64 protein-coding genes, 1 tRNA gene and 1 pseudogene (2 of these 66 only partly in view) are annotated in these 55,666 nt (G+C 50.3%); 39 read left to right on the top strand and 27 right to left on the bottom strand.

What is annotated here, in order from left to right:
• From HGT71_RS14325 to HGT71_RS14220, 23 genes are all read left to right on the top strand, one after another.
• A protein-coding gene (locus HGT71_RS14325) for a head completion/stabilization protein (protein ID WP_214218361.1) crosses the window boundary here: on the top strand, positions 1–178 show its end. 287 nt of this gene lie to the left of the window's left edge; only the last 178 of its 465 coding nucleotides appear in the window; its start codon lies beyond the left edge, outside the window; the stop codon is at positions 176–178.
• Positions 178–381 carry a tail protein X gene (locus tag HGT71_RS14320; protein WP_092672807.1) on the top strand — a complete coding sequence of 68 codons (204 nt, stop codon included), beginning with the start codon at positions 178–180 and terminating at the stop codon, positions 379–381. The genes HGT71_RS14325 and HGT71_RS14320 overlap by 1 nt, the downstream gene beginning before the upstream one ends.
• A gap of 4 nt (positions 382–385) precedes the next feature.
• Positions 386–598, top strand: a complete 213-nt coding sequence (locus HGT71_RS14315) for an HP1 family phage holin (RefSeq protein WP_071431267.1) — start codon at positions 386–388, stop codon at positions 596–598.
• On the top strand, positions 579–1,091 hold the full coding sequence (locus tag HGT71_RS14310) for a lysozyme (protein WP_214218360.1): 513 nt from the start codon (positions 579–581) through the stop codon (positions 1,089–1,091). Before HGT71_RS14315 ends, HGT71_RS14310 begins: the two co-directional genes overlap by 20 nt.
• Positions 1,091–1,480 carry a hypothetical protein gene (locus tag HGT71_RS14305; RefSeq protein WP_214218359.1) on the top strand — a complete coding sequence of 130 codons (390 nt, stop codon included), beginning with the start codon at positions 1,091–1,093 and terminating at the stop codon, positions 1,478–1,480. Before HGT71_RS14310 ends, HGT71_RS14305 begins: the two co-directional genes overlap by 1 nt.
• Positions 1,474–1,884: an Rz-like lysis system protein LysB gene (gene lysB, locus HGT71_RS14300; RefSeq protein ID WP_092672799.1), complete on the top strand. Its 411-nt coding sequence runs from the start codon at positions 1,474–1,476 to the stop codon at positions 1,882–1,884. Before HGT71_RS14305 ends, lysB begins: the two co-directional genes overlap by 7 nt.
• Positions 1,790–2,068, top strand: coding sequence for an Rz1-like lysis system protein LysC (gene lysC / locus HGT71_RS15875; RefSeq protein ID WP_230527262.1), 279 nt, complete (start codon positions 1,790–1,792; stop codon positions 2,066–2,068). Before lysB ends, lysC begins: the two co-directional genes overlap by 95 nt.
• Positions 1,998–2,429 (top strand): phage tail protein, encoded by a 432-nt coding sequence (locus HGT71_RS14295; protein ID WP_214218358.1) that lies wholly within the window; start codon positions 1,998–2,000, stop codon positions 2,427–2,429. Before lysC ends, HGT71_RS14295 begins: the two co-directional genes overlap by 71 nt.
• Positions 2,422–2,868 carry a phage virion morphogenesis protein gene (locus HGT71_RS14290; protein ID WP_214218357.1) on the top strand — a complete coding sequence of 149 codons (447 nt, stop codon included), beginning with the start codon at positions 2,422–2,424 and terminating at the stop codon, positions 2,866–2,868. The genes HGT71_RS14295 and HGT71_RS14290 overlap by 8 nt, the downstream gene beginning before the upstream one ends.
• A 68-nt stretch (positions 2,869–2,936) precedes the next feature.
• On the top strand, positions 2,937–3,515 hold the full coding sequence (locus HGT71_RS14285) for a phage baseplate assembly protein V (protein ID WP_214218356.1): 579 nt from the start codon (positions 2,937–2,939) through the stop codon (positions 3,513–3,515).
• A complete protein-coding gene (locus tag HGT71_RS14280; RefSeq protein ID WP_092672787.1) occupies positions 3,512–3,856 on the top strand; it encodes a GPW/gp25 family protein in 345 nt (114 codons plus the stop codon). Before HGT71_RS14285 ends, HGT71_RS14280 begins: the two co-directional genes overlap by 4 nt.
• A gap of 1 nt (position 3,857) precedes the next feature.
• Entirely contained in the window at positions 3,858–4,766 is a 909-nt protein-coding gene (locus HGT71_RS14275) for a baseplate assembly protein (RefSeq protein ID WP_214218355.1), read from the top strand.
• On the top strand, positions 4,759–5,364 hold the full coding sequence (locus tag HGT71_RS14270) for a phage tail protein I (protein WP_214218354.1): 606 nt from the start codon (positions 4,759–4,761) through the stop codon (positions 5,362–5,364). Before HGT71_RS14275 ends, HGT71_RS14270 begins: the two co-directional genes overlap by 8 nt.
• Entirely contained in the window at positions 5,361–6,794 is a 1,434-nt protein-coding gene (locus tag HGT71_RS14265) for a phage tail protein (protein ID WP_214218353.1), read from the top strand. The genes HGT71_RS14270 and HGT71_RS14265 overlap by 4 nt, the downstream gene beginning before the upstream one ends.
• The gene (locus tag HGT71_RS14260) at positions 6,794–7,414 is read left to right on the top strand and encodes a tail fiber assembly protein (RefSeq protein WP_214218352.1); all 621 of its coding nucleotides are present in this window, start codon (positions 6,794–6,796) and stop codon (positions 7,412–7,414) included. Before HGT71_RS14265 ends, HGT71_RS14260 begins: the two co-directional genes overlap by 1 nt.
• A gap of 115 nt (positions 7,415–7,529) precedes the next feature.
• Entirely contained in the window at positions 7,530–8,702 is a 1,173-nt protein-coding gene (locus HGT71_RS14255) for a phage tail sheath protein (protein WP_214218351.1), read from the top strand.
• Positions 8,703–8,710: 8 nt separating this feature from the next.
• Entirely contained in the window at positions 8,711–9,226 is a 516-nt protein-coding gene (locus tag HGT71_RS14250) for a phage major tail tube protein (RefSeq protein WP_071431241.1), read from the top strand.
• 42 nt (positions 9,227–9,268) lie between these two features.
• Positions 9,269–9,571 carry a phage tail assembly protein gene (locus HGT71_RS14245; protein WP_092672769.1) on the top strand — a complete coding sequence of 101 codons (303 nt, stop codon included), beginning with the start codon at positions 9,269–9,271 and terminating at the stop codon, positions 9,569–9,571.
• Between the two features lie 14 nt (positions 9,572–9,585).
• Positions 9,586–9,705 (top strand): GpE family phage tail protein, encoded by a 120-nt coding sequence (locus tag HGT71_RS14240; RefSeq protein ID WP_092672766.1) that lies wholly within the window; start codon positions 9,586–9,588, stop codon positions 9,703–9,705.
• Positions 9,698–12,487: a phage tail tape measure protein gene (locus tag HGT71_RS14235; protein ID WP_214218350.1), complete on the top strand. Its 2,790-nt coding sequence runs from the start codon at positions 9,698–9,700 to the stop codon at positions 12,485–12,487. The genes HGT71_RS14240 and HGT71_RS14235 overlap by 8 nt, the downstream gene beginning before the upstream one ends.
• Positions 12,484–12,957 carry a phage tail protein gene (locus HGT71_RS14230; RefSeq protein WP_214218349.1) on the top strand — a complete coding sequence of 158 codons (474 nt, stop codon included), beginning with the start codon at positions 12,484–12,486 and terminating at the stop codon, positions 12,955–12,957. Before HGT71_RS14235 ends, HGT71_RS14230 begins: the two co-directional genes overlap by 4 nt.
• Positions 12,948–14,000: a phage late control D family protein gene (locus tag HGT71_RS14225; RefSeq protein WP_214218348.1), complete on the top strand. Its 1,053-nt coding sequence runs from the start codon at positions 12,948–12,950 to the stop codon at positions 13,998–14,000. The genes HGT71_RS14230 and HGT71_RS14225 overlap by 10 nt, the downstream gene beginning before the upstream one ends.
• Positions 14,001–14,066: 66 nt before the next feature.
• Positions 14,067–14,285, top strand: a complete 219-nt coding sequence (locus tag HGT71_RS14220; RefSeq protein WP_214218347.1) for an ogr/Delta-like zinc finger family protein — start codon at positions 14,067–14,069, stop codon at positions 14,283–14,285.
• Positions 14,286–14,427: 142 nt separating this feature from the next.
• Here HGT71_RS14220 and HGT71_RS14215 read toward each other — a convergent pair.
• Together HGT71_RS14215 and HGT71_RS14210 are read right to left on the bottom strand one after the other, a co-directional pair.
• Positions 14,428–14,504 (bottom strand) — tRNA-Ile (locus HGT71_RS14215).
• A gap of 115 nt (positions 14,505–14,619) precedes the next feature.
• Positions 14,620–14,955, bottom strand: a complete 336-nt coding sequence (locus tag HGT71_RS14210) for a gamma-glutamylcyclotransferase family protein (protein WP_214218346.1) — start codon at positions 14,953–14,955, stop codon at positions 14,620–14,622.
• A gap of 135 nt (positions 14,956–15,090) precedes the next feature.
• Between HGT71_RS14210 and HGT71_RS14205 the strand changes: the two genes are divergently transcribed.
• From HGT71_RS14205 to HGT71_RS14180, 6 genes are all read left to right on the top strand, one after another.
• Positions 15,091–15,897 carry a deaminated glutathione amidase gene (locus HGT71_RS14205; RefSeq protein ID WP_214218345.1) on the top strand — a complete coding sequence of 269 codons (807 nt, stop codon included), beginning with the start codon at positions 15,091–15,093 and terminating at the stop codon, positions 15,895–15,897.
• Positions 15,898–16,107: 210 nt separating this feature from the next.
• Positions 16,108–18,009 (top strand): dipeptide ABC transporter ATP-binding protein, encoded by a 1,902-nt coding sequence (locus HGT71_RS14200; RefSeq protein WP_214218344.1) that lies wholly within the window; start codon positions 16,108–16,110, stop codon positions 18,007–18,009.
• On the top strand, positions 18,006–19,544 hold the full coding sequence (gene gsiB, locus HGT71_RS14195) for a glutathione ABC transporter substrate-binding protein GsiB (protein ID WP_214218343.1): 1,539 nt from the start codon (positions 18,006–18,008) through the stop codon (positions 19,542–19,544). The genes HGT71_RS14200 and gsiB overlap by 4 nt, the downstream gene beginning before the upstream one ends.
• Before the next feature lie 43 nt (positions 19,545–19,587).
• Positions 19,588–20,508, top strand: coding sequence for a glutathione ABC transporter permease GsiC (gsiC, locus tag HGT71_RS14190; RefSeq protein ID WP_099822151.1), 921 nt, complete (start codon positions 19,588–19,590; stop codon positions 20,506–20,508).
• Between the two features lie 9 nt (positions 20,509–20,517).
• A complete protein-coding gene (gene gsiD / locus HGT71_RS14185; protein WP_214218342.1) occupies positions 20,518–21,423 on the top strand; it encodes a glutathione ABC transporter permease GsiD in 906 nt (301 codons plus the stop codon).
• Positions 21,424–21,742: 319 nt separating this feature from the next.
• Positions 21,743–22,204, top strand: a complete 462-nt coding sequence (locus tag HGT71_RS14180) for a hypothetical protein (RefSeq protein ID WP_214218341.1) — start codon at positions 21,743–21,745, stop codon at positions 22,202–22,204.
• A gap of 30 nt (positions 22,205–22,234) precedes the next feature.
• On the opposite strand, the gene HGT71_RS14175 is transcribed toward HGT71_RS14180, so the two are convergent.
• The 12 genes and pseudogenes from HGT71_RS14175 to HGT71_RS14125 all read right to left on the bottom strand — a co-directional run bounded on the left by HGT71_RS14175 (position 22,235) and on the right by HGT71_RS14125 (position 31,565).
• The gene (locus HGT71_RS14175) at positions 22,235–22,726 is read right to left on the bottom strand and encodes a GNAT family N-acetyltransferase (protein ID WP_214218340.1); all 492 of its coding nucleotides are present in this window, start codon (positions 22,724–22,726) and stop codon (positions 22,235–22,237) included.
• Between the two features lie 90 nt (positions 22,727–22,816).
• Positions 22,817–23,740, bottom strand: a complete 924-nt coding sequence (gene lpxP, locus HGT71_RS14170) for a kdo(2)-lipid IV(A) palmitoleoyltransferase (protein WP_099822154.1) — start codon at positions 23,738–23,740, stop codon at positions 22,817–22,819.
• Positions 23,741–23,882: 142 nt separating this feature from the next.
• Positions 23,883–24,449, bottom strand: a complete 567-nt coding sequence (locus HGT71_RS14165) for a YceI family protein (protein ID WP_214218339.1) — start codon at positions 24,447–24,449, stop codon at positions 23,883–23,885.
• 65 nt (positions 24,450–24,514) lie between these two features.
• Complete coding sequence (locus HGT71_RS14160; RefSeq protein ID WP_214218338.1) at positions 24,515–25,411, bottom strand: transporter substrate-binding domain-containing protein; 897 nt, start codon at positions 25,409–25,411, stop codon at positions 24,515–24,517.
• Positions 25,412–25,419: 8 nt separating this feature from the next.
• Entirely contained in the window at positions 25,420–26,199 is a 780-nt protein-coding gene (locus HGT71_RS14155) for an amino acid ABC transporter ATP-binding protein (protein WP_214218337.1), read from the bottom strand.
• Complete coding sequence (locus HGT71_RS14150; RefSeq protein ID WP_214218336.1) at positions 26,183–27,121, bottom strand: amino acid ABC transporter permease; 939 nt, start codon at positions 27,119–27,121, stop codon at positions 26,183–26,185. The genes HGT71_RS14155 and HGT71_RS14150 overlap by 17 nt, the downstream gene beginning before the upstream one ends.
• Positions 27,122–27,130: 9 nt before the next feature.
• Positions 27,131–27,643, bottom strand: coding sequence for a GNAT family N-acetyltransferase (locus HGT71_RS14145; protein WP_214218335.1), 513 nt, complete (start codon positions 27,641–27,643; stop codon positions 27,131–27,133).
• A gap of 9 nt (positions 27,644–27,652) precedes the next feature.
• Complete coding sequence (locus tag HGT71_RS14140; RefSeq protein ID WP_214218334.1) at positions 27,653–28,576, bottom strand: ABC transporter substrate-binding protein; 924 nt, start codon at positions 28,574–28,576, stop codon at positions 27,653–27,655.
• A 40-nt stretch (positions 28,577–28,616) separates the two neighbouring features.
• Positions 28,617–29,910 (bottom strand): annotated as a pseudogene (locus HGT71_RS14135) (LLM class flavin-dependent oxidoreductase); the annotation flags it as partial.
• A gap of 48 nt (positions 29,911–29,958) precedes the next feature.
• Positions 29,959–30,081, bottom strand: a complete 123-nt coding sequence (locus HGT71_RS15910) for a hypothetical protein (protein WP_277755776.1) — start codon at positions 30,079–30,081, stop codon at positions 29,959–29,961.
• Positions 30,078–31,094, bottom strand: a complete 1,017-nt coding sequence (locus tag HGT71_RS14130; RefSeq protein ID WP_214218332.1) for an MsnO8 family LLM class oxidoreductase — start codon at positions 31,092–31,094, stop codon at positions 30,078–30,080. Before HGT71_RS14130 ends, HGT71_RS15910 begins: the two co-directional genes overlap by 4 nt.
• Before the next feature lie 123 nt (positions 31,095–31,217).
• Positions 31,218–31,565 (bottom strand): cupin domain-containing protein, encoded by a 348-nt coding sequence (locus HGT71_RS14125; RefSeq protein ID WP_214218331.1) that lies wholly within the window; start codon positions 31,563–31,565, stop codon positions 31,218–31,220.
• Between the two features lie 257 nt (positions 31,566–31,822).
• On the opposite strand from HGT71_RS14125, the gene cbl reads away from it, so the two are divergent.
• The 3 genes from cbl (at position 31,823) to HGT71_RS14110 (ending at position 35,269) form a co-directional block, all read left to right on the top strand.
• A complete protein-coding gene (cbl, locus tag HGT71_RS14120; RefSeq protein WP_214218330.1) occupies positions 31,823–32,779 on the top strand; it encodes an HTH-type transcriptional regulator Cbl in 957 nt (318 codons plus the stop codon).
• Between the two features lie 77 nt (positions 32,780–32,856).
• Positions 32,857–35,010, top strand: coding sequence for a beta-glucosidase family protein (locus tag HGT71_RS14115; protein ID WP_214218329.1), 2,154 nt, complete (start codon positions 32,857–32,859; stop codon positions 35,008–35,010).
• Positions 35,011–35,128: 118 nt separating this feature from the next.
• Positions 35,129–35,269, top strand: a complete 141-nt coding sequence (locus tag HGT71_RS14110; protein WP_168174316.1) for a hypothetical protein — start codon at positions 35,129–35,131, stop codon at positions 35,267–35,269.
• A gap of 4 nt (positions 35,270–35,273) precedes the next feature.
• Here HGT71_RS14110 and HGT71_RS14105 read toward each other — a convergent pair whose 3' ends face one another.
• From HGT71_RS14105 to HGT71_RS14085, 5 genes are read right to left on the bottom strand one after another with little or no spacing between them, the layout of a single operon-like run.
• Complete coding sequence (locus HGT71_RS14105; RefSeq protein ID WP_214218328.1) at positions 35,274–36,053, bottom strand: heme ABC transporter ATP-binding protein; 780 nt, start codon at positions 36,051–36,053, stop codon at positions 35,274–35,276.
• On the bottom strand, positions 36,046–37,050 hold the full coding sequence (locus HGT71_RS14100; RefSeq protein WP_214218327.1) for a FecCD family ABC transporter permease: 1,005 nt from the start codon (positions 37,048–37,050) through the stop codon (positions 36,046–36,048). The genes HGT71_RS14105 and HGT71_RS14100 overlap by 8 nt, the downstream gene beginning before the upstream one ends.
• Positions 37,034–37,867 carry a heme/hemin ABC transporter substrate-binding protein gene (locus HGT71_RS14095; protein WP_214218326.1) on the bottom strand — a complete coding sequence of 278 codons (834 nt, stop codon included), beginning with the start codon at positions 37,865–37,867 and terminating at the stop codon, positions 37,034–37,036. Before HGT71_RS14095 ends, HGT71_RS14100 begins: the two co-directional genes overlap by 17 nt.
• Positions 37,867–38,892: a hemin-degrading factor gene (locus HGT71_RS14090; RefSeq protein WP_214218325.1), complete on the bottom strand. Its 1,026-nt coding sequence runs from the start codon at positions 38,890–38,892 to the stop codon at positions 37,867–37,869. The genes HGT71_RS14095 and HGT71_RS14090 overlap by 1 nt, the downstream gene beginning before the upstream one ends.
• Positions 38,893–38,936: 44 nt before the next feature.
• The gene (locus tag HGT71_RS14085) at positions 38,937–41,291 is read right to left on the bottom strand and encodes a TonB-dependent receptor domain-containing protein (RefSeq protein ID WP_214218324.1); all 2,355 of its coding nucleotides are present in this window, start codon (positions 41,289–41,291) and stop codon (positions 38,937–38,939) included.
• A gap of 222 nt (positions 41,292–41,513) precedes the next feature.
• Here HGT71_RS14085 and HGT71_RS15870 point away from each other — a divergent pair, with 222 nt between their 5' ends.
• Positions 41,514–42,641 carry a metallophosphoesterase gene (locus HGT71_RS15870; protein WP_214218323.1) on the top strand — a complete coding sequence of 376 codons (1,128 nt, stop codon included), beginning with the start codon at positions 41,514–41,516 and terminating at the stop codon, positions 42,639–42,641.
• 96 nt (positions 42,642–42,737) lie between these two features.
• Positions 42,738–43,148, top strand: coding sequence for an NUDIX hydrolase (locus HGT71_RS14075; RefSeq protein WP_214218322.1), 411 nt, complete (start codon positions 42,738–42,740; stop codon positions 43,146–43,148).
• 41 nt (positions 43,149–43,189) lie between these two features.
• Here HGT71_RS14075 and HGT71_RS14070 read toward each other — a convergent pair whose 3' ends face one another.
• The 3 genes from HGT71_RS14070 to HGT71_RS14065 all read right to left on the bottom strand — a co-directional run bounded on the left by HGT71_RS14070 (position 43,190) and on the right by HGT71_RS14065 (position 45,197).
• Positions 43,190–44,242, bottom strand: a complete 1,053-nt coding sequence (locus HGT71_RS14070; RefSeq protein WP_214218321.1) for an NAD(P)-dependent alcohol dehydrogenase — start codon at positions 44,240–44,242, stop codon at positions 43,190–43,192.
• A gap of 164 nt (positions 44,243–44,406) precedes the next feature.
• Complete coding sequence (locus HGT71_RS16025; RefSeq protein ID WP_425328672.1) at positions 44,407–44,712, bottom strand: hypothetical protein; 306 nt, start codon at positions 44,710–44,712, stop codon at positions 44,407–44,409.
• A complete protein-coding gene (locus HGT71_RS14065; protein WP_214218320.1) occupies positions 44,601–45,197 on the bottom strand; it encodes an N-acyl amino acid synthase FeeM domain-containing protein in 597 nt (198 codons plus the stop codon). Before HGT71_RS14065 ends, HGT71_RS16025 begins: the two co-directional genes overlap by 112 nt.
• Positions 45,198–45,844: 647 nt before the next feature.
• Here HGT71_RS14065 and HGT71_RS14060 point away from each other — a divergent pair.
• A complete protein-coding gene (locus HGT71_RS14060; protein ID WP_214218319.1) occupies positions 45,845–48,049 on the top strand; it encodes a catecholate siderophore receptor Fiu in 2,205 nt (734 codons plus the stop codon).
• 131 nt (positions 48,050–48,180) lie between these two features.
• On the opposite strand, the gene HGT71_RS14055 is transcribed toward HGT71_RS14060, so the two are convergent.
• On the bottom strand, positions 48,181–48,975 hold the full coding sequence (locus HGT71_RS14055) for a helix-turn-helix transcriptional regulator (protein WP_214218318.1): 795 nt from the start codon (positions 48,973–48,975) through the stop codon (positions 48,181–48,183).
• A 100-nt stretch (positions 48,976–49,075) separates the two neighbouring features.
• Between HGT71_RS14055 and HGT71_RS14050 the strand changes: the two genes are divergently transcribed.
• Positions 49,076–49,846: a class I SAM-dependent methyltransferase gene (locus HGT71_RS14050; protein ID WP_214218317.1), complete on the top strand. Its 771-nt coding sequence runs from the start codon at positions 49,076–49,078 to the stop codon at positions 49,844–49,846.
• Positions 49,847–49,876: 30 nt separating this feature from the next.
• Here HGT71_RS14050 and HGT71_RS14045 read toward each other — a convergent pair whose 3' ends face one another.
• Positions 49,877–50,191 (bottom strand): ArsR/SmtB family transcription factor, encoded by a 315-nt coding sequence (locus HGT71_RS14045; protein ID WP_099822178.1) that lies wholly within the window; start codon positions 50,189–50,191, stop codon positions 49,877–49,879.
• 13 nt (positions 50,192–50,204) lie between these two features.
• Positions 50,205–51,359 carry an alkene reductase gene (locus HGT71_RS14040; protein WP_214218316.1) on the bottom strand — a complete coding sequence of 385 codons (1,155 nt, stop codon included), beginning with the start codon at positions 51,357–51,359 and terminating at the stop codon, positions 50,205–50,207.
• A gap of 280 nt (positions 51,360–51,639) precedes the next feature.
• Here HGT71_RS14040 and HGT71_RS14035 point away from each other — a divergent pair, with 280 nt between their 5' ends.
• Positions 51,640–51,777, top strand: a complete 138-nt coding sequence (locus HGT71_RS14035; RefSeq protein WP_214218315.1) for a hypothetical protein — start codon at positions 51,640–51,642, stop codon at positions 51,775–51,777.
• A 77-nt stretch (positions 51,778–51,854) separates the two neighbouring features.
• Here the strand turns inward: HGT71_RS14035 and HGT71_RS14030 are convergent, their stop codons facing one another.
• On the bottom strand, positions 51,855–53,495 hold the full coding sequence (locus tag HGT71_RS14030) for a dihydroxyacetone kinase subunit DhaK (protein ID WP_214218314.1): 1,641 nt from the start codon (positions 53,493–53,495) through the stop codon (positions 51,855–51,857).
• Between the two features lie 186 nt (positions 53,496–53,681).
• Between HGT71_RS14030 and HGT71_RS14025 the strand changes: the two genes are divergently transcribed.
• Positions 53,682–54,557 carry an SDR family oxidoreductase gene (locus tag HGT71_RS14025; RefSeq protein WP_214218313.1) on the top strand — a complete coding sequence of 292 codons (876 nt, stop codon included), beginning with the start codon at positions 53,682–53,684 and terminating at the stop codon, positions 54,555–54,557.
• Between the two features lie 63 nt (positions 54,558–54,620).
• On the opposite strand, the gene HGT71_RS14020 is transcribed toward HGT71_RS14025, so the two are convergent.
• Positions 54,621–55,301 carry a YjbE family putative metal transport protein gene (locus HGT71_RS14020; protein WP_099822181.1) on the bottom strand — a complete coding sequence of 227 codons (681 nt, stop codon included), beginning with the start codon at positions 55,299–55,301 and terminating at the stop codon, positions 54,621–54,623.
• A gap of 204 nt (positions 55,302–55,505) precedes the next feature.
• Here HGT71_RS14020 and dalD point away from each other — a divergent pair, with 204 nt between their 5' ends.
• On the top strand, positions 55,506–55,666 hold the 5' portion of the coding sequence (gene dalD / locus HGT71_RS14015) for a D-arabinitol 4-dehydrogenase (protein WP_214218312.1). It continues 1,246 nt past the right edge of the window; 161 of the gene's 1,407 nt are visible here — the first part of the coding sequence; it begins with the start codon at positions 55,506–55,508; its stop codon lies off the right edge, out of view.

Genomic DNA, 55,666 nt, shown 5'->3' with positions numbered 1-55,666 from the left:
GATCTGGTGCTGGGTGCGCGCGGTGCTTTATGAACGTTACGCCGATTACGACGCCACGGCATCGGGGAGTAAACGCGGCAGCGAGCTAGAAAAAGTCGGTGATGATTTATGGCGCGATGCACGCTGGGCAATCAGCCGTGTGCAAGACCTGCCGCATTGTGTCGTGGAGCTTATCTGATGAAAGTGCGTGCGCGCCAATATGACACGGTGGACGAGCTTTGCTGGCGTCATTATGGGCGCACGCAAGGCGTCACCGAACAGGTACTTGCGGCCAATCCGGGACTCTGCGAGCACACACCTTTTTTACCGCACGGGCTACTCGTCGAGTTACCGGACAGCGTGACAACACCGACGCGCCAGACCGTGCAATTGTGGGATTAACACGATGTGGGAAAAAATTCGCACCTTTATCGTCTGGTTTATCTCTGTGGGGATGGCGTGGATTGGTGATTTATCGCTGAAAGATATTTCAACAATTGTCGGACTGGCGCTGGGCGTCGTAACGGTATTAATCAATGCGTACTACAAGCGCCAAACCTTAGCCTTACTGCGTAGTGGAAAAGTGACACGGGAGGAGTATGACGCCGCAAATCGTTAAGCGCTGTATGGTCGGCGCGGTGCTGGCGATTGTCGCCACCTTGCCGCAGATGCAAACGCTGCATACCTCGCCGCAAGGGTTAAGACTCATTGCCGATTTTGAGGGCTGTCGGTTACAACCTTACCAATGCAGTGCCGGAGTATGGACCGATGGGATCGGCAACACAAAGGGAGTCATACCCGGTAAAACTATTACAGAGCGACAAGCGGCGCATAACTTCATTACCAATGTAATGAATACCGAGAGTGCGTTAACGCGCTGTTTGCGGGTTACGCCGCCGCAAAAAGTCTATGACGCGATAGTGTCATTTTCTTTTAACGTCGGTACGACGAAAGCCTGTGATTCAACCTTAATCAAACTCGCCAATCAAAGACGCTTCACTGATGCCTGTTTGCAGCTCCCGCGCTGGGTATATGTCAAAGGGGTATTCAATCAGGGTGTCGATAATCGGCGGCAACGCGAAATGATCTGGTGCTTACAAGGAGCGCAATAATGCAATTTAAATTTATCAATTGGGCTTTCGCTACAACTTTGCTGGTATTGATGCTTATCCCCCTGCTTGAGCCGCAGAGTGTATATGCGTCGTGGTTTGTTCCGGTGGTTGGCATAAGTATTTTATATCGATTCAGGATAATAATTATTGCGATAAGAATAATGTTACTTGAGAGCGAGAAAAGGCACTGGCTAAAAGGTCAGCTGCAATATTGCTTCCCTCGCTATCAATCAGAGATGGAAACCTTATTTCGAATATTTTTCATTCTAGTAGTGACTGGGGAGCTAATCGTCTGTGGTTGGTTTATCGTGGCTAATATTTATTTATTTACCGCCATAGCTAAAGCAATGATACAAATTGAATTAACTCAGGTGGCAGACAGATGCTGAAGTTAATTTCACTGCTTTGCACGGCGGCACTCGTTGCCTTACTTTTTATCTCATGGCGACTTCATGAAGCCCATCACATCATCGGCCTACAGCAACAGGACTTGAAGAGCAATAAAGAGAAAATAGCCGATAAGAATAGCCAACTGATCGCGCTCTCAATACTCACTGAAACCAATAGCCAAGCACTTGCCGCACTCACTGCTAACGCCGAGAAAAACGGCGTGTTATTGCGCGAACGGCTACACACCATAGAGGCGCTCACCCGTGAAAATGAAACCCTGCGCAATTGGGCTGCTACTAAGCTGCCTGATGATGTTATCCGCTTGCAGCAACGACCGACCTTCACCCGAGGTGAAGATTACCGTCAATGGCTGTCCGACAATCACCCGCTGCCAGCTCCCTAAATCAGCCCCCAACGATAACGGTCAATTGTGGACGGCACTCAGTGAGAGCGAGGCCGCATGGGCAAGCTGTGCCGATAAGGTCGATATGATTGTTACCTGTCAGGAGAAAATGAGTGAACAAACCAAAACACTTACGCCAAGCGCTCAGCAAAGCCGTACCGTACCTGCAAGCCAATCCCGATAAGCTGCACGTTTTTATTGATAATGGCTCGCTGGTCACCACTGCCGCGCCGTCAATGTCGTGGGAATATAGCTATGTGTTAAACCTTGTGATTGAGGATTTTAGCGGCGACCAAAATCTTTTAATGGCCCCGATTATCGCTTGGCTACAGGTCAATCAATCGGATGCGATTAATAACCCGGAACTGCGCGAAAAATTATTCAGCTTTGAGGTCGATATTCTCAATAACGAGGCGTGCGACATTAGCATTAACTTACACCTCACTGAGCGGGTGATCGTTAATAGCGATGGCAGTATCTCAAGCGTTATGGCCGTTGACGAACCTGAGCCGCCCGAAGAAATGTGGACGGTGAAGCATGGCTGAACTCAGCGAGGTTGATGCGTGGCTGTCAGCACTTGTTGAGAATCTGCAACCCACCGCGCGCAAGAAAATGTTGCGCGAGTTGGCGCAAGAGGTGCGGCGTAATCAGCAAGCCAATATTCGGCTACAACGTGATCCGGATGGACAAGCCTTTTCCCCACGTAAAGTCACCGCCCGCAGCAAGAAAGGTCGCATTAAACGCCAGATGTTTAGCAAGCTGCGTAGGGCGAAATACCTTAAAGCGACGGCTGACACCAGTACCGCAACCGTCGGGTTTATCAGCCAAGTGCAACACACGGCGCGAGTACACCATTACGGATTACGCGACCGGGTGCGACGTAATGGGCCAATGGCGCAATATCCCGCAAGGCGTTTACTCGGGGTTAATGACAGCGTAGAAACCTTAATAAAAGATACGTTAATCCGTTTTCTATCCCGCTAGGCATTGTGCTATCGCTCAGACAATGCCGAGCACTGCCGCTTTCCCTCCACTTTTGGCACCCTCATTCCATGAACGCACAACTCAACGAACTCTTACGCCTTATCTCTAATCTGATCCGCACCGGAGTGATTTCCGAGGTCGATCCGGATAGCTGGCTATGCCGCGTCAAAGTAGGTGAACTTGAAACCAATTGGATTAATTGGCTGACCTTTCGCGCCGGAAAAACCCGCTCTTGGTGGTGCCCGTCTGTGGGCGAGCAAGTCGTGCTACTAAGTCTGGGCGGCAATCTCGATACCGCCTTTGCGCTGCCCGCGATTTACTCCAACCAGTTTTCGCCGCCGAGTAACAGTCTTACCGCTGAGGTCATTGAGTATGACGATGGCGCGCTGTTTAGTTATGACCCGGCGACAGGGCAATTACAGGTCACGGGCATTAAATCGCTACTAGTCGAAGCGAGCGTAAGTGCGACCTATAAAACGCCGCAGTTTCATATTGAGGCCGAGCAAACCCGCATTAACAGCGATGTGGTGATTAACGGTGCCGTAACACAGGGCGGCGGTGCGATGTCGTCTAATGGCGTCGTGGTGGATAAACACCAACATAGCGCGGTGAAGTCTGGCGGCGATCTCAGTGGAGGCCCTGTATGAGTCGTTATTTGGGGATGAACAGCGCAGACGGTCGAGCCATTGAGGACATTGCCCATCTGCGCCAATCGGTCAGCGATATTTTATTAACCCCGCAAGGCTCACGCCTCGCGCGCCGCACTTATGGATCGCTACTGTTTGAACTGATTGACCAACCGCAAAACCCCGCATTGCGCTTACAGGTAATGGCGGCAGTGTATACCGCGCTCACTCGCTGGGAGCCGCGTTTAACCTTGAGCAGCGTGACGATAAGCAGTAGCAAAGATGGCTCAATGGTCGTTGAAATCACGGGTCAGCAAGCCTCCGGGCAATCCGTTTCACTCTCTATTAATACAGGGGCATAAGATGGCCGTTATTGACTTATCACAACTGCCCGCACCGCAAATCGTTGAGGTGCCCGATTTCGAAACGCTACTTACCGAGCGCAAGGCGGCATTGATTGCCCTCTATCCTGCCGACCAACAGGACGCGATTACGCGCACCTTGGCGCTAGAATCGGAACCCATTACCAAGCTATTACAAGAAAGTGTTTATCGCGAATTGCTGTTGCGCCAACGCCTCAACGAAGCCGCACAAGCCGTGATGGTCGCCTACTCGCTCACCAGTGACCTTGACCAACTGGCCGCTAACTACAATGTGCAGCGACTAACCATTACCCCGGCGGATAACACCACGACCCCGCCGACCGCTGCGGTGATGGAAACCGACGATGATTTACGGCTGCGTATTCCGGCAGCCTTTGAGGGCTTATCTGTTGCCGGGCCAACTGCTGCGTATGAGTTTCATGCTAAGAGCACGGACGGGCGGGTCGCCGATGCCAGCGCTATCAGCCCAAACCCTGCCGAAGTCGTAGTGACGATTTTAAGCCGCGAAGGGGATGGTAGCGCGGACAGTGAATTGCTCGCGCTGGTTGATAAGGCCCTGAATGATGAGAGCGTGCGACCTGTTGCCGACCGTCTAACGGTGAAAAGTGCGCAGATTATCCCTTATCAGATTGATGCCACACTCTACTTTTATCCGGGGCCGGAAGCCAAGCCTATCATGAGTGCAGCAAAGCAGAGTTTACAAACCTATATCAACAGCCAAACCCGACTCGGGCGCGATATTCGCCTAAGTGCTATTTATGCTGCCCTGCATGTGGAAGGTGTGCAGCGTGTCGAACTCGCCGCACCCTTGGCTGATGTGGTGCTGGATAAAACCCAAGCGGCATCCTGTACCGGTTGGACGGTGACAAGCGGGGGAACGGATGAATAGCCTACTGCCGAAAAGTGCCAGCGTCCTAGAACGGCGACTCGCCGAAGTCTGTAGCGATATGGCGGATTTATCGGTACCGCTGCGCGACCTGTGGAACCCTGCGAGCTGTCCGGTCAGTTTCTTACCCTATCTGGCGTGGGCGCTCTCAGTTGACCGCTGGGATGAAAGCTGGGAGGAGAGCGTTAAACGGCAAATCGTCAAAGATGCCTTTTATATTCACCAACACAAAGGCACGACCAGTGCCATTCGCCGCGTCGTCGAGCCGTTCGGCTTTCTTATCCGCATTATTGAATGGTGGCAAACCGGAGAAGCCCCCGGCACTTTTCGCCTTGATATTGGCGTGCAGGATAAGGGTATTACCGAGGAAACCTACGCCGAACTTGAGCGTCTTATCAGTGATGCAAAACCCTGTAGCCGTCATTTAATTGGTATGTCGATAAACCTGCAAACCAATGGCGCAGTGGTTATCGGTGCCGCGAATTATCTGGGCGATGAAATCACCGTTTATCCCTATATCAATGAAGTCATTTTGTCCGCAGGTACCGATTATATCGGGAGTGCGATCCACCTTATCGACACGATGAGAATTAACCCATGAGCACAAAATTTTATACCTTACTGACCGATATTGGTGCCGCGAAACTTGCTAACGCCACTGCGTTAGGGGTACCGCTAAAAATCACCCAAATGGCGGTCGGCGACGGCGGCGGCACACTACCCACACCGAGCGCCCAGCAAACTAAACTGGTTGGAGAAAAGCGCCGGGCGGCATTAAACCAATTATACATCGACCCGCAGAACGCCAGCCAAATCATCGCCGAGCAGGTGATACCTGAGAATGAGGGCGGATGGTGGATTAGAGAAGTTGGCTTATTTGACGAGTCCGGGGCGTTGATTGCGGTCGGTAACTGCGCCGAGAGTTATAAACCGCTGCTTGCCGAGGGCAGTGGGCGCACGCAAACCGTGCGAATGATTTTAATCACCAGTGGTACCGACAACGTTACGCTTAAAATTGACCCTTCTATTGTGCTCGCTACACGTAAATATGCAGATGATAAAGCGGATGAAGCCAAAAATTATACTGATGCCCAGTTAAAAGGACATGTTGATGCCAGTGATCCCCACGCACAGTATTTACGAAAAAACGCTAACCTCTCTGACATTAGCGATAAAGATAAGGCGCGAGCGAATTTAGCTTTGAAATCGGCAGCTTTGCGTGATGTGGGGAAGAATTCTGGAAATGTCATGGAAGTTGGCGCGTATGGGGTTGGTAGTACCACGGGCGATAATATAGCAGCTCCTGATAATAACGATTTAAAAACAGGGTTTTACTTTGGCGCGGGCACTGTTGTCGGGCTAGAGGATATGAGCAGCACGCTAAGTATTCTCCAGATGGGGAGTTATAGTGGATGGCGAGGACAGTTGATACTAAGCGATGCGAAAGACAGATTGTACTACCGCACCGAGTCGAGTGGAAAATTTAAAAAAACCGTGGCGGTGTATTCTGAAAACAATAAACCCAACGCGTCGGATGTTGGGGCATTAGACAGAACCGACTTTCCCATCGGTATTCCATTGCCGTGGCCGTCAAGCACTGCACCTTCAGGATGGCTAAAGTGTAATGGTGCGCCCTTTGATAAAACAAAATATCCCGCTCTCGCCTTATCCTACCCGTCAGGTAATCTCCCTGATTTGCGAGGGGAGTTTATCCGTGGCTGGGATGATGGGCGTGGAGTGGACAGCGGACGCGCATTACTCTCAGCTCAAGGTGATGCCATAAGAAACCTCAAAGGTTCCATTGGTGGCGTTCAATTTGCCGAAAGCCGGGTATCGACAAAAGACGGGAATTTGCTCGTAAGTGAAACATTGCAAGCCTCCGGGGCCTATAAAACCAATTTAGACAGTGAGGTCAGTACAACAGGCCAAGGTATCTTTAGACTCAAGTTTGACGCCTCAACAACCGTTCCCACGGCAAACGAAAATCGGCCTAGAAACATCACATTCAATTACATAGTGAGAGCAGCATAATGGCAAATTATAATACTGAATTACCCTTAGCGAAGCTGAATGAAAGCGGTATCGCTGTGCAGGCTGGATGGCTTACCGTTTACTGTATTGAACCGAGCCAGAACGAATTTGCCTCTGTAACAATGGAATACCTGCCTGTAGGCGTTGGTTTACCCGCCCTAGGGTTCAGTGATAAACCCGAACTTCCTGGCGCGGGTTTTGCGCTTATTCGTAGTCAAGATGGTAAATCATGGGAGTCAAAACCCGACTACCGAGGAGAAACAGCCTACAACACAACAGATCGCCAGCCTGAAATCATTCAATTCATTGGCGAGTTGCCGGGCGGTATGACATTACTAACACCTAAAACAAATTTTGATAATTGGAATGGGCAGGAGTGGGTAACAGATATAAAGGCCATTCAGGCTGCGGCTATTAGCGCAGCAGATAACGATAAAGCCACGCGACTACGTGAAGCACAAAATAGAATATCCGACTGGCAAACAGAACTACAACTCGACGTCATTAGCGAAGGAGATAAAGCAAAACTAGTCGATTGGATGAGCTATATCAAAGCCCTAAATGCCATTGATACCTCAACCGCACCAGATATTGACTGGCCGCAAGCGCCCACTGCCTAACCCTCACCCCGCGTGATGCGGGGTTGTTGTACCATCCATGACACACTCCCCATTAAGTGCAATCTCTGACTAGACAGCAGAACATAGGATTACCCTGTAAACCGGAGATTTTCTGATGGCCCAAGACTATCACCACGGCGTGCGCGTCGTCGAAGTTAACGACGGCACCCGTACTATTTCAACAGTCAGTACCGCGATTGTCGGCATTGTCTGTACGGCGGACGATGCCGACGCCGCCACCTTCCCCCTTAATACCCCCGCACTGATCACGGACGTGTTAACCGCCAGTGGCAAAGCGGGTAAAACGGGCACGCTGGCTCGCACCCTTGATGCGATTGGCGACCAATCCAAGCCCGTCACCGTCGTGGTACGTGTCGCGCAAGGCGAAAGCGAAGCCGAAACCACGTCCAATATAATTGGCGGTGTCACCGCTGACGGTAAGCGTACAGGCATGAAAGCCTTGCTCGCGGCCCCGGCTCAACTTGGCGTTAAGCCACGCATTCTTGGTGTGCCCGGTCACGACACCCAAGCGGTCGCCACTGAATTACTCAGTGTGGCACAAAGTCTGCGGGCCTTTGCCTATCTCTCCGCCTATGGCTGTAAAACGGTGCAAGAGGCTATCGCCTATCGTGCCAACTTCTCACAACGCGAAGGTATGGTGATTTGGCCGGACTTTATCAGTTTTGACACGGTACTCAATGCAGACGCCACGGCCTATGCCACGGCGCGCGCGTTAGGGCTACGCGCCAAGATTGACGAGCAGACGGGCTGGCATAAGTCGCTGTCAAACGTTGGCGTTAATGGCGTGACCGGGATTTCTGCGGATGTGTTTTGGGACTTACAAGACCCAGCAACCGACGCGGGATTACTCAACCAAAACGACGTTACCACGTTAATTCGCAAAGACGGCTTTCGTTTTTGGGGTTCACGTTGCTTGAGTGACGACCCATTATTTGCCTTTGAAAGCTACACCCGCACCGCGCAAGTGCTGGCTGACACGATGGCCGAAGGGCAGATGTGGGCGGTTGATGGTGCGCTAAACCCATCACTGGCCCGCGACATTATTGAAGGGCTACGCGCGAAACTGCGAAGCCTCGTGAATCAAGGCTATCTGATTGGGGCCGATTGCTGGCTGGATGAATCAGTCAACGATAAGGACTCGCTCAAAGCGGGGAAACTGACCATTGATTACGATTACACGCCAGTGCCGCCATTAGAGAACCTGATGCTACGCCAGCGCATTACTGACCAGTATCTACTGGATTTCTCAAGCCAAGTAAGCGCCTAGGGGGAAACATGGCACTACCACGCAAGCTAAAGCATTTAAACCTGTTTAACGACGGAAATAACTACGTCGGCATTGTTGAATCAATCACTTTGCCGAAGTTTACCCGCAAGTTTGAAAAGTATCGCGGCGGCGGAATGCCCGGTGCCGTTGATGTCGATTTAGGCTTGGATGATGGCGCACTCGACACGGAATTTTCTATCGGCGGCACCGAGTTATTGCTGTTTAAGCAAATGAGCCAAGCCACAGCCGACGGTATTCAACTGCGCTTTACCGGGTCAATCCAGCGTGATGATACCGGAGAGGTGCAAGCGGTCGAGCTGGTGACACGCGGGCGCTATAAAGAGCTGGACTCAGGCGAGTGGAAAACAGGTGACAGCAACACCACAAAAGTGACCTGTACCAACAGCTACGCCAAGCTCACCATTAACGGCGAGGTGCTTTACGAGGTTGACCTTATCAACATGATTGAACTGGTCGGCGGTAAAGACATGCTTGACGCCCATCGCAAGGCAATTGGCCTATAAACTCACTCGGCACCCTCGCGGTGCCTTATCGGATGAACTGTTATGAACGATAAAACTCAAGAAAAAATCATTACCCTCGATACACCGATTACGCGTGGCGAGACCACAATCAGCGAAGTGACATTACGAAAACCCCTTGCGGGCGCACTTCGCGGTACGCGCCTTAATGCCGTGATGGAAATGGACGTCGCAGCGTTGATGACCATTATCCCGCGTATCTCAACGCCCGCTTTGACAGCGCCCGAGCTGGGAGCAATGGACCCGGCAGATTTAACCGCAATAGGGGTTGAGGTAGTCAGTTTTTTGTTACCGAAATCGGTGCTTGCCGATTTGCCGACGACCTAACGGTCACGGACTTAGTGGCAGATATTGCCACTGTTTTTCATTGGCCGCCCTCTGTCACGCAAGATATGCCACTCAGTGAGGTGATGGAGTGGCGCGAGAAAGCCGTCAAGCGCAGCGGGGCATACGATGAGTGATAGAAATTTACGATTACAGGTGGTGCTGGGCGCGGTGGATAAACTCACTCGCCCTTTTAAGCAAGCGCAACAAGGCACTAAATCTCTCGCAAGCGAAATTCAAAAAACGCGTAACCAATTAAAAAAACTGGATGCGGCGGGCAGTGATTTACAGCGGTTTACTAAGCTGTCACAAAGCCTTAAAGAAACGAGTAGCGCACTCGAAAAAGCGAAAATCAGTGCGCAATCTATGTCGCAAGAATATTCCGCGCTCACCAATCCTACCAAGCAACAAACTGCCGCGTTTGAAAAGCAGCAGCGAGCCGTGTCAAAACTCGAAGATAAATTCAAGACCGAAACCCGCCAATTATCCGCCACGCGTGCAGAGCTTTATCGTATGGGGATCTCAGCCAATGGCGGCACCACGGAAACAGAGCGCTTACGCCAAGAAACTACACGCTACAATCAACAACTGACCGAGCAGCAGCGCAAACTAAAATTAGTTGGTGAGCGCGAGTCAAAGTTAAACGCCATACGTCGCCAACACAGCAAATCACTTGAAATGCGCAACCAATTAGCGGGCGCAGGTGTTTCGATGATCGCACAAGGCGGTGTCGCACTGATGGGTGTACGCAAAGCCGTTGACGAAGCCTCGACCTACGATATGGAGCTAGCAAGTTTCAAAGCGCTGGGTGTGGGTGACAGTACCTTGCAGCAAGCGACAAAGTTTGCGCAGGGCATGGATGTTATCGGCAATAGTGCGGCGGATAATCTCAAAACGCTTAAAGAGGCGCACTCTGTCCTGCGTGATTTTCATGAAGCCAAGATGGTTGCCCCGGAGCTTGCCCGTCTACAGTTCGCGACACAGTTTTTGTCTGCGCACGGGGTTAACGATGAGGCGGCGCAGAAAATGCGCGACCAATCCCCCTCGGTATTAAAAATTGCTGAACTGCGTAACGAAATTAATAACCCCGAAGATTTTAAAAAATCGCTCAATATGAGTGCCCAGGCGATGGCGGCCAGCGGCGGCATGGTCCTGCCCGATGACTACATGGAAATGATGAAAACGGGCGGGATTGCAGCCAAACAAATGAGTGACAAAGCCTTCTATTTTTCGATGTCACACATCATTCAACAAATCGGCGGCGATCGCACCGGGAGTTCGTTAGCAAGTGCCTATCAAAACCTGATGATGGGAAGAACGACCCAAGGGGCAGCAGAAGAGTTAATGAAATTAGGCTTGTTAAAAAAAGATGCCGTGCAATACGGCAAGACAGGCCACATTAAAAAAGTCACACCCGATGCCTTAATAAACGGCAAGGAGTATACCCAAGACCCGTTTAATTATTTACTCAATGAGATTGTGCCCCGCATTAAAAAAGCCTCCCCCAACCTTGATGAGCATGGGATGGAAACTGCTATCGCAAAACTTTTCTCAAATCGTCGGGGGGCCGATTTATTTGTCACGATGTATCGTGAGCAAGCGAACATCAAGAAACAAATTGCAGCCGGGCAATCGGCCTTTAATGTTGACCAGCTCGTCGCCGAGGGCAAAGGCACCGCGCAAGGCCAGCGGCTTGCACTGCAAGCGAGACAACGCGATCTTTACCTACAGATGGGGCGAGATATTTTACCGCTGTATGTGACGGCACTCGAAAAGGTCGCCTCGGTCATGCATCGCGTGACGATTTTCATGCAACAACACCCAAAACTTGCAAAGGCGATTGCGCTCTCTGCCGCAGGATTCGGTGTTGTCGCAACCGCCCTTGGCGGTATCGCACTTGCAGTCACGTCGATACTGGGGCCAATGGCGTTACTGCGTTTTATTCTGCTTAGTAGCGGCATTAAATGGGCGGGTGGTTTTAGTCTGCTTGCAAGAGTGGCTAATATTGCTAAAGCCGCTATCGGATCACTTGGCACAGCAGTGATGTGGTTAGGACGACTCATGTTTACTACACCAGTCGGGTTAATCATTGCAGCAATAACGGCTATAGCTGTGGGCGCTTATTATGTGTGGCAGAACTGGGGAACCCTCGGCCCTAAATTCCATGCGTTATGGGACAGTATCGCTAATGCCTTGTCTTCGCGATGGGAGGCCATTAAGCAAGGCTTTAGCCAATTATGGTCAGCTATTGTTACTGAGATTGCCGCACTCCCTCAACAATTTGCCTCATTCGGTGGCGCGCTGATTGATAGCCTACTGGATGGAATAAACAGCAAGTGGGAAGCATTAAAAACTAAGCTCTCGTCGTTGAGTGATTATCTGCCTGATTGGCTGACAGGTAAAGGCTCCGCACCAACACTTCCCAAAGCCCCGAACGTTGCGAGCACTGATAAGCAAGGCAAAGCTGTGCTCCCTGCGGGCGGCTTCCCACCAATGGGCTATGCGGGCATGTACGACACGGGCGGGAAGATTGGACGCGGCCAATTTGGGATTGTGGGCGAGAATGGCCCCGAGATTGTCAATGGCCCGGCAAATATTACGAGCCGCCGTAAAACCGCCGCACTGGCCTCAGTGGTGGCGGGCTTTATGGGTGTCACACTTCCTCAAGCCGATGTGCAAGCCACACCATTGATTACGGCCACACCTAATTCAACCAGCACGGTGACTCGCACACCTAGCCAGCCGAGCGTCATTACCCATCGTTATGATATTAACGCGCCGATAACCATCTACGCACAGCCGGGACAGTCAGCGAGTGATATTGCCAGCGAAGTCGCGCGGCAATTAGATGCCCGAGAGCGAAAAGCCCAAGCCAAGGCCCGCAGTAATTTCAGTGACCAAGGAGGAATCGATTTATGATGATGGTACTCGGATTATACGTTTTTACGCTTCGCACGGTGCCCTATCAGGAATTGCAGTATCAGCGAAACTGGCGACACGCCACCAATGGACGAGTTAATCGCCGTCCTTCAACGCAATACCTCGGCCCAGATAATGACAGTCTCACGCTTTCGGGCGTGTTACTGCCTGAAATTACAGGCGGGCGTTTATCCTTACTCGCCCTTGAGGTGATGGCAGAACAGGGCAAAGCGTGGCCGCTCATTGAGGGAAGCGGCACCATTTACGGCATGTATGTGATCGAAGGGCTAAGTCAGACCAAGACAGAGTTTTTTGACAGTGGTATGCCAAAGCGTATCGAATTTACCTTAACCCTAAAACGGGTCGATGAGTCGTTATCGGAAATGTTCGGTGATCTCAGCGAGCAGCTTGATAGCCTAAAAGACACGGCAAGTTCAGCGCTGGGCAGCGTCGGGGAGCTATGGCAATGACTCATAAATCACCCGATTTTAGTATAACCATTGAAGGTAAGGACAGGACAATAACGCTGGCTAATCGCCTAATGAATTTAACCCTTACTGATAACCGAGGATTTGAAGCCGATCAGCTTGATATTGAATTAGACGATGCGGACGGGTTGTTAGAAATGCCTCGGCGTGGGGCGGTGATAAATTTAGCAATAGGTTGGAAAGGCTCGCCGTTGTTTAATAAAGGGTCGTTTACTGTCGATGAGGTAGAGCATGGCGGCGCACCGGATAAGCTGACCATTCGTGCACGCAGTGCTGATTTTCGACAAACCCTAAATGTGCGTCGCGATAAGTCATGGCATAACACAACACTGCAAGACGTTGTAAGTAAGATTGCGAGTAAGCATAACCTCAAACTCGCACTCGGTCAGGATATTGCGAGCACGGCAATTGACCATATCGACCAAACAAATGAAAGCGACGGCAGCTTTTTAATGCGCCTTGCTCGCTTACACGGGGCAATTGCCAGCGTCAAAAACGGTAACTTACTTTTCATCCGCCAAGGTCAAGCCAAAACTGCCAGCGGTAAAGCTCTACCCGTTATCACCCTCACTCGACAGTCAGGTGACAGTCACCGATTCTCACTGGCGGACAGGGATGCTTACACGGGTGTAATTGCGAGCTGGCTAGATACCCGCGATCCCAGCGTAAAAAAAACGACTACCGCCAAGCGCAAGACAGCCATTAAGAAAAACACTGACAGCAAACAGGGTGATTACCTTGTCGGCACTGACGATAACGTATTGGTGCTCAGCCGCACTTATGCTAGCCGATACAATGCCGCCCGAGCGGCTAAAGCGCAGTGGGAGAAGTTGCAGCGAGGTGTCGCAACGTTCTCGCTACAATTAGCAGAGGGGCGTGCTGATCTCTACACCGAAATGCCCGTCAAGGTGACAGGGTTTAAGCAGCAGATTGATGAGGCTGAATGGGTGATTACTACGCTCACGCATACCGTGAGCAGCGATGGGGGTTTTACGACGAGTATTGAATTAGAGGTGAAAATATAAAAAGAATATGTATAATCGCAAAATACACAAAAAGTGAATCTTATATACCTATTTGGGGAAAATGATATGATGAATTGCCCGATATGCCACGATGCAGCGCATACCCGAAGTAGCGTTAAAATGAGTAATGATACAAAAGAACGTTACAACCAATGCCAAAATATTAATTGTGGATGTACTTTTAAATCTCTTGAGACGGTAACAGCTATAATCACACGGCCTCAGCTAGTAACACCAGTTCCCCCTCACCCATCAAGCAACGGACAGCAATTTTTATTCATGTAATCAAACCCGCAATAGCGGGTTTTTTTACGTCTTATAAAAATAAGTAAAATTAAGCATCGCCATTCTATCGCCACTCGGCAATCAACCAACAAAAAAGCCACTCAATTGAGTGGCTTAATGTCCTGATTTAACAGGTAAAATCTGGTGGCCCCTCCCAGACTTGAACTGGGGACCAAACGATTATGAGTCGTCTGCTCTAACCGACTGAGCTAAGGGGCCTTAATGTGGCAGGGAGTATAAAGCATCCGAGTAGCCTAATCCAGTGCTGTCGAGTTAGTTGCTGTTTTTTAAGGCAGATTCTTTGCAGCGATTAGGATTATTACAATTCAATAATCTACGCTGGAAAAGGTGGCTGAACTTGATAAACCCAGGCCTGAAAGCGTTGCCCATCCGCCGTGGTCGCGGTGGTGATAATGCGGTCGTAGCCCGCCTCGAACTCGTCCAATGCTGGCCAGTGTTCAGCGAGTTGCGGGCTGATAAAAAGATACCCCGGAACGTCGTCGGCCTGCTCATCGAGGATAACGCCCGGAAAATCGGCGGCCAGCCCCCAGGCTTTGGGGTAATAAGTGCCTCGAATAGTCGCGGCTATCCACTCGCCGCCAATACGGCTAAGTAAATGCTCGTTCTCACGGTCCTTCTGTAAGGTGCCATACACAAAAAGTGGTGTCATGCTGACGCTCCGCGTTCTCCATTTTTAGGTATCATGCCTTGAGCCGCTTGCAGATTGCAATAATTCCTTGGGGATGCATCCAAAAGACTCTACAGTGGTGATCGGTGTCCCCTCACTCGATTACTAGGAGCAGCAATGAATATCGCATTGGGTCAATGGTCAGTAAGTCGAGAATGGCAAGAAAATGCCAATACCATCATCCAGCTAATGCAAGATGCCGACCGGCAAGGTGCAAGGTTGCTGGTGCTACCAGAGGCGGTGTTAGCGCGGGATAATCAAGATAGCCAATGGGTGATCGAGGCAGCACAACCGCTAGAGGGCCCCTTTATCCAGCAGCTATTAGCGGCCAGTCAAACACTTGGTGTGACGACCCTCTTCACGCTACATGTTCCGGCTGGGGAGAATAAAGCGCGTAACGTGTTAGTGGCGTTACGTGGAGGGGAAATCTTACTGACTTACGATAAGATCCATCTCTATGATGCTTTTACGGTGCGTGAGTCAGATAAGGTGATAGCTGGGCATACCCTGCCCCCCTTATTACAGGTTGATGAGTTTAGGGTTGGCGTAATGACATGCTACGATCTGCGTTTCCCCGAGATGGCGCGGGCCTTAGCCTTGCAAGGCGCAGAGTTGTTGGTGCTGCCTGCCGCATGGTTAAAAGGGGCCAATAAAGAGCTACATTGGGAGTTGCTGACACGCGCCCGTGCGTTAGAAAATACTTGTTATCTTGCGGCAAGCGGCGAATGTGGCGTGAAAAATATCGGTCATAGCCTTGTCGTCGACCCTTTGGGCTTAGTGATCGCTCAGGCAGGGGAACGGCCGCAGCTTATCTTCGCGCAGCTAGATAAAGCGCACCTCACTGCGGTGCGTGAGCAATTGCCGGTGTTACAGAATTGTCGGTTATTGTCGGCCTGGCCCCAGGTTTTATCGCCGAGTGATTAGATCTTTTTGGCGAGGAACATAACAAAACGTTATTACTTCGTTAAGGTTATTGATTTACAAGCGAACTAAGACTTTTTATAGTCCAAATGGCATAACCTCAGAAACATCATATACTTTTGCTAAGGCGTGAATCGATTTGCGCAGGGTGTGTTGTGCAGTAACCACGCCAACATTGCCATTTTTAGCGCAGTCATACAAGGGAGAGTTAAGGTGTCGGAAACGGATCAACAAGCTCATCAGTCTCAGCCCATCTTACACGTAGAAAATCTGACTATTGGTTTCCCGCAACAGGGAAGGCTTCACTCCGTGGTCGATAACCTTAACCTCGAGGTCTACCGAGGCAAAACTCTCGCGTTAGTCGGTGAATCGGGGTCGGGAAAATCGGTCAGTTCGCTGGCATTGATGGGGCTTTTGCCTAAAGAGGCGAATGTCGAGGGGCAGCGGCTGTTGCGCACTCGAACCGGACAACAGATTGAGTTAGGGCAGCTGACGGAGTCCCAGTGGCAAGGGGTGCGGGGCGCCGAGGTGGCGATGATCTTCCAAGAGCCGATGACTTCCCTCAACCCAGTGTTTACCGTGGGTCAGCAGTTAGCGGAATCGGTACGCCAACATCAGCCGCTTTCTCATGCCGAAGCGCTGCAACAGAGTCTACAGCTATTAGAGCGCGTGCGGATCCCTGCGGCGAAGCAAATTCTTAGCCGTTATCCCCATCAGCTTTCCGGCGGCATGCGCCAGCGAGTGATGATTGCGATGGCTCTCAGCTGTCGGCCCTCACTGCTGATTGCCGATGAGCCGACGACCGCGCTCGACGTCACCTTACAGGCACAAATCTTAACGCTGATCCGGGAGTTACAGCGAGATCTGGATACCGGTGTGCTGTTTATCACCCATGATATGGGCGTGGTGGCAGAGATGGCTGACGAGGTGACGGTATTACGTCAAGGTCAGATGCTGGAAACGGCGGCGGTCGATACCCTGTTCTACGCCCCTCAGCATCCTTACACGCGACAATTACTCGCGGCGGTACCTCGTTTGGGGGATATGCAGTCCTATGATACCCCGCAAAAGTTTGCCCTACCCGGCGATGAGAAACTGTTAGACGATACCCAGGATACGGTCGATAAGCACTCTGCGCCGCTATTGCAAGTAAAGGATCTTGTTACCCGCTTTCCACTACGCGGCGGCCTCCTGAATCGGGTGGTCAGCGAAGTGCACGCGGTAGAACATCTGAGCTTTGACTTGCGAGCGGGCGAAACCTTGGCGCTAGTCGGCGAGTCCGGCTGCGGTAAATCAACCACCGGACGTGCGCTACTGCAGTTGGTCAATAGCCAGCTCGGGGCGATTACTTTTAATGGGCAACGGATCGATCAGCTAACCGGTTCTGCGCTGAATACTTTGCGCCAGCAAATTCAGTTTATTTTCCAAGATCCTTACGCTTCGCTCGACCCCCGAAAAACCGTGGGGTACTCGATTATGGAGCCCCTGTTAGTGCATAAGCTGGCCACCCCGGCTCAAGCGCAACAGCGCGCACATCAGCTACTGGAGAAAGTCGGGCTCTCGGCGGAACATGCGTTACGTTATCCGCATCAATTTTCCGGTGGGCAGCGCCAACGTATCTGTATTGCTCGCGCGTTGGCCTCTAATCCGAAACTGATTGTCGCTGACGAATCTGTCTCCGCCTTAGATGTCTCGGTGCAGGCGCAAATTATTAATCTGCTCCTTGACTTACAGCGTGAGCAAGGACTTGCTTTCCTCTTTATTTCCCATGATATGGCGGTGGTCGAGCGCATCAGCCACCGCGTCGCGGTAATGTATCAAGGACAAATTGTCGAGATGGGACCGCGTGCCGCGATCTTCGCCGCACCGCAGCATCCCTATACGCAAAAGTTACTTAATGCCGTACCGGTTGCCGACCCAAGAAGTCAGCGCCCGCCACTCTCTTCAGCAGTTGAAGAGATCCCTAGCGCCATTTATCCCTTAGGAAAAGGCCCCGAACGCGTAACCCTCAATGAAGTCGCCCCAGGGCATTATGTTGCGATAAACGCGTCGACCTCCCCCTTATCGCCGACCCATGCGGCAACCCCTTCATTGCAGACAGGAGAGACTTTATGATCACTAAACGCCAGCGCCCTTGGCTAATAGCCTTAGGCATGACTGCGAGCCTTGCCAGTGTATCGAGCTTTGCCGCAAAAAATATCGTCGTTGCCGTGGGCTCGAATTTTACCACGCTGGACCCTTACGATGCGAATGACACCCTTTCGCAAAGCGTTGCCAAATCGTTTTATCAAGGGCTTTACGGCTTTGATGAAAATATGAAGATCAAACCGGTGCTGGCGGAAAGCTATAAAGTCAGCAACGATGGGCTGACCTATACGCTGACTCTTCGGCCCAATGTAACGTTCCAAGATGGCACGCCGTTCGATGCTCAAGCCGTTAAGGTCAATCTTGACCGCGCCAGCAATCCTGATAGCCATTTAAAACGCTACAACTTATTTAACGATATCGCCAAGACCGAAGCGGTCGATGCGCACACGGTGAAAATTACGCTGAAAAAGCCGTTTTCAGCCTTTATCAACACCCTCGCGCACCCTTCTGCTGTGATGATTTCGCCTGCCGCATTGCAAAAATACGGTAAGCAGATTGGCTTCCACCCAGTCGGTACCGGCCCTTATCAATTTGTGAGCTGGAACCAGACCGATGCCATGACGGTAAAAAAATGGCCGAATTATTGGCAAAAAGGATTACCTAAGTTAGACAGCATCGTCTGGCGCCCTGTCGCCGATAACAATACCCGTGCGGCGATGCTACAAACCGGTGAGGCAGATTTCGCTTACCCAATCCCTTACGAGCAAGCTCCGCGCTTAAAGGCGAATAATAAGCTAGAGGTCGTGAGCTGGCCTTCAATTATGCAGCGCTACATTAGCCTTAATGTGACGCAAAAACCTTTCGATAACCCGAAGGTCCGTGAAGCCTTAAACTATGCGATTAACCGTGAAGCCTTAGCCAAGGTGGCGTTTGCAGGCTATGCCACCCCAGCGACGGGAATTGTGCCGCCAGCGATTGCCGATGCCCAACACTACCCGGCCATTCCTTATGACCCAGCGAAAGCGCGTCAGCTGTTAAAAGAAGCCGGTTACCCTCAGGGGTTCCAAACCACGTTATGGTCATCCCATAACCACTCTACAGCGCAGAAAGTATTACAGTTTACCCAGCAACAACTTGCCATGGTGGGGATTAAAGCCCAGGTGACGGCAATGGATGCGGGGCAACGTGCTGCACAGGTCGAAGACAAGGGACAAAAAGAGAGTGGCGTGCGGATGTTCTATACCGGTTGGACCGCCTCGACGGGTGAAGCAAACTGGGCCTTAACACCGCTGTTTGCGACCAGCTCTTGGCCACCGGCCATCTTTAACACCGCTTTTTATAGCAACCCACAGGTGGATAAAGATTTAGCCGATGCCTTAAATGCGACCGATGCCGCCAAGAAAAATGCTTTCTATAAAGATGCGCAAGATAAGATCTGGCATGACCAACCGTGGATCCCGCTGGTGGTTGAGAAGCTTGTTTCAGCCAATAATAAGGCCCTCACCCATTTCAATGTCATGCCAGATACTGGTTTTGATTTTGATAATGCCGATCTGAAGTGATTGTCTCGGGCAGGCATCGCCTGCCCATAACTCGAGGCTATGCATGCTCAATTATTTTCTAAAACGCTTGCTAGGGATGCTGCCGACGTTATTGATTGTCGCCATTCTCGTCTTTCTGTTTGTTCACCTTTTACCAGGCGACCCGGCTCGTCTGTTGGCGGGACCGAATGCTGACGGCACAGTTGTCGCCATGGTACGCCATCAATTAGGGCTAGATTTACCTCTGCCGCAACAGTTTTGGCATTATATCGTTCGGTTACTGCAGGGTGACTTAGGTCAATCGATGTCGTCGCAACGCCCCGTAAGTGAAGAGATCGCTAGCCGCTTTATGCCAACGCTGCTACTCACTCTGTGTAGCATGGCGTGGTCATGTCTGTTTGGCCTATTTATCGGTGTTGCCTCTGCAGTGTGGCGCAACCGCTGGCCCGATAAACTAGGCATGTTGATTGCCGTATCCGGTATCTCTTTTCCTGCTTTTGCATTAGGGATACTGCTGATGCAAATTTTCTCCGTCCAGCTCGGCTGGTTACCGACGGTCGGTGCCGATAGCTGGCGCCACTATATCCTGCCTTCTCTCACCCTCGGGGCGTCGGTAGCCTCGGTGATGGCACGATTTACTCGCGCCTCCTTTATTGAGGTATTGGGCGAGGACTATATGCGCACGGCGCGCGCGAAAGGCTTAAGCCCGCGTCGCGTTATCTTTAAACATGGCTTACGTAACGCCCTGATTCCGGTCATTACCATGATGGGGCTGCAGTTCGGCCTGCTGTTAGGGGGCGCGATCGTCGTTGAAGTGGTATTTAACTGGCCAGGCCTTGGGCGTCTACTGATCGATTCTGTCGAAAACCGTGATTACCCCGTTATTCAGGCGTTGGTCCTACTCTTTTCCTGTGAGTTTATCGTGATCAATTTAGTCGTCGATATCCTTTATGCTGTGGTTAACCCCACTATTCGCTACCGCTGAGGAGGGGTGATGAAAAATTGGCGCCGCGAAGCGGCTTTAAAATCCCTACCGACCCTCGATCCGGCAACACCGCAGCCACCGCTCCGCGAGTTCTGGCTGCGCTTTCGCCAACAGCCGGTGGCGGTGGCCGCCGGGCTATTTGTGGTGATACTTTTTATTGTCGCCATTTTTGCACCGTGGCTAACGCCGTTCGATGCCGAGAACTATTTTGATTATGACCGAATCGATCAAGGCCCTAGCCTTATGCACTGGTTCGGCGTGGATGCGTTAGGACGTGATATCTTTAGCCGAGTTATCTTAGGAACACGAATCTCTCTGTTAGCGGGTGTCTTCTCTGTGGCGCTGGGATCGGTTATCGGTACAGTATTGGGCTTGGTTGCTGGCTATTTCGAGGGCTGGGCAGATAGGATTATCATGCGTATTTGTGATGTTCTCTTCGCCTTTCCGGGGATCCTCTTAGCTATCGCAGTGGTTGCCCTAATGGGGCCGGGGATGTCTAACGTGGTGATTGCGGTCGCTATTTTCAGTATTCCCGCCTTTGCCCGCCTGGTTCGTGGCAATACCTTAGTATTGAAACAACTGACGTGGGTGGAGTCGGCACGCAGTATTGGCGCCTCCACTACGCATATTCTACTCAAACATATCCTGCCGGGGACCTTCTCCTCGATCGTCGTCTTTTTTACCCTGCGTATCGGCGTTTCGATTATCTCTGCAGCCAGCCTGTCATTTATTGGCTTGGGCGCTCAACCGCCGACACCGGAATGGGGAGCGATGTTGAACGAAGCGCGTTCAGATATGGTTATGGCACCGCATGTCGCGCTGTTCCCTATTCTCGCCATCTTTCTTACCGTGCTAGCGTTTAACTTATTAGGCGATGGCTTACGCGATGCGCTCGACCCCAAACTGCGTAAATGAGTCCGTAGAGCCGAGTGACTTGTTACTGATACAGGGCCGATTACGGCCCTTTTTTTATGTACGGCTTGCCTGGGCGCAGTGTTAAAACCAACTATCGTGATTTAAGTCCATAAAAGGGAAAGTGACTGACAAGTTCAACAAATGCTTCCGTAGCACTGGTGCTTAGCCACATACTACTTTCGTATCCTCTCTATCAGGCCGGAATTAATGTAATAAAATTAAGCTTTTTTCTCGATAGCTTATCCTGAAAGAAAGAATCGGCTTCACAAGGGTTACCTCAACTTTCATACTATTGCTCCACTTAACGCAAGGAGCGATTATGAATAACTGGAATACGTCTCGTCTTTATAGGTTTATCCCCTTCTTTTTAGCTTTCATCACGCTACTCCTATTAACCTTATTTTCTCGGATGAGTTATGCCGAGGCACGGCCAGCCGTTGCTGAACGAGTGATTGCTTACAGTGGCGATCTCGGGGTTAAAGTGTGGACATTACGGATTGGCGACCGTAAAGCGCAGGAAGCCTTAGTGCAAATTGAAGATGCTGATCACGATTGGAATCTCGTGATTCAGAAAATGAAGATTACTCGGGTTAACGACGCGCTGCATTACTCGGTCAGCCAAGGAAATAAACGTCACGTCGTATTAATTCTGAAACAGAATCGCGGCCAGCTCTTCTTACCTAATGAGCCTGACCCGATTACCCTGCACTACAGCGAAACCCTGTCGCAAAGTGGCGATGCGCAAATGTTCCTTAACCACTATCTGGCCAATAAAAAATAGTGAATGCCTGTTAGGTCCTTACCTAACAGGCTATGCCTGCTCAGGCTGAGTCGCCAACTGAGTCAGAAAGTGCTGATCAAGCCGATGATAATTCACCTCTTCCACCACCTTTGCGCCAAGCGAGGCATAAAATCCCTGCGCAGCCTCGTCTTCGCGCACTGACAACCAATCGAGTTGGCTACAGGATTTCTCTTGGGCGCGCTGTGCAATAAACGCCATCATTTGATGACCTAAGCCTTTACGGCGGTATTGCTCAGACACAAACAACTCTTTGATAAACATCTGTCCACTGTAGCGTGGTACTGGATAGAGGATAGTCACGCAGGCAAAGGCGACGATACGCCCATCGTGCATCCCTTTATAAATCTCTGTCCCAGAATGCGCAGGAAAAACTCTATCTTTTAGATATTTGGCCATTTGCTCCGCGGCAATAATGGCTTGCGGGTGATGATAGCGTTCCATTTCGGAAAAGATATCGACCAAATCTGCCCACTCGTCCGGTCCGCACTGCGTAATGTTCATGGTATTTCCAACGTCATTCAAGATGAAGTAACTATAGACGAGCCCTGCCGATTAGGGATAAAAAAAGCGCCATCAAGGCGCTCTTTTCCATTAACCGTAAAGTGATACTTCGCCCGGTGGACGGGTTTTAAATCTGCGGTGTAACCAGAGATATTGTTCCGGTGCCCGAAGTATTTCAGTTTCAATCACCTTATTCATATAGCTGGCTGCCGCTTGCGAGTCCTCATAAGGATAATCTTGCAGTGGCGGTTGAATAATCAGCTGATAACCACTTTTGTTGCTGTTACGAATCAACACAATGGTCAGCATAGAGGGCTTCGCCAGTCTTGATAAAACGAAAGTCCCGTTAGTGGTCGCCACCTTATCGACCGCGAAGAGAGGCGCAAATACACTTCCCTTAGGACCGTAATCTTGATCCGGTGCGAACCATACGGCTTCACCTTGTTTCAATGCATGGACCATTCCGCGTAAATCACGACGGTCAATCATCGCTTTATTCGAACGCATACGCCCTTTGGTCTGCGCCCATTCCATCGCTTGGTTGTTGTGCGGACGATACATCGCCATCATCGGCTGGCAGAGGCCGGTAATACGCCCACCCAGCTCAAGCGACATAAAGTGTACGCCAATCACCATTACACCACGCTGCTCTTGCTGCGCTTGTTGTAAATTATTGAGCCCTGATACGGAGTAGAGTTTGCGTACCCGCTTGTCCGACCAAAACCATGCAATACCGGTCTCGACCAAGGCCATCCCTAACGATTCAAAGTTCTTAGCGATCAGCGCTTCTAACTCTTGCTCTTGAATATTCGGAAAACAGAGTTGCACATTTCGCCGAGTGATCGACTCGCGTCGCTTCAAGACACGACGTGAAATTTTACCGGCCTTTGCTCCCAATCGAATCAAGATAGGATAAGGGAGTTGCACTAACAGCCACAATACGCCGAGTCCAAACCACGTGAACCAGTATCGAGGATGTAAAATTTTTAGCTGAAATTGCCCAGTTTTTTTCATAAAGCCTTCAATAAAAGAAGCCTCTACGCCAGAAATTCCACATTTCTTGGCAACGTATGGCCTCAGTAATCAGTTTGACCGCAGAAAGCAGAAAATGTCACCGAAAGATTGGGTGAAATAATGAAAGCAAATGTATCCAACATTACGGTGTAGTTGCCACGAGGACAATATCGACTTGAATAGGGTCCGCAACCAATGCGGGATATTGTCCCATGCCAAAGGCTTGGCGCGATAGGGTAATAGTACCAGAAAGTCGTAAATATCCGCCACTGGCCTGTAATTGTGAATCGTCACTGCGCTTACCGTAAAGCATAACAGGACGAGTCATCTCTTTGATTTTCAATGAACCTAATACCCGATAACGGCCCTCTCCCATATCGATAATACGGCTACTGGTGAAGGTGACATTAGGGTATTGGGCTTGATCAAAAAATTGGTGGCTTTTCAATGCCCAGGTCAGCACACGGTGATGAGCATCGAGGTTCGCGATCGGCATATCGATACGCAATCGGTCTGCCACGTCGTGCTGTGGGTCGACAACAATATCTCCGCGCAGGCCAGTAATGCGCGCATGGTAATCGGACTTACCAATCATATTCCACCGCAGCAAAACATAGCTACTATCGGCCAACTGAAATGGAATCGGGGCGGCAAAGGACGGAAAGACTCCCGCTAACAAACCAAGTAATAACACAGCTACTCGTAACATAAGGCCCCCTAAGCAAAACGCTGACACTATAGCTTAGCGTTAACTCTGCCGCCCAGAGAAATTATTTATTGATAGGTGATGCCAGGAGGATTAATTTGCGAGGAGGAAACGCCCTCTTGCGCTTCCCCCCAGCGTGATAGAATTTTTTGATAGTGTCTGGAGGCTATCGCGTCGTTTAATGCCTGATTAAGCGCCTTCACCAAACCATTACCTTTTAATGTGGTGGTGGCGACCCAAGCCTTATAAGGGTTATAACCGACCACTCTGCTGCGGCCGTTCAGTGCTGCTTTCCACGCGGCTGCCGCCTGCGGGCCGAACGTAATATCCGCACGCCCCGATTGCAGGAATAAGGTTGTGGTCGCATCGTCAGTCAGGTAAATCGGGGTCGCAGGAGGGAGATGCTGTTGCTGCAGCTGCGCATTCCAGTCAAGTAAAATACGTTCTTGATTGGTGCCTGAGCCAACGATCACCCGCTGACCGGCAATATCTTTCGCAGTGGCAATATGCTTGATGGGGCTGTCGTGCTTGACGCTAAATGCCAGCGAATCTGTTCGGTACGTCGCGAAATCATATTTCTGTTTACGCGCTTCGGTGACAGCGATATTGACCAGCGCAACGTCATAACGCCCACTCTTTAAGCCCAGCGGCCACTCTTCCCATGACACCGGCACTACGGTTAGGGTAAGCCCCAAACTCTGCGCCAGCAGACGAGCGATATCGATATCACTGCCGATACGCGTACGGTTATCACTCGCGACGAGCGATAGCGGTGGCGAGTTTTGGGCGGAAACGGCCACCGTCAGTTGCCCAGCATGCGCCAGCCGATAGTCGGCCGGCAATAGCGCTATCGCTTTGGGATCCGCCGGTATGTTCAGCGGCGTTTCATTCGCTTTCAAGTCCACCGCGGCGTGCGCTTGTACCGCGCAGAACAATAATAACGGGGTTAAGCTTGCGTAACGCATCTGGCCTCCTAAAGCACATTGGCCAAGAAATGGCGTGTTCGGCTATGTTGGGGATTATCCAATACTTGCTCAACCGGGCCTTGCTCGACGATCTCCCCCTCCACCATAAACACCACTTGGTCGGCAATTTTTCGAGCGAAGGCGATTTCGTGAGTGACGATCACTAAGGTCTTGCCCGAACGGGCGAGCTGTTCAATGACCGTCAGCACTTCGCCGACTAACTCGGGATCGAGGGCCGAGGTCGGCTCGTCAAATAGCAAGACTTTCGGGCGAAGTGCCAGTGCCCGAGCGATCGCCACACGTTGCTGTTGACCACCGGAAAGATGTCGTGACCAAGCGTGCGCTTTATGCGCTAAGCCAACCTGCTCTAATAGGGCTAAGGCCTGGGTTTTGGCCGCATGTCGCGATAACTTTCGATGCGCGATCGGGGCTTCGGCAACGTTTTCCAGCGCGGTCATATGAGGAAAAAGGTTAAAGCTTTGGAAGACATACCCCACCTGCGCCCGCTGTTTAAGAATGGCATTTTCTTTTAAAACGTAGAGTTTGTCCCCCTTACGCCGGTAACCGATATAGTCGTCATCGATGGTAATCAAGCCCTGATCGATGCCCTCTAAATGGTTGATGGTGCGCAGTAGTGTCGATTTTCCGGACCCTGAGGGGCCGATGATCACCGTCACCGATCCCGCCGGGATCTCCAGATTGATCTGCTTTAACGCATGAAAGCTTCCGTAGTGCTTACTGACATTGGTGATGGAGATTTTACCTGGGACATTAGCGCGTGTGAGCATGAGCAGCCTCCGCTTTTTGGCGAGTGACAAAACGTAAAGGCAGATAACGAGCTGCCAGGCGCGTGATCGAACTTGGCTCTGCCGCTCGCCGCTCGCTTCGAGTAATCGCTTGCTCCACCCCATATTGCAGTAACGATAGACCGGTAGTGATGACTAAGTACCACCCCGCGCCGACCATTAACAGCGGAATGACTTCTTGGTTGCGGTTGTAGATCATCTGCACGGTGTAGAACAGTTCCGGCATCGCCAACACATAAACCATTGAGGTACCTTTCGCTAGGCTAATAATTTCATTAACTCCTGCCGGTAAAATCGCCCGCAAGGCCTGCGGTAAGATAATGCGCCATGTCCGTCGCCACGAAGAGAGCCCTAATGCTGCCGCTGCCTGATACTGCCCGGCATCGACGCTATTAAAGCCGCCGCGAATAATTTCAGCGGTATAAGCACTTTGTACCAAGGTCAATCCAATCACCGCAGAGGAGAATTGCCCTAACACATTGATCGTTTGGAAATGCCCATAACTGAATGAAGTAAAAGGGATACCGAGGCTGACCGTGTCATAGAGGTAGGAGAAGTTGTACAAAATAATCAGTACAACCAGTAGCGGCAGAGAGCGAAAAATCCAAATATAACCCCATGCCAATCCCACCACCAGCGGGGAGTCTGACATTCTGGCCGCCGCCAATAAGCCCCCCACGACAATACTGAGCAGTGCGCTTGACACCATCAACAGCAGTGTTGTTTCAACGCCTTCGAGGATCACCGGGTTGAAGAACCACTCGCTAAAAACCCCCCACTCCCAGCGGGGATTGAACGCGATAGATTGTACCAAGGTGGCGGCAATAAAGACGACGGCAACCCCGCCGACGATGCGCCATGGATGCCGAGCAGGAATAACTTTCAATGAAGGCTGTGAAGACATAGTGCATCCTTACGCGACGTCTTGCGTCGCACTGAAATTAAGCGCCTTAGTAAAGCGTAAGCGACCATCGAAGGGGGGCTGCCCGTACTCTTCGAAGTCTTTTGAGAGGTCAAAATGCGGCTGATAGCCTAAGGAGCGATAGAGGGCAACGGCCTCGGGTTGGCGAAAACCTGTGCTGAGATAAATATATTGATAGCCCGCCGCCCAAGCGCTACGCTCCAGTTGCTGCATGACTCTGGCGGCAATCCCTTGCCCCCGTAAATCGCGACGGGTCCAAATACGTTTCACCTCTGCAGTCTTATCGTCATAAGGCTTAAAGGCACCGGTTGCGATAATTTCACCTTGCTGTTCCAGCTGGAGAAATAGGCCTTGTGGCGGCAAATACCATTCGGTAAGTTCGACCTCATTATGCCGGGAAAAATAGTCACCATAACGCGCGCTATATTCCGCGAACAGCCCGGTTAAAATCGGCACTAGCTGTTTATCTTCCGGTGATACCTGACGAAAACCTTCTGCTAACATAGTGGCCTCCTAATCGCCCAAGCCTGCTGGATTGACTTCCGAGGCAGGAATCGCTTCGACCCCCTCCCCCCAACGATTGAGTACCCGCTGATAGCTCCCGTCTTTAATGGCACTGTCGAGGGCGGCCGCCACCGCTGGGGCTAAGCCATTGCCTTTTTTCAGCGTGACCGCAATATGGGCCGCCTGAGGCCATCCCCCATCGACATTACCGACTAAATGCGTTCGTCCTGTTTTAGCGGCTTGCCAAGCGCCATTAACGTTAGGTCCAAACCACGCATCGGCGCGCCCTGACTGCAGAGCGAGCGCTTGCGCAGCACTGCTGGTCATATAGACCGGCGTCATTGGCGCCAGCCCAGCGTGAATATTCTGTTGGTTCCAGGCTAATAAAATTGCTTCTTGATTGGTGCCCGATCCGACGATGATCCGCTTACCGGCTACCTGCTCTGCTCGAGTAATGGCGGTAATCTGGCTGTGAGTCGGCACATAAAAGCCTAATAAGTCTTTACGGTAGGTCGCGAAATCAAACTTCTCTTTACGCGCTTTGGTGACGGTAATATTACTGATGGCCGCATCGTATTTACCGCTGGTCACGCCCAGCGGCCAATCTTCCCAAGAAGTTACGACAATACGCAGTTTCAGACCCAATGCCGAAGCGACCAAGCGTGCAATATCCGGTTCGCTGCCGATTAACGTTTTATTATTCTCGGCATAGACCGTTAAGGGCGCGGAACCTTCCCCGGAAATCCCCACAGTAAACTCGCCGGGATGCGCTAATGTCAGGCCTTTAGGCAGCTTAGCGATGGCAGCGGGATTGGCAGCGGTGGTTATTGGCTGCTCGTTAGCCTTGAGGTTAATTTCTGTACCGTTGATTGCTGTTTCGGCCAACGCTGAGAGCGGAAAGAGTAGCGCGGCGAGGATCATCATTTTTTTCATGCTACATCCTGTCGGCTAATCGCCTGAGTGAAGGAATTTACCGGGGTTGGCAGTCCCAGCGACGCTCGTAATGTCTGCCCGGGGTAATCTTGACGATAGATACCGCGTTGCTGTAACAGTGGGACCACCTGATTGACCACCTTGGCAAGCACTTCCGGTGTCGCCCCCTGAATGATAAAACCATCCGCGGCGTCGTTCTCGAACCAGTACTGTAATCCCTCGGCCACCTGCTCTGCCGTGCCATGGAAAAGTGGACGAGGCGTGGCGGCTTCCAAGGCAACTTGCCGCAGGGTTAACTGTCGCTGGCGAGCAACACGTTTAATCTCATCGGTAGTACTGCGAAAGCTATTGGTCCCCAGCGCACCCAGTTCAGGGAAAGGCTGATCGAGAGGATATTGGCCGAAGTCATGATGTTCGAAATAGCGCCCTAAATAATTTAAGGCGTCATCGATGGATACCAGCGCAGCCATCTGTTGATACTGCCGCTCGACATCCTCGGCATCCGTCCCGATCAACACCGATACCCCTTGGAAGATATGTAAATCTTCCGCTCGGCGGTGATAACGCGGAAGTTGCTGTTTAACCTCACGATAAAATTGTTGTGCCTCGGACACGCTATGTTGATGAGTGAAGATAGCGTCCGCATGGCGCGCGGCGAGCTGCTTACCATCACTGGAGGCCCCCGCTTGAAAGACCACAGGCCGACCCTGCGGGGTGCGTTCAATATTTAGCGGCCCGGCCACTTGGAAAAATTCGCCGCTATGGTTAAGAGTATGCAACTTACTCGGCTCGAAAAATTGCCCAGTCTCTTTATTGCGTACAAAAGCCCCCTCTTCCCACGAGTCCCACAGGCCTTTCACCACCTGCAGATACTCATCGGCAATACGATAGCGCAAACTATGCTCGGGATGTTTAGCGCGAGAGTAGTTACGGGCAGAACCTTCAAGCGGCGAGGTCACCACGTTCCAACCGGCTCGCCCCCCGCTAAGATGGTCAAGGCTGGCAAATTGACGGGCTACGGTGAAGGGATCACTGTAGGAGGTCGAAACCGTCCCGACCAAACCAATATGCGAGGTTAAGGCAGCTAAGGTCGAGAGAACCGTCAGCGGTTCGAAACGGTTTAAGAAATGGGGGATCGATTTCTCGTTGATATAGAGGCCATCGGCGACAAAAATAAAATCAAACTTCCCTGCTTCAGCGAGCTGAGCCGTCTGTTTTACAAAGTTAAGATTAATACTGGCATCGGCGGTCACCGACGGATGTCGCCATGCGGCCATATTGCCAGACGCACCATGGATCATCGTACCTAAACGTAGTTGGCGAATTGTAGACATAACGGGTCCTCCGCACAGGGCGCGGTGAGTGATTCAAAAAAGAGAAAATTAGAGTGAGTCGTTAAGGCTGTAACAGGCCATACAATAAGGCAGCGAACTGCGCCACAGCCATACTGTATCGTCGTAATCGTCAGTAAAATACCGTACAACGGCCGTCAATATTTTTGTCATGGGGTTGCTCCAGAGATCGAAAAGCGATCTGAAACATAACGTGCCGCTTGGCGTGCTGCGGCCAGCCGTGTAAGCGCTTGCTGGCGATGGGCCGGATCAGTAATCGGCAGATCAATAATAAATTCGTCAATTTGGTAGCGGTGATGCAGCTGTACTAAACGTTCGAATACCTCTTCGCCACTGCCGGCGATGACCGTCGGATACTTTCTTTCCAGACTGACAATACCACTTGCCGCCTGCTGCGCGAAGGTCTTTGCTTGCTGCGAAGACGCAAGATTAACCCGTTGTCCGTTCTCCAACACTAACTGCCAGGTTTCGAGGGAGGCTGCCAAGGCGTCCGCTTGGGCGCGATTTGCGGCAATCACCACCTGCACCGCGACCAGCGTTGGCCGCTGCGTCTGCTGCTGCCAGAAATCGGTTACCTTCGCCAATTGCTGATCATCACCATTCAAATGTGCCGCAAACACAAAGTTCCATCCCACAGCGTGAGCGAGTTCCGCACTCTGTTGGCTTGCGCCTAACAGAAAGCGTGGGGGGGAGATTGCCGGTAAGGGAGTCGCCTGTAATCCCGGATCCGCTTGCGTAAGATAACGATTAACGTCGGCAAGCTGTTGCGCGAAACTACCGTGCTGGCCTGGGGCCTGACCTTGTAATGCACGCGTCGATGTCGGTAATCCTCCCGGCGCTTTGCCGATCCCCAGATCGATACGTCCGGGTGCCACCGCCGCCAAAAGATGGAAATTCTCGGCCACTTTATAAGGGCTATAGTGCTGTAACATTACGCCACCGGCTCCCAGTCGCAGCGTCTTGGTCTGCGCCGCTAACCATGCCAAGACAATCTCTGGCGAAGGACTGGCCAGCGCAGAAGTATTATGGTGCTCGGCAATCCAGTAGCGATAATAGCCTGCTTGCTCGGCCAAACGGGCAAGCGCTAGGGTATTTTGCAAGGCTTGCTGGCTCGTTTCTTCCGGCTGTCGAGGGCACTTATCTAGAATACTCAGACGAAAAGGCATAAGGCTTCTCTTAATTATTCATCATGCCTTAGTTCTAAAAGAAAAAAGAAGCCGTTGGAAATAGTTAATTGATCATTGAATAGCATATTTTTTGCTAATGAATAAATAGCAGATGGACCATGTTCAGGTTAAAACCGGTAAATCGTTTCTATCTCCCCACGTGCTGGGATGGGAAATAACTAAAAACTCCACGGCGTGTTGTGAGGTATTGCGGGCTTGGTGTGGGACGTTAGGCGGGATTTCTAGGCCTTGTTGAGCCTGTAAACGATGCGTTTGCCCCGCCAGTTCCATATCCAGCTGTCCCGATAAAACAAAGAAAAACTGTCGGGACTGTTCGTGATAATGCCTGCGCTCAGCAGTATTGGCTGGCATCTTTTCATGAATAATTAATAGGTCTTGGCGGTTAAGTAAATACCAGCCGTCGCACTGGTCGCCCCATGAGTAATGCTCGGCCGTTACCTTATCAATCATGTTCTCGCTTCCTTTTCTGGTTAATAACACAATTTATGCTAACTATTTCGGTTAATTAGCTAAAGGGTTATCGGTTATAGACAGGTTTTTATACTGTTTTTTTATTTATTGGTTAAGGTTAATTAGTAAAAGAGGGATATTTTCCGATAATTATCGTCATTATATCTTTGTGATATAACGTTTGCGTTTTAATTATTTATTTAATTGAAAGCAATTTACTACTGTGGGGGTCATTCGATGCCGAAAGAGCAAGCCTTATGAATTTCCAGCAACTTAAAATTATTCGCGAAGCTGCCCGCTGCCAGTGCAACTTAACTGAGGTAGCAAAAATCCTTTATACCTCTCAATCTGGCATCAGCCGCCATATCCGTGAGTTAGAAGACGAACTGGGCGTCGAATTATTTATTCGTCACGGTAAACGTATGCTGGGACTGACAGGACCGGGAAAAGAGATGTTAGTGATTGCCCAACGGATCTTAGACGAGTCAGCCAAGGCTAAGCGGTTGGGCCAGTTATTCACCGCGCAAGAGGCAGGAGTATTAACTATTGCCACCACGCATACCCAAGCCCGTTACTCTTTACCGGCTATCCTGAAGCAGTTTCGTAGCCGCTATCCGCATATTCAAGTCGTGCTCAATCAAGCTACACCCGAAGAGATCCGCGATCAGGTTATTTCCGGCGAAGCAGATATTGGCATTGCCTCAGAGGGATTAGCACACAGTGGAAAGTTAACCACTTTTCCATGGTTTAAATGGAATCATCGTATATTAGTGCCGCACGATCATCCGCTCACTCAGGAAGATAAACTCAGTCTTGAACAGCTGGCAAACTGGCCGCTGGTGACCTATCGCGCTGGAATGACGGGGCGTTCAGTGATTGATGAGGCCTTTCAGGCCGTCTCATTACTGCCTAATGTGGTACTGAGCGCACAAGATTCTGATGTGGTGAAAACCTATGTTCGTTTGGGAATGGGGATCGGGATTATTGCCGAGACCGCAGCGGATCAGGATGATCCGGAACTGACCTCATTAGACGCCCGCCACCTTTTTAATAGTAATACCGTCTGGTTAGGGGTGAAACAGGGTCAGCTACAGCGCGACTATCTCTGGCAGTTTATGACACTCTGCAACCCTAACCTTTCTGAAGACGAGTTAAAGCAGATAGCGCGCGGCGTCAGCGAAAATACAGAGCTCGGTTACGATTTCCAAATTTAAGCGCACGGATCCCTCCTTTCTCCTCCTATAGGCGACTAAGCTAAGAGTATACCCCCTTACGCTTAGGAGCTTATGTAATGTCTTTCCCCTGGCAAAAACCTGGCTTAACAGCCGATCAGCAAGCCGCTGCCGTCGTCGCCGAGATGACGACGGATGAAAAATTTGCGTGGCTCTCTGGACCGATGGCTATCCCATTAAAAAAAGGGGATACGCTACCCGCCGAGGCGATCGGTTCAGCCGCTTATTATCCGGCAATTCCTCGTTTAGGGATCCCGGCATTACAACAGAGTGATGCCAGTTTAGGAGTCAGTGCATTGGGCGGTGTCCGCCCAGGGGATCACGCTACCGCACTCGCCAGTAGCCTCGCGTTAGGCGCCTCTTTCGACCCAGACTTGGCGCAAACCACCGGCGAGATGTTAGGACGCGAAGCCTTTGGTAAAGGGTTTAATGTGCAACTCGCCGGCGGGGCAAACTTGATTCGCGAGCCGCGTGGTGGCCGTAACTTTGAATATATCTCTGAAGACCCGTTGCTGACTGGCGTGATGGCCGGTCACAGTGTACGGGGGATCCAATCTCAACATGTGGTCTCTACCGTCAAGCACTTCGCGGTTAACGCTCAAGAAACCGGTAGAGTGCTGGCGGACTCCCGCATCAGTGAATCGGCATTGCGCGAGTCCGATTTACTCGCTTTTGAACTGGCTATTGATATCGGCAAGCCCGGCGCGGTGATGCCCGGCTATAACTTAGTCAATGGCGATTGGGCCTCGGAAAACCATTTTCTATTGTCACAGGTGTTAAAAGGCGACTGGCACTATGCTGGCTGGGTCATGTCGGACTGGGGGGCGACGCATTCTGCAACCAAAGCGGTGCGGGCAGGGTTGGATGTGCAATCGGGTGCCAATCTTGATAGCTGTGTTTGGTTCGATCAACCGCTACGCGAGGCCATGGCGCAAGGTGAGATCACTGAAGAACAGATTAATGGCATGATCCAGCGGATCTTACGAAGTCTCTTCGCCTGCGGCGCTATCCAACATCCTGCTCAACGCGGTAATCGTCTCGACTATAGTTGGCACCAATTGATCGCTCAGCGTGAGGCCGAGCAAGGCATTGTTTTACTGAAAAATGCCCAGCAAACTTTGCCGCTCGCACCCGAGTTAAACCGAATCGTGGTGATCGGGGCTCATGCTGATAAAGGTGTCTTGGCCGGTGGCGGATCCTCCGCGGTGACACCACAAGGTAGCTTACAGAAAGAAGGCGTCGATTTTATGGGGATCCAAACGCCAAAGGTCTACCATCCTAGCTCGCCGCTGGCCGCTATTCGCCGAAATTCACTCGCCAAACAGGTCGATTTTGTATCCGGAGACTCGATCGAGGAGGCACTCGACGCTAGTCAAGGCAGTGATGCTGTGATTATTTTCGCCGAGGAGTGGCGCTCCGAAGCACTGGATGCGCAAGGATTAGATCTCGATGATCATCAAAATCAATTAATTGATCAGCTCTCTGCCGTGCATCCGACGATCATCGTCGTGCTGGAAACAGGTGGCGCGGTGACGTTACCTTGGCTCGATAAGGTCCCGGCGGTACTCGAAGCTTGGTATCCTGGTTCAGGAGGGGGCGAGGCAATCGCCGGTGTGATCTTTGGTCGCGTCAATCCCGCGGGACGCTTGCCTATTACCTTCCCCGCTGCAGCGCAACAACTCCCCCATCCCGAGCAAGTCGATCCTAGCACCACCACCTCACTGCCTGGAGTGGAGGTGAAAGGCGAGATCTTCGAGATTGATTACGACGTCGAAGGGGCCGATGTCGGCTATCGCTGGTTTGAACGCCAACAGTTAACCCCCTTATTCCCGTTCGGTTTTGGCCTTTCCTATACGCAATTTGGCTATGAGGATTTACAGCTCTGCCAGACCTCTGACGACATTACGGCCAGCTTAACCGTGATCAACTGTGGCGAACGAGAAGGCAGCGATGTGGTTCAGATCTATCTGCGTCCCACCTCGGGGCGTTATCCCTCGCGATTAGTGGCTTTTCAGAAAGTCACCCTCGCGCCGGGAGAAACACAACGCGTCAGCCTGAGTCTGGAACCGCGAGTGGTGGCGCAATGGGACAGTGCTCAACAACAGTGGTCGATTGCAGGTGAAGAGTACGAGATCTATCAAGCCACCGATGCTGCTACCCCCGTGCTTAAGGGCAAACTCACACTGACTGCACAGACTTTCGGCTATCGCTAAGCGACTCGGTCTGCGCCCAGCAGGGTGGCAGACCGAACTCACTCTGAACATGTCATCAATCTGTCATCTTGCTGCGGCAAGCTAGCGACAGTCATCGGCACATTGAAGAGGTTTACCTATGAGCGATTATGATAACGATCTTTATGAAACGCTGTTTGCCACCCGTCAACGCCCTTTCCCTGAGGAATCGAGTGCGCCACCGCGACGCCGCCGTACGCCTGATGAAGGGGAGTACCATGAATTACAGTTCAATGATTAAGCACTCACTTATTCAATAACACGATGGGGTGAGAGGACAAAGCAGGCTGAATCACGCTTAATTCAGCCTGATACCACGCCGTCAGCTGCGATTCTGTCAGTACCTGCTGTACCGACCCATCGGCCACCAAGGTCCCCTGCTGTATCACCACTATCCTATCCGACCAGGTTGCGGCCAGATTGACATCGTGCAAGACCGCGCAGACCATCAGCTTTCCGTTGCGGGTTAACCGATGAAGTAAACGCAGCAAATGTTGTTGATGAAAGAGATCGAGAGCCGAGGTCGGCTCATCAAGAAATAGCCATCCCTCCGGTTGGTCCTCTTTCCATAGCTGTGCCAGCACCCTGGCCAACTGAATTTGCTGCTGCTCGCCTCCCGACAGGGTGGCATAATTGCGATCGCATAACGCTTGGCAACCGATCAGCGCAACGACCTGGTCGACGATCATGCGTTGTCGCTGCATGGCGTACTGGCTGATCCCTAATACGATCACCTCTTCTGCCGACATGGCAAAAGCCAGTTGATTATGTTGGCGCATCACGGCCCGTTGGCCTGCGAGTTCCCTTCTCTGCCACTGGGGGTAAGGCTTACCGGCCAACCAACACTCGCCTGTTGTTGGGCTAAGAAAGCCGGTCAATAACCGTAAAAGTGTCGACTTTCCTGCCCCATTCGGTCCCATAATGGTGACAAACTCGCCCAGTTTAAGCGTCAGATCTAAGGGGTTAATTAAGGTGCGCGATCCCGTCTGCAGTCCAATCTGCCTCGCGGTAAGGGTATTATGCATAACTGGCCTTTAAGCGTTTCAGGATCAACATAAAAAACCACGGTGCCCCCAGTAGACTGGTCAAGAGGCCAACAGGCATTTCAGCGGGTTGAACTAGGGTGCGTGCTAGGGTGTCCGACAGCAACAGGAGTAATCCGCCGACAATGATCGATCCGGGTAATAACCAACGATGATCGCTCCCAAATACCATTCTTACCAGATGAGGAATGACCAAACCGATAAAGCCAATAATACCGGTGAAAGAAACCGCGGTACCAACCAACAAGGCGTTACCGATTAATAAACCCTGCTGAACCCGTAACACATCCAAGCCGCTATAAAAGGCATCCTCTTCGCCAAGCTGTAAGAGGTTTAAGGCGCGGGCCGATCGCAGCAGTAACAGTGAGGTCGGGATGATGATCAGCGCGCAGATCCCCACCACCGACCATTGGGCTTGGGCTAAGGATCCCATTCCCCAGAGTGAAAGCTGTCGCAGCTGTTGATCGTTACTCAACCAGGACAGCACGCCGATTAGCGATCCCGATAAGGCATTGATCGCGATCCCTAGCAGCAGTAAGCGGGAGAGTTGACCTTGGCTAATCTTGTTCAATTGAAAAATCAGCGCCGTGACCAATAAACTGCCGATAAAGGCCGCGATAACCGGTAACCATAAACTGGCGAATAAGGGTAATTGAAGAGGCAAGAGCAAGGCCAACGCCACCATAAGCCCTGCTCCGCTGCTAATCCCTAATAGCCCAGGATCCGCAAGCGGGTTACGAAAAAGCCCCTGCATAATGGTGCCCGATACCGCGAGTGCGGCACCGATAAGCAGGGCCAAGAGTACACGGGGAACACGAATGGTTAACCAGACTTGCCAGACAATACTGTCGAAGGGTTGCTGCCAAATCTCGATTAACGACAGCCTCATTGCCCCAAGCTGGGTCGCCGCCACGGCGCTGATCACCAGCAAGACAATAAAGATCAGCAACGTCATTTGGCGGTTAAGGCTGACGCGCATAGCTTTCCGCCACATCTTGACGAAGTTTGAGAATAGCCTGCGGTGTGTCGATCCCGAACCCTAGTAGTGCCATTTGATCGATCACCACCACCCGACGCGCTTTCCCGGCGGGCGTTAGGGCTAATCCAGGAAGTTTCCAGAGCTGGCTGGCACCGCCCATCTGCTGCAAAGCGTGCTGGTCAATAATAATCACTTCGGGTGCGGCCGCTATCACACCTTCTTGTGACATCTGCTGATAATGTGGCACCTGCCCCATGACGTTAGTCAATCCTGCACTGCGTAGCGCAATGTCTGCGGCGGTCTCTTTACCCGCAATCAAGCTTTGCATACCGTGATTCGCCATAATATACAGGGCTTTATGACTGCCACCGGCCGGGACCTGTTTCAGCGCACTCAACTGCTGATCCAACCGCTGCAAGATCGGCTGTGCTTGTGCCGTCTTTCCCAGAGCTTGAGCCAGCGTGTTGACCTTGACCGCAATCTCCGACAACTGTGGCGTCGCCGGGACGGTGACGACTTTCACACCGACTTTTTCGATTTGCTGGAAGACTTGAGAGGGCTGGGCCTGCGCATTAGTTAGTACTAACGTCGGCTTAAGCGCCAGTATTCCTTCACTGTTTAATTGACGCATATAGCCAATATCGGGCAGCTTAAGACTTGCTTCCGGGCGCTGGCTAGTCGTGTCGCGGCCAACCAGTTGATCGCCACTGCCCAGTGCATAAATAATCTCGGTCACGTCACCGCCAATCGAGACCAGCCGCTGCGCAGCCGTCACGGGGATCGTGACGAAACAGAGAAGTAATACGACATATTTCATTAGCAGAGTTCTCCCGCTAATTCCTCAAGTTGTTGACGCCAGAGCGGTTGTTCTGGCTGCCCTTCAGACCGTTGTCCATAAAGCTGGGCGATTTGTGTGCCATCTTCTGCAAACAGCTCAAGGCTGGTAACGTGCCCGTCAGCCGTAGGCTTGCGCGTGATCCAGGTTTCAGCGATTTTTTTATCCTGAAGGTGTAAGGTGAACTGATCGTTGAAGATATTAAGCCAACCTTTCATCTCTACCACTTTGGCGAGACGACCGGTGAAGATCTGCGTACAGCCGCGGTTACCGACAAAAATCATGATCTCGTTCTGCTGCTGCTGAACACGCTCAAGCAACAGTGCAACGCTGTCGTTACTGACTTGGCGAGCCAACTCATCGCTGACCATCTTAAAGGCTTGTTGCCGAGTGAGTTGATGACGACGCAGCAATTGAAAAAATTGATGAACATCGGTCATGGCGCGCCACTCTTGTTCCACCCTCTGTGGATCGATCTCTGACGGTTGCATGACCGCAGGGAAAGGCTGGAGCGCGAGCGTAGAGGGGGTGACCTGCTGCCATTGAGTTATCAATGCTTGCCATGCAGCACTATCGGTTTGCGGGGTCGCATAGATTTTCACCACCGCGTTCCCTTGGGTATCAAAAATTTGTAGGCTATGCCGCTCACCCGAAACACCTAATTCGGTCAAGGCAAACACACTGTGCCACTGTTGCGGAAAAAAGCGTTGATCCAGTGCGCGGGGGTTTAATACCAAACCGGCATGAGGACCAAAATGCAGATTCTCATAACGTCCAATTTGCTCATGGACGGCGTAATCATTGCGGACCAAGCTTTTAATCTCGCCCACTGCCGCCAATCCTTTTAGCAGCGCTTCAAATTCCGGTTGCAGCGATTGTGCATCATGACCGCAACGAATTAAGGTCAATTCTGCTTCGCTGATCGCCATCATCGCTGCAAGATCACGGGCATACAGGTGTGGGTGTTCCGTTTTTAACGCTAAATAATCAAGATATTGTTTATTCATCGGTTACGTCCTCTATAACGCCCCGGCAAACCGGGGCTAAACATTTAGAAATCAACATTCAGACCGAGTTGGAAAGTCCGTCCTGGCATTGTCGCGAGCGCGATATCGGCTTGATGCTGGGCATTATCGGTCGTTAAATCACGGCTACTTAAGTAATCCCAATACTTACGGTTAGTCAGGTTATACACGCCACCACTGAGTTTTACCGTTGGGGTCACTTGCCAGTATGCCGTCATATCCACCATCCCGTAGCCAGGGATGCGCCAGTATTTGCTGCTATCGACCTCTGTCGCGCTACCAGTAGTCGTGGTATCGCGCGTGGTTTGTTTGGCCTGCTTTCCTTTTACGAAGGTAGCAGTCACGGCAGCCCCGTAACGTTGCGCAGGATCATCCCACGCGACGCCAATAATCGCTTTCATCGGCGCCACACTGTCTAAATCAACATATTTGTCGCCTTGCAGGGAGGACTTGGACATCCCTTTGGTATAACCCAAGGCAAAGCTTGTGCTCAAGCCATTCACTGCTGGGAACCACTCCCCGTAGTGAATTTTAGTCGTCAGATCTCCGCCATAGATAAAGGCTTTATCACGATTTTCTGCTTGATAGACGGTATAGATATTCGAAGGTACGTTAGTAAACTTGCTCGGTGATCCGCTGCGCGTATAGCGGTTATACGCAATAAAGTTATCGTAGTCGTTATAGAACAGTGAACCGTGAATATCGATTCCCGGTACGGCTTGTCCCTTTATCCCCCACTCAAGGTCATTACTGGTTTCGGTCTTCAAGCCATTATTACCAATCAACGCATATTGTTGTTTGCCGGCATAGCTTGATCCGAGATTCCAGGAGCCATAAAGCTGGCTGGCTTCAGGGAACTGCGCGCCCCGTTGGTAACGAATATAAGTTAATAGCTGTGGCGTCAGAGAGTATTCGAGACTCAGCGACGGTAAGAATTGTGTGTCGCTTTGGCTACTATAGAGTGTCGAAACGCTCTCTTCGGTTAATACGCTACTGCCAGCGGCAAGGCTACTCAGGTTACGGGGCTTATTCTTTAGATAACTGACGCGGATACCCGGAGTGATCGCCACATGGTGTCCCTGCCAATCACCGTTAATTTTATCTTCAACGAAGCCGCCAAGCGTGGTGGTTTGGCTATCCGCTTGCGGTTGCACCACCCGATAATAAACCAGAGGGGTGGGTGATTGTGAGAAAGGCCGTTCGGTGCGCGTCATATCGCCATTTAAGCCAGCACGAATATCATGACGGCCGATAGTTTTTGCCAATTCCGAAGAGAACCCGAATTTATTGGTATTAAAATCAGACAGCGTACGAGTCGGGACCAAGGTGTCGCTCGGGCCGAAAGTATTGTCATGCGCCTGCGTCTTCTGCCAATACACTTGGCTAGTCAGTTGATCTATCCACTGATTCAGTGGTGTGTATTCATCTTGTAAGGCAACCCCAAATCGGCGGGTTTGACTGGACTGCTGGCTAGTACCGAGCACCGCTTTACCGCTGGAGTCCCACGTATCGAAATGAGTATGGCTGGTTTTTTGATAGTAATTACCGCTAGCTGTCAGTTTATGTTCGTCATTTAGCTGCCAAATCGTGCTGGCCGCAAAGGCATCAGAGTGCCAATTTTCTGGCCATGCTTGGTTATTCCCTTGGGTTCGTGTCTCTTGTCCATCGCGTCGGCTATAGACAAAGATCCCACGTAACTGATCATCGCCTGCTGCCGCAGTGATACCGTTATGCCATGCACGATTTGCCGAGTCGTAATCGGTTTGATAACCGAAATACTGTTGGCGTGTCGGCGATAAGTAATCGTCCGCAGATTTTGAATGGAAAGCGACCAGCCCCCCAATCGAGGTATTGGGCTGAGATACCGCGGTCGCTCCCGCTTCGATATCCATCTGGCCAAAGAGATAAGGGTCAATATAGTCGCGGCCAATACCAAAGCTATTCACTCCTGTTCGCCCAGCATAAGGGCGGCCTGTCGCTTGCGGCATCGAAACGCCATCGACATTGATCCCAACGCGATTACTTTCTAACCCACGAATGTTATAGCCGGTATAGCCGCCTCGATCGAAACCGCTTTTTCCACTGCCAGATCCGCCACTCGATCCCGTCGCACTTACCAAGGGTTGATAGCGCATCAAGGTACCAAAATCGTTCGAGCCATTTTTTTGCATCTGCTTGGCACTGACAACGACTTTATTGTTGGCCTCAATTTTAGGCGTTACCCCAGTCACGACTAAGGTCTCATCCTGCTTAGTCTGTCCAGTAAGAGGGATATTTCCGGCGGTCGCCGAGGCACAATATAGCCCGCTCAGGCTAAGAGCGATAAGCGATAAGCGGGGTCGAGGGGAAACTGTCGAGGCAGTCCTGGAGTATTTACGCATAGAGGCTGTGTGTTCCTAAAAGGTGCGGCAATTCGCAAAAATGACAAATGGCTCGTATTGGAGCCTTTATCATAATGAATGCGAATCTATATCATTATGATAATCATTATCAATAGTAATCAATGTAAAAGTTCACTTTTTTTTTATTCTTTATCCTTTGCTTACATTGCTTTGGTGCAATGCTACAGTAAGTGAATCGATACCATTTTTCTTGGAGGCTATGTGTTTGCTTGGATAACACTTTTACCTGCCCTATATATTGGTGCGCGCTTTATCTTGCCGCTCCCGCTCCCTTTTATACTTCGGCTGCTCTGTTTTATTGCCGTCGTCCTCGTGGCAGAGTGTCATCTTGTTTATAAAGTTGTCTTTGGTAACCGCTTCGCGCCGGAATTCCCTCACACTGTGATGGTCGCCATTAACTTCCTCTTTGGGACGATCATTGCTTTTACCCTGTTACTGATCCTAAGCGATATTGTCAGCGCCTGTCAGTTTGCATTGAGCGGGTCGTGGCCACTCCACCGTAGCACTCACTTTATTTTGTTAGGTATTTCGTTAGTGACAGCCGCCTACGCTACCTACCAAGCGGTCAAGGTGCCTCGCGTTAAAACCGTGACGTTAACGCTACAGAATTTACCTAAAGCGTTTGATGGCTATCGTGTCGTTCAATTAACCGACTTACATGCCAGTACCCTCTTTACCGGACGCTGGATGAAGAAAGTGGTAGAGCGTACCAATCAACTGCAGGCGGATGTCGTCCTGTTTACCGGCGATGTCGCGGACGGCAGTATCGAGAAACGTTATGATGATGTCGCGCCGCTCGGCGAGTTAATTGCTAAGCAGGGGCGTTTTGCGATTCCCGGTAACCACGAGTATTACTCTGGCTATTCGCCATGGATGCACCGGATGCAGCAGTTAGGCTTTCATGAATTGCTTAACAGCTCAGTCGCCGTCGAGAAAGAGGGAAGTCAGCTCTATATTGCAGGGGTGACTGATGAAGCCGCTTTACGATACGACCAAGCCGGCCCTGATTTAGATAAGGCCCTAACAGGCGTGGACCGTGAAGCGCCAATTATTCTGCTGGATCACCGTCCGGAAAATGCCCGAAAAAATCTCGCTAACGGCGTTGACCTACAGCTCTCAGGTCACACTCACGGTGGTATGGTTTACGGCCTTGCCACCATCGTAAAGCGTGCCAATCAGGGTTTTTCGTCTGGGCTTTACCCAATCGGAAAACGCTATCTTTACGTAAGTAACGGTACTGGGCTATGGAATGGATTTGCCCTACGCTTGGGCTACCCTTCTGAGATCACGTTTTTTATCTTAAAAAGCGATAAAACGGGTACTGACTAACTTTTTTAGTGTCGAGGCAGTACTATTCTTTACCTCGACGCTGATTGATCCGCAGAGAAAATCCACACATCAATATGTCTCAAATCGGATAATACTATGTCCAATACTCAATACATTACCATTGCTGCAGCATTACTTATTGATAATCAGGATAATATCCTACTCGTAAGAAAACGTGGTTCCGCTTTTTTTATGCAGCCTGGCGGTAAAATCGACCAAGATGAAACGCCTGAAGAAGCATTAATCAGAGAACTGAAAGAGGAATTACAGCTGGTTGTCACTAAAGAGGAACTGATTCCGATGGGATGTTTCCAAGACGTGGCAGCGAATGAAGCACACCATCAGCTCACCGCTTATATGTACCGTATTCATAGCAAGTCGTTTGCGCCTATCCCTGCAGCCGAAATTGAGGAAGCGGTCTGGCTATCGCAAGAAGAATGCCAGCATGTCACATTAGCCCCGCTAACTGAATATCAGCTATTACCTCTTGCTTGGCCAAGTGAGTGAAAAGATAGAGGGGAGACATTTCTCCCCTCTGCACGCAGCGATTATGCGCTCAGCGTTTTCATATCAACCACAAAACGATATTTTACGTCGCCTTTCTCTAAACGTTCAAATGCCTGATTGATTTGATCGGCATTAATCAGCTCAATATCTGCCGTAATCCCATGCTCGGCACAAAACTCGAGCATTTCTTGCGTCTCGCGAATACCACCGATATTCGATCCAGAAAAGCTTCGACGCCCTTTTACAACATTGAATGCCCCTATCTCGAGCGGCTCAGGCGGGATACCCACCAGCACTAGCGTACCGTCGATTGCCAAGATGTTGAGGAATTGATTGATATTATGTTTCGCCGACACGGTATCAATCATGATATCGACACGTCCAGCAAACGCAGCCATCTGATCGTTGTTGGTCGACAACACCGCTTCATGAGCGCCTAAACGTTTAGCATCATCCACTTTCTGCTGTGAGGTCGTAAAGACGACGACATGGGCGCCCATCGCTCGGGCAATCTTTATCGCCACATGTCCTAAGCCACCGATCCCCAGAATACCAACGACCTTCCCCGCGCCCGCCTGCCAATGTTTTAGCGGTGAATAGACCGTAATCCCGGCACAGAGTAAGGGTGCGGCGGCAGCCATATCGGAAAAATTTGGCATCTTTAAGGTATATTTTTCGCGACAGACGTAGGTTTGAGAGAAGCCACCGTAAGTCATTCCTCCCGATATCGGGTCTGGAGTGCCGAAGGATAACGTCGTCCCCACTTCGCAGAACTGTTGTAAGTCCCTTGAACAAGCCGGACACTCCCCACACGAGTCGACAATGCAACCGACCGCAGCATAATCGCCCACCTTAAACTGCTTTACTTCTGCCCCGACGGCCGTCACTCGGCCGACAATCTCATGACCGGGAACGACCGGATAAGTGGTTGCACCAAAATCGTTTTTGATTTGATGAAGATCGGAGTGACAAATACCACAATATAAAATATCCATCGCGATATCGTCGGCCCGCAATGCCCGGCGGTGAATACCCAAAACCTTTAATGGCTGTGAGGCGGAATCAGTACCTAACGCTTTAATTTCATGTTGCATGATGGGATAACCTCTGTCGTTTTTCAAAAACTATAGGAGGTTTAAGGACGAATAATAAGCGAGTAAAAATCATAGCCTTTATGATCAACGTTCATTACTACAAAAGCGCTTCCTCTACTCTCGATTTATACATTACGCAGCCACTCGGTTTTGTCATCACTGTGTTAGTCAATTTCGCATAAAAATAGGTAGACTGACTTGTCGTCGTTACTGAGCGAATCAGACGCTAATGACGCGCTATCGTTCAAGGCTTGGTTGACTTTCTTCCTCATGTTCAACGCGTGGAGGATTCTTCCGATACCAAAGAAAAAACAGCCGTTCGTGGCGAGCATATGTTTAAACCCCTTCACGTCGATAGCTAATAATACGGCGTTGAGATTGTTATAGTGCGGATGGCTTTTGGTCTTTGAGGCACGCTTAAAGAAAAGATTATTGGTATAAAACTTAGCGTGCTTTTCTTGTACTTGGATAAAAATAACGTCAATTTTTTTGATAAAAAACAATGAATAAAAGCGTGGAAATACACAGTAAAGACAATACTGTTGTCTTTATATAAACAAGTGGTGGATAACGTGCCTATTTCATACGCTTTATCATGTTCAGAAATAACAGCATCAACATCATCTTTGAATAGCTCTCTACATGGAATGCCTAAGTCAGTATCAGCTATAATACTGATAGTACCTATGATGTTTCCACATCGTTGCGCGATAAATAAAGAACTTCCATTGTTTACTAGCATCTTATTGCAAATAAATCCCCTATCGCCCTCACCTTTTATTCCTGATCGTATATATTCTTTTTTAATGAATCTTGAAGCGCTGATATAGTCGACGATAGTGCATGCCTTGGAAATAAATACCTCATCATTTTGACCATTCATCATCGAGATTATTTTCTTAATTCTATAACTTGAGAATTCATTACTAACCTGTAGATTCAATGCGTTATCCATGAGCATCCCAACGGTATGATTAATTTATCAAGTTTGTTTTATTTCTAGCACAAAGTATCAAATAAGCCTATTTAGCTAGGTGAGTATTTTTTTAGTCCCCATAGCAATGGCAAAATATTAACTGCGTTAATAGCTAAAAAAGAGCTTTTTCTTTTAACGTTTCAAACCACGGTAGCCGATTATGTCTTTTCGCAAAGTAGACAACAAAAAATTTATATTATTCTCGTTTATTAACCTTAAAGAATATAGTGTTTTATTGGCTTGATAAATTAGGCTTAGCTATTTTCCTGCTTGCCGAAATATTGTCATAGAGCAATCATCTTAAAATGTTAAGTCAGCCTGACTAAAAGAACCCTTAGCGTCTTTAACACTTCCCTACGATCTGCCTAAGCCTCTGTGGCAGTAGTTTTCTCGTCGATGTCCATCTGTCCTTATCGCTACCGATAACCCGTCACTGTTTTATCGCCGCACCAACAGAGAATCTTCCTCGATACTTCGCCAAATTTAACAAAAATTAAACATAATCAATTGAAAAACAAAGTATTTTCAGAATACATTAATATGTAAATTTATGTAAGCGAAAGCTTACAATGTCATTGAATGGTAATGATAATGATTACCATTAATAAACTCATGTTAAGATAACAATGAAAAATAACAATAATGTTTCACCCTCGCTAAAGGTGCTTAACCAAGTCACTCTCTTTACCGGTTTATCGGGGATGATGATCGGTGCGCAAGGGGCTGAAAACACAACCTCGCTAAAAAAGAACGATGATATCGTTGTTACTGCTAATGCGTTGCCATCGCTCTATGCACCTGAAAAATTATCAGGCACAAAATTTATTTCTGCTATTGCAGACACCACCCGGACAGTCCAGGTAGTCCCTCAGAAAGTCCTGCATGAACAGCAAGCGAATACGCTAAGCGATGCCCTAAAAAACTCACCGGGCGTTGGAGCTTTCTTTTCGGGGGAAAACGGCTCGTCAAATATGGGCGATGCGATCATGATGCGCGGAATCGATACCTCGAACAGTATCTACGTCGATGGTGTGCGTGACATTGGTAGCATTACCCGAGATACCTTCAACACTAAGAATATTGAGATCATCAAAGGCCCTTCGGGATCGGACTATGGCCGAACCGCCCCATCAGGCTCAATAAATATGGAAAGTAAGCAGCCTGAGCTCTATACCGGTGTTGATGCGTCAGTCGGCTATGGCAGCGCATCAGAACGGCGGGGAACACTGGACTATAACCAGATGATCAACGATACCACTGCTTTTCGCGTCAACGTAATGGGCGATAAAGGTAATACTAAAGGGCGTAACAATGTCGACCACGAAAAATACGGCATCGCCCCATCGATCGCTTTCGGCTTAGGGACCTCGACGCGGCTATATCTCGACTACCTTCATGTACAGCAAGACAGTACGCCAGACGGTGGGGTGTATACCGTTGGGTTACCCGGGTATAGCAGTACCAATGCTTTGTTAAACGGTGCATCACCGGTTTCGCGTAAAACCTTCTATGGTACGGATTCAGATTATGAACACGATGTACAGGATACCTTTACATCGCGTTTCGAACACGATTTCAATGATAACCTGACCCTGACGAATACCACTCGCTGGTCGGAGATTCGCCAATCCTATTTATTATCGGCAGTCATGGGGCGTACTTTTACCCAGCAGAACGGCGAGGTGTACGGCACGCGTCTGATGAATGCCAGCGATACCGTAAATAAGATCCTGACTAACCAAACCAACTTAACCGCGAAGTTTTCAACATTAGGCGTTGCCCATACCGTCAGTACTGGTGTGGAGCTGACGCATGAAAACTACAACAGCTACCCTTATGCTTTTGCGTCGAATAGCGTCGACTTACTGCACCCTTCTTCAGATATTACCGTCTCGCCGACCACCGGCTATGCCACCCGTGGACGGACTAATACCTTAGGCGTCTATGCCTTCGATACTTTATCCTTAACCGATCGTTTATCGGTGAATGGAGGGCTACGCGTCGATAGCTACCAGACGCACTATATTGCGGATAGCGCCACCGGCCACAGTAACCTGAAGCAGTCCGATAACCTGTTTAACTGGAAGATCGGTGCGCTGTATCACCTAACGGACAATGGCAATGTTTACGCTAACTACGGCGTTTCCCAGCAACCTCCAGGGGGTGTTGATTTCAAGCTGACTAACGACAGCACCGACCGCACTTCTCGTGGCGGCGAAAATATCAACTTTAGTCCTGAGAAAGCAGAGACGGCAGAGGTGGGGACAAAATGGTCGCTGTTTAATAAGAAACTGCTACTCAGTGCAGCCATTTTTAGAACCAATATTAAAAACGACGCAGAGCTCGATGCCACCACCAATGAATATGTGCAAAATGGCTCGAAGCGTGTCGAAGGGTATGAGCTTAGCGCCGCAGGCGATATCACCGATAGGGTTCACCTAATGGCGGGTTACGCGCAGCAAAACACTCGTACTGATAAGACCAGCAGTACCAATGACGGCTCAACCGCCATTCCCTTCACGCCTAAACACTCCTTTACCTCTTGGGCTACGTGGGATGTGGTCGACAATGTGACGGTAGGAGTTGGGGCCCGCTATGTTGGCACCCTGCATAAGATAAAAGATGGTGCCACCGGTACCCCGTCCTCGGTTGGACATTACTGGGTCGCCGACTCGATGGCAGCGTGGCGTATCAATCCTAATCTCGATCTGCAGCTTAATGTGTATAACCTAACCAATAAGAAATATATCGCGGCGCTTAACCGCAGTGGTTATCGTTATTCACCTGGAGCACCTCGAACCTGGATGCTTACCACTAACGTGCATTTCTAAGCGAATGATGGCGCAGGCTACGGCAAGCGGTATCCTCGTTGCTTAACCCCTTCCTAGCGTCGTTTCTGCCGGTTCGTCGATAAGCGCCGGCAGTGAACGACGTTTTTTTGTCAGTGCAATGCTGTGCTGTCTTAGGCTTTCGCCTCCGATAGCGGTATCAGTGTTACCAATTTGGTCGTCAGATCTGGGGCTAACTGCCAAGTCGTTTGCTGATAATGGAGGAGTCCCTGCTGAGGGTGCTGAAAGCTTCGTTGCCCCCCTTCTCGATGAATAACATGATGTTTTTGCCACCATTGCGCAAACTCTGCGCTCTGCAGTAATAAGTGATCAATAGTGGTTCTTAACGGTGCTGTTTTCTCTAGATGAATCGACTCTGCACGCAACTCAGCAACGATTCGCTGCGCCCGTTCAGGCCAATCTGACACCAATTGACGAGCCAAGGGGCTGAGAAAGATAAACTCCAGCATATTGGGTGTCTGGCCGTCGAGGAGCCAACCGTCAAATAACACGGCCGCCTGGGGGTTCCACGCCACCACTTGCCAAGCGCCATTCATGATATAGCATGGGGTGGTTATCATCGTCACTATCGCCTTAACATCGGGTTCACAGGACAACGCGACAGGATTCAGCGGATCGGCTAATTCCGCTAGACTGAATAAGTAATCGCGCTCGGCCTGAGAGAGTTGTAAAGCGCTCGCAATATGGCTAAGGCTTCGAGGTGAAACCGCGATTCCCCTTCCTTGTTCTAACCAGGTATACCATGTCGTGCTGACATAACTGAGTTGCGCCACTTCTTCCCGCCGTAATCCGGGCGTACGCCGACGAGGACCTCGAGGTAATCCAGCGCGCTCTGGGCTAAGGTGTTCTCGTCTAAGGCGTAAGAATTCACCCAACTGTTTTGCAGGATCCTGATGTTTCTCCGCCATAGCCTATTACCTCTTATACTAGGATAATTACAGGTATTGTCCCAGTATAATAGGTTGTTTAGCCTACTCCCAACAACCAGATAAACATTAGGGGTACTCTATGACTCATCGCGCACATGCTCAGCGAATTTCTGAACAATTCAGCCCGCAGGCTAACGCTTACTTAACCAGTGCTGTCCATGCGGCAGGTGAAGATTTACAACGCTTACAACAGTGGCTAGCGCCCTTTGGCGATGGGCATATTTTAGATATTGGCTGCGGTGCGGGGCATGCTAGCTTTACTGCTTCACCTCTGGTCAAGCAGGTCACGGCCTACGATCTCTCGACCGATATGCTAACCGTAGTGAAAGAGACCGCCGAGAGTCGGCAGATGATGAATATCGATTGCCAACAAGGGATAGCAGAATCATTACCCTTCGACGATCAACAGTTCGATTGCGTGATCAGTCGTTATTCGGCCCATCACTGGCAAGATGTGCCCCAAGCATTGCGGGAAGTCTTTCGGGTCATCAAACCGGGCGGAAAGTTAATCATGATGGATATCGCCTCACCGGGCGCGCCGCTATACGATATCTGGTTACAGAGTATCGAAGTGCTACGTGATCCCTCTCATGTCCGTAACTATTCACCAGGGGAATGGCTACAAATGGCAACAGAAAGTGGCTTACGTATTGAACAGTTAGTGACCGGACAGTTAGCGTTAGATTTCCAGCAGTGGGTCAGTAGGATGAAGACGCCAGCCCCTACTGTGGCAGCGATTCGCACCTTACAGCAGGCGGTCTCTGGAGAGGTACAAGCCTATTTTCAGCTTCAGGACGATGGTTCTTTCTCTAGCGATACCTTGATGTTTTGCGCCCAGCGCCGAGGCTAAGACTCAGGTAGCCGTCTTATGACGGCTACCTTAAAGCTGATGCAATTGCTGAGTGATGGTTTCAATGACCGCCTGAATATTATTGTCATTTCGACGATAATAGGTCCATTTCCCGACTTTTTGCGCCTCAACTACACCGAGTTCATGCAGCGATTTCAAACAGAGAGAGATAGCCGGTTGCGAAAGCCCCGCTTTATCCTGAATCAAGCTGGCACAAACACCATACTGTTCATAAGGGTATAGCTGGCTATAGGCGGCGAACGCGACATCCGGTTGTTTTAACCAGGTTAAAATAGCCACTCGCAACGGGTTGGCTAACAGTTTCATCGCATTTTCAGCAAGCATTGGCTCTCGTCATTTAGTCGTCGATGGTCGGATAGTCAGTATACCCTTTCGCCGTGCCGCCATACAAAGAACTTAACTCCACACTGTTTAAGGCCACTCCACGCTGTAGACGCTCGGGAAGATCGGGGTTGGCAATAAAGGTTCGCCCAAATCCGACTAAATCAGCCCACCCTTGATCTAAAACGTGCTGAGCTTTAGCCTGATCGTAACGTCCCGCCACCATAATCACCGAGGTAAATGTTTTACGCAGGGCAATCCGGAAACTTTCCGGTAGCTGTGGGCTGTTATCCCAATCGGCTTCGGCGATGGAAAGATAGCCGATATTCATTTCGTCTAACATTTTCGCCGCAGTGAGGTAGGTTTCGGCTGGGTCGGGTTCGACTAAGCCCAGATAAACACGATCTTCTTCGGTGGTGGAAAATAGTGGCGAGAATCGCACGCCTATCCGACCGCTATCGAACACCGTTGACACTGCCGCCACCACCTCTTTAAGGAATCGCAGACGATTCGTTAGGCTTCCACCGTACTGATCCGTGCGATCATTCGTGTGTTCCGAAATGAATTGGTTAATAAGATAACCATTGGCGGCGTGAAGCTCAATTCCGTCGAATCCGGCTTGCTTGGCATTCACCGCTGCTTGCCGGTACAGTTCCACCAACTGTGGAATTTCTTCGGTTTCCAAGGCCCGCGGCTCACTTGGCGCGACCAGTTCGCCTTCACCCGGCCCCGTTTCAATAAAGACGCGTACGTTGGTCGCAGGTAAGGCGGAAGGCGCGATAGGCGGCTGCTGCTGAGGTTGTAACGCGCGATGCGAGACTCGCCCGACATGCCATAACTGACAAAATAGCGTACCACCCTGTGCACGAACGGCTTGAGTGACATTTTGCCAACCCGCAATCTGTTCGGTGCTGTGGATCCCCGGCGTCCACGCATATCCTTGCCCCCGAGGCTCAATCTGCGTCCCTTCCGTCACCATGAACCCAGCACTGGCACGCTGGACATAGTAATCGCGCATCATATCATTAGGAATGTTGCCAGGCTGGGCGCTGCGACAGCGTGTTAAGGGCGGTAGCGCAATACGATTGCGTAAAGGGATCCCACCTAACTCGAGCGGCGTAAAAAGCGAAAAGTGCATAATGATCTCGGTAGTCGATAAATTTCCAGTCATTATATTTATACATTTAAATATGTAAATAGATAAAAGGGACGATTTATCAGATAGAGAAATATTTTCGTCATAAGTGAACCGATCCCAAAACGGATCATTTTGGTGCAAAAACCCTAATCATTACGAGGATATTTTTACATAATAGTGACGGTTGTTAATTAAAATGATTGATTATATGAATAGGATTCTTAATGTATTGCCAAATGTAAATCAGCCTTGTTTCACTGAATAAGATTGCTATGCTGAAGGGGTAGTGACTTTTGGGTACTGGAGGGAAATCATGACTAAACGCCATCTTACACTCGCATTTGAAATCGGTTCCATTGCAATTTTTGCCATTATCTTAGCTTTTTTGGGTTATTGCGCAGTCCATGCTTACTTAGGTCTTGGGGATCAATTTCCTCATTTAGACGTCTAATAAAATGGCATAGCGGTCTGTTACCGCTATGCCATTTGCTTACTATCTCGCCTTTTAAAGATTAATAATTTTTATGCTTAATCTTTTAACTGCTCAAAGACCTTACTGACTGCATAAGCACCAGGATCCATATGTCCTTTCAAACTCTCTGCATTTAAGTACGACGAACGTCCAGCTTTCGCTTTTTCCATCTTCTTCGTCGACTCGGCACCAGACACCGCAGCGTTATGCACCGCTGACCATCCCTTACCTGCTTTGATCGCTTCAAAAGCAGGCTGCAAGGCATCGATCATCGTCCGATCGCCTTGATCGGCGCCGCCGTAGTCTTTCATTTTCTGTAATCCTGCTAATAAACTCTCACCCAAGTTTTTCGCGTCAGGATAGGCTGCGGCAGACGCGCTGAAAAGGAGTGAGAGTAGCACGCCTCCAGAGCCGCCCATCGGGGTGGTGATCTTTTCACCCAGCCAATGTAACAGCGCTTGCGGATCGTTTAAGGGCAGTTTTTTCTGCTTTAGAGCCTTTAATACAAAGCTTGCGCCGGTAGCTAAGGTTGATCCAGTATCCCCATCACCCACTTGTGAATCGAGTTTATTTAACTCGTCCTCACTGTCGATCAGGGCTTGGCAAATCTGTTTCGCCACTTGTGCGACCTGCGTATTCTGTGAAGGCTTGGCTAATTCCACCTCGGGTAAGGCATCAGCCTCTTGCCACTGCATGGTTTGACATGGCGTGATGGGTAGCCATCCTGCTACCGCCACGGGAGCTTCAAGCGCTGTCAGTAATGTGTTATCGAGAGGCAAAACGGTAAGGGAAAGACCTTTCATATCCAGAGCACTGACAAGGGTACCCGGGCCTTGAATATGGCTCACGCGATCGGCGAGGGGCGTTTGTAATACCTCCTGCGTCGCTAAAGTCATCTCAAGCACGGAAAGACCACCGAGGTTATTGATGAGTAATAGCAGATTATCTTCATCACCAATATGTTTAAGTAAATTTTTGGCGAGTTGTTTCGCTATCTTAGTGCTGTTTTGGGTATCGAGTGTCGCGACACCGTGTTCGCCATGGATCCCCATGCCGAGTTCGCTTTTTCCTTGCGGGATCCCTTCTGACTCGTCACTGCCGGGAAGGTGGCAGGAAGAGAGTGCTACCCCTATGGTCGCAACCTTATCGAGCATCTGTTGAGTTTGTTGAACAATATGCTTAAGTGATTTGCCCTTCTCGGCATAATAGCCCGCCACTTTATGCGCCAGTATCGTTCCCGCTAAACCGCGCGGTTGAGGGTTCTTCGGCAGCGAAATGTCGTCTTTGACTAAAATCATTTCGACCTTATAGCCTAGCGCTCGCGCTTTTTCGGCCGCTAATCCAAAATTCAGGCGGTCCCCGGTATAATTTTTTACGACTAACAAGCACCCGGATTTCCCCGTTACCGTGACGATGGCATGCAAGATCGCGTCGACGCCGGGTGAGGCAAAAATATCGCCACAAACGGCTGCCGTTAACATCCCTTTCCCCACAAAGCCCACGTGCATCGGCTCGTGCCCAGAACCTCCACCAGAAATAATGGCCACTTTTGATTTATTCCAATCTTGGCGCACAACGATGCGTAGCCCCTTGTCGGTGTTGAGGCGCGCTAAGTTTTGATGGGGAGAAGTACGGATAAGCCCCTCTATGGCTTGATCGACAATTGTTGCTTTTTTATTGAATAAAAAGTGGCTCACCGGTGGCTCCTTGAAAGTGACTGTTAGCTGAATAAGTGTGGCTAATAATCACAATTTCGGTGTTTTTCTCCCCATCATCAGTGATCGAGATCACAAAATAAATTTCGATAACGCGGCAGCATCCTGCGTAATTGTGTCTACCCTTAACGGAGGTTCTTTTTTTTTTCACACTTACGGGAGTCAATGATGTCTACAGAAAAAACACGTTTTCCACGGCCGCCTTTTGACAAACAGCCTCAGCAATTTCCAGGTCTAGCGTCCGAGATGCACCCATTACCCGATCATGGTGAGAAAAGTTATCAGGGCCATAATCGTTTAGCGGGAAAAAAAGCCCTTATCACCGGGGGAGATTCAGGAATTGGCCGTGCAGTGGCTATCGCCTATGCCCGCGAGGGTGCCGACGTAGCGATCAACTATCTGCCTGCGGAAGAGAGCGATGCACAACAAGTGATCGATCTGATTAAGGCAGAAGGCCGCAAAGCGGTTGCGATTCCTGGCGATATTACTGATGAAGCCTTTTGTAAGACTTTAGTGGATAAGGCTGTTCAGGAGCTAGGTGGGTTAGATATTCTCGTTAACAACGCGGGTCGGCAGCAGTTCTGTGAGAGCATCAGCGAACTCACCACCGAATCGTTCGATGCCACTTTCAAAACTAACGTTTACGCGCCATTCTGGATCACCCGTGCGGCGGTCGCACATCTCGGTGAAGGCGCGGCGATCATTAACACCTCTTCTGTTCAGGCCTTTAAACCTAGCGATATTCTTCTCGACTACGCACAGACTAAAGCCTGTAACGTTGCATTTACCAAAGCATTAGCGAAACAGTTAGGACCAAAAGGTATCCGCGTCAACGCAGTAGCCCCCGGCCCTTATTGGACAGCGTTACAAGTTTGTGGCGGACAACCTCAAGAGAAAGTGGCGCACTTCGGTGAAGAAGCACCGCTGAGCCGCCCTGGACAGCCTGTTGAAATTGCGCCGCTCTACGTCACCCTGGCGTCAGATGAGAACTCGTTCGCCTCTGGCCAAGTATGGTGTTCTGATGGCGGAACCGGCACCGCATAATTTCCTTAGCGGATAAAAAAAAGGGTGAATCCTTTTGTTGTGGATTCACCCTTTTTCTTTATGTTATGCGTGTTTACGTGTTTTAAACCATCCAATAATAAAGATTAACAGGGCACACACGCCGCCAGCACAATGCTCGTAAAAGGCGAGATCTTTGCCTGCTACGTAGGGATGCAGCAGTGGGTCAGTCAGTAACATACTGCCCGCTATCCAGCCGATTAACGCGCCGCCCGCCAAAATAATCACCGGCCAACGGTCCAGCAGATGCAGGACTAAGCGACTGCCCGCCACGATAATCGGAATGCTCAATAGTACGCCCACCGCAACGATCACTAAGTGGCCCCGCCCTGCTGCGGCTACCGCTAACACGTTATCGAGTGACATGATGACATCAGCGATAGTGATGGTCAGGGCAGTTTTCCAAAGGCTGGATGACGTTTTCCCCTGCTCGTCGCCCTCTTCTTCACCGGAGACCAATTTGTAGCCGATCCATAACAGCAATAATCCGCCGACTAATTTCAGCCCTGGTAACGTTAGTAGGTAAACGGCAACGACCAACAACACAATCCGTGCCACGATCGCCCCTATCGTACCAATGACAATGGCTTTACGGCGTAAGTTTTCCGGTAAGCCACGACACGCCATGGCGATAACGACGGCGTTATCGCCGCCTAACAGTAAATCAATTAATAGGATTTGCGCTAAGATAGCGACCCAATCCCAGTGCTGGAAAATTTCACCCATAGTACCCTCGAAGCCGGCTAAACCTGTCTATAATTAAGTTAGGCTACTGTTTATCAAACTTTGTTACAAAGTAAAGCCTTAGTTATCTCTCATTTCGTAATTCATCACTTATTTCGGCCTAAAACTTTGCATTTTGACTAATTGTGCTATGGTTACCAGTAACATTCTAACGTAACAATTGTCGATTGCGACTAAGGATGCCCTTTGCAAACTACACAAAACAGTACACCTTCCACTCATTCCACGTGGCTACATTTAGGCGCGGGCGCTTTCCATCGAGCTCACCAAAGTTGGTATCTTAACGAACTCCATAAACTTGGTGACACCCGCTGGTCATTAGCCCTCGGTAACATTCGTAACAGCGC

The sequence above is a fragment of the Rosenbergiella epipactidis genome, from assembly GCF_018494055.1.
GTDB lineage: Bacteria > Pseudomonadota > Gammaproteobacteria > Enterobacterales > Enterobacteriaceae > Rosenbergiella > Rosenbergiella epipactidis.
The sequence above is the reverse complement of the archived record's forward strand: the minus strand, read 5'-3'. Positions and strand labels throughout refer to the sequence as shown.

Excerpts from the sequence above, each read along its gene's own strand:
- HGT71_RS14320 (WP_092672807.1), top strand. The coding sequence starts at position 178 with ATGAAAGTGCGTGCGCGCCAATATGACACGGTGGACGAGCTTTGCTGG.
- HGT71_RS14315 (WP_071431267.1), top strand. The coding sequence starts at position 386 with ATGTGGGAAAAAATTCGCACCTTTATCGTCTGGTTTATCTCTGTGGGG.
- HGT71_RS14310 (WP_214218360.1), top strand. The coding sequence starts at position 579 with ATGACGCCGCAAATCGTTAAGCGCTGTATGGTCGGCGCGGTGCTGGCG.
- HGT71_RS14305 (WP_214218359.1), top strand. The coding sequence starts at position 1,091 with ATGCAATTTAAATTTATCAATTGGGCTTTCGCTACAACTTTGCTGGTA.
- lysB (WP_092672799.1), top strand. The coding sequence starts at position 1,474 with ATGCTGAAGTTAATTTCACTGCTTTGCACGGCGGCACTCGTTGCCTTA.
- lysC (WP_230527262.1), top strand. The coding sequence starts at position 1,790 with ATGATGTTATCCGCTTGCAGCAACGACCGACCTTCACCCGAGGTGAAG.
- HGT71_RS14290 (WP_214218357.1), top strand. The coding sequence starts at position 2,422 with ATGGCTGAACTCAGCGAGGTTGATGCGTGGCTGTCAGCACTTGTTGAG.
- HGT71_RS14285 (WP_214218356.1), top strand. The coding sequence starts at position 2,937 with ATGAACGCACAACTCAACGAACTCTTACGCCTTATCTCTAATCTGATC.
- HGT71_RS14280 (WP_092672787.1), top strand. The coding sequence starts at position 3,512 with ATGAGTCGTTATTTGGGGATGAACAGCGCAGACGGTCGAGCCATTGAG.
- HGT71_RS14275 (WP_214218355.1), top strand. The coding sequence starts at position 3,858 with ATGGCCGTTATTGACTTATCACAACTGCCCGCACCGCAAATCGTTGAG.
- HGT71_RS14270 (WP_214218354.1), top strand. The coding sequence starts at position 4,759 with ATGAATAGCCTACTGCCGAAAAGTGCCAGCGTCCTAGAACGGCGACTC.
- HGT71_RS14265 (WP_214218353.1), top strand. The coding sequence starts at position 5,361 with ATGAGCACAAAATTTTATACCTTACTGACCGATATTGGTGCCGCGAAA.
- HGT71_RS14260 (WP_214218352.1), top strand. The coding sequence starts at position 6,794 with ATGGCAAATTATAATACTGAATTACCCTTAGCGAAGCTGAATGAAAGC.
- HGT71_RS14255 (WP_214218351.1), top strand. The coding sequence starts at position 7,530 with ATGGCCCAAGACTATCACCACGGCGTGCGCGTCGTCGAAGTTAACGAC.
- HGT71_RS14250 (WP_071431241.1), top strand. The coding sequence starts at position 8,711 with ATGGCACTACCACGCAAGCTAAAGCATTTAAACCTGTTTAACGACGGA.
- HGT71_RS14245 (WP_092672769.1), top strand. The coding sequence starts at position 9,269 with ATGAACGATAAAACTCAAGAAAAAATCATTACCCTCGATACACCGATT.
- HGT71_RS14235 (WP_214218350.1), top strand. The coding sequence starts at position 9,698 with ATGAGTGATAGAAATTTACGATTACAGGTGGTGCTGGGCGCGGTGGAT.
- HGT71_RS14230 (WP_214218349.1), top strand. The coding sequence starts at position 12,484 with ATGATGATGGTACTCGGATTATACGTTTTTACGCTTCGCACGGTGCCC.
- HGT71_RS14225 (WP_214218348.1), top strand. The coding sequence starts at position 12,948 with ATGGCAATGACTCATAAATCACCCGATTTTAGTATAACCATTGAAGGT.
- HGT71_RS14220 (WP_214218347.1), top strand. The coding sequence starts at position 14,067 with ATGATGAATTGCCCGATATGCCACGATGCAGCGCATACCCGAAGTAGC.
- HGT71_RS14210 (WP_214218346.1), bottom strand. The coding sequence starts at position 14,955 with ATGACACCACTTTTTGTGTATGGCACCTTACAGAAGGACCGTGAGAAC.
- HGT71_RS14205 (WP_214218345.1), top strand. The coding sequence starts at position 15,091 with ATGAATATCGCATTGGGTCAATGGTCAGTAAGTCGAGAATGGCAAGAA.
- gsiB (WP_214218343.1), top strand. The coding sequence starts at position 18,006 with ATGATCACTAAACGCCAGCGCCCTTGGCTAATAGCCTTAGGCATGACT.
- gsiC (WP_099822151.1), top strand. The coding sequence starts at position 19,588 with ATGCTCAATTATTTTCTAAAACGCTTGCTAGGGATGCTGCCGACGTTA.
- gsiD (WP_214218342.1), top strand. The coding sequence starts at position 20,518 with ATGAAAAATTGGCGCCGCGAAGCGGCTTTAAAATCCCTACCGACCCTC.
- HGT71_RS14180 (WP_214218341.1), top strand. The coding sequence starts at position 21,743 with ATGAATAACTGGAATACGTCTCGTCTTTATAGGTTTATCCCCTTCTTT.
- HGT71_RS14175 (WP_214218340.1), bottom strand. The coding sequence starts at position 22,726 with ATGAACATTACGCAGTGCGGACCGGACGAGTGGGCAGATTTGGTCGAT.
- lpxP (WP_099822154.1), bottom strand. The coding sequence starts at position 23,740 with ATGAAAAAAACTGGGCAATTTCAGCTAAAAATTTTACATCCTCGATAC.
- HGT71_RS14165 (WP_214218339.1), bottom strand. The coding sequence starts at position 24,449 with ATGTTACGAGTAGCTGTGTTATTACTTGGTTTGTTAGCGGGAGTCTTT.
- HGT71_RS14160 (WP_214218338.1), bottom strand. The coding sequence starts at position 25,411 with ATGCGTTACGCAAGCTTAACCCCGTTATTATTGTTCTGCGCGGTACAA.
- HGT71_RS14155 (WP_214218337.1), bottom strand. The coding sequence starts at position 26,199 with ATGCTCACACGCGCTAATGTCCCAGGTAAAATCTCCATCACCAATGTC.
- HGT71_RS14150 (WP_214218336.1), bottom strand. The coding sequence starts at position 27,121 with ATGTCTTCACAGCCTTCATTGAAAGTTATTCCTGCTCGGCATCCATGG.
- HGT71_RS14145 (WP_214218335.1), bottom strand. The coding sequence starts at position 27,643 with ATGTTAGCAGAAGGTTTTCGTCAGGTATCACCGGAAGATAAACAGCTA.
- HGT71_RS14140 (WP_214218334.1), bottom strand. The coding sequence starts at position 28,576 with ATGAAAAAAATGATGATCCTCGCCGCGCTACTCTTTCCGCTCTCAGCG.
- HGT71_RS15910 (WP_277755776.1), bottom strand. The coding sequence starts at position 30,081 with ATGACAAAAATATTGACGGCCGTTGTACGGTATTTTACTGACGATTAC.
- HGT71_RS14130 (WP_214218332.1), bottom strand. The coding sequence starts at position 31,094 with ATGCCTTTTCGTCTGAGTATTCTAGATAAGTGCCCTCGACAGCCGGAA.
- HGT71_RS14125 (WP_214218331.1), bottom strand. The coding sequence starts at position 31,565 with ATGATTGATAAGGTAACGGCCGAGCATTACTCATGGGGCGACCAGTGC.
- cbl (WP_214218330.1), top strand. The coding sequence starts at position 31,823 with ATGAATTTCCAGCAACTTAAAATTATTCGCGAAGCTGCCCGCTGCCAG.
- HGT71_RS14115 (WP_214218329.1), top strand. The coding sequence starts at position 32,857 with ATGTCTTTCCCCTGGCAAAAACCTGGCTTAACAGCCGATCAGCAAGCC.
- HGT71_RS14110 (WP_168174316.1), top strand. The coding sequence starts at position 35,129 with ATGAGCGATTATGATAACGATCTTTATGAAACGCTGTTTGCCACCCGT.
- HGT71_RS14105 (WP_214218328.1), bottom strand. The coding sequence starts at position 36,053 with ATGCATAATACCCTTACCGCGAGGCAGATTGGACTGCAGACGGGATCG.
- HGT71_RS14100 (WP_214218327.1), bottom strand. The coding sequence starts at position 37,050 with ATGCGCGTCAGCCTTAACCGCCAAATGACGTTGCTGATCTTTATTGTC.
- HGT71_RS14095 (WP_214218326.1), bottom strand. The coding sequence starts at position 37,867 with ATGAAATATGTCGTATTACTTCTCTGTTTCGTCACGATCCCCGTGACG.
- HGT71_RS14090 (WP_214218325.1), bottom strand. The coding sequence starts at position 38,892 with ATGAATAAACAATATCTTGATTATTTAGCGTTAAAAACGGAACACCCA.
- HGT71_RS14085 (WP_214218324.1), bottom strand. The coding sequence starts at position 41,291 with ATGCGTAAATACTCCAGGACTGCCTCGACAGTTTCCCCTCGACCCCGC.
- HGT71_RS14075 (WP_214218322.1), top strand. The coding sequence starts at position 42,738 with ATGTCCAATACTCAATACATTACCATTGCTGCAGCATTACTTATTGAT.
- HGT71_RS14070 (WP_214218321.1), bottom strand. The coding sequence starts at position 44,242 with ATGCAACATGAAATTAAAGCGTTAGGTACTGATTCCGCCTCACAGCCA.
- HGT71_RS14065 (WP_214218320.1), bottom strand. The coding sequence starts at position 45,197 with ATGGATAACGCATTGAATCTACAGGTTAGTAATGAATTCTCAAGTTAT.
- HGT71_RS14060 (WP_214218319.1), top strand. The coding sequence starts at position 45,845 with ATGAAAAATAACAATAATGTTTCACCCTCGCTAAAGGTGCTTAACCAA.
- HGT71_RS14055 (WP_214218318.1), bottom strand. The coding sequence starts at position 48,975 with ATGGCGGAGAAACATCAGGATCCTGCAAAACAGTTGGGTGAATTCTTA.
- HGT71_RS14050 (WP_214218317.1), top strand. The coding sequence starts at position 49,076 with ATGACTCATCGCGCACATGCTCAGCGAATTTCTGAACAATTCAGCCCG.
- HGT71_RS14045 (WP_099822178.1), bottom strand. The coding sequence starts at position 50,191 with ATGCTTGCTGAAAATGCGATGAAACTGTTAGCCAACCCGTTGCGAGTG.
- HGT71_RS14040 (WP_214218316.1), bottom strand. The coding sequence starts at position 51,359 with ATGACTGGAAATTTATCGACTACCGAGATCATTATGCACTTTTCGCTT.
- HGT71_RS14035 (WP_214218315.1), top strand. The coding sequence starts at position 51,640 with ATGACTAAACGCCATCTTACACTCGCATTTGAAATCGGTTCCATTGCA.
- HGT71_RS14025 (WP_214218313.1), top strand. The coding sequence starts at position 53,682 with ATGTCTACAGAAAAAACACGTTTTCCACGGCCGCCTTTTGACAAACAG.
- HGT71_RS14020 (WP_099822181.1), bottom strand. The coding sequence starts at position 55,301 with ATGGGTGAAATTTTCCAGCACTGGGATTGGGTCGCTATCTTAGCGCAA.